At 59.3% G+C, this 56,402-nt stretch carries 53 protein-coding genes, 5 tRNA genes and 3 pseudogenes (1 of these 61 cut by a window edge); 33 read left to right on the top strand and 28 right to left on the bottom strand.

What is annotated here, in order from left to right:
• Positions 1–821: 821 nt before the first annotated feature.
• From AC0J41_RS16515 to AC0J41_RS16470, 10 genes are all read right to left on the bottom strand, one after another.
• On the bottom strand, positions 822–1,178 hold the full coding sequence (locus AC0J41_RS16515; protein WP_473013053.1) for a DUF6572 domain-containing protein: 357 nt from the start codon (positions 1,176–1,178) through the stop codon (positions 822–824).
• Between the two features lie 10 nt (positions 1,179–1,188).
• Positions 1,189–2,385 (bottom strand): S-type pyocin domain-containing protein, encoded by a 1,197-nt coding sequence (locus tag AC0J41_RS16510; RefSeq protein ID WP_473013052.1) that lies wholly within the window; start codon positions 2,383–2,385, stop codon positions 1,189–1,191.
• 778 nt (positions 2,386–3,163) lie between these two features.
• Positions 3,164–3,355: a DUF1508 domain-containing protein gene (locus AC0J41_RS16505; protein WP_122612662.1), complete on the bottom strand. Its 192-nt coding sequence runs from the start codon at positions 3,353–3,355 to the stop codon at positions 3,164–3,166.
• A 172-nt stretch (positions 3,356–3,527) separates the two neighbouring features.
• A complete protein-coding gene (locus AC0J41_RS16500) occupies positions 3,528–3,776 on the bottom strand; it encodes a hypothetical protein (RefSeq protein WP_473013051.1) in 249 nt (82 codons plus the stop codon).
• On the bottom strand, positions 3,773–4,012 hold the full coding sequence (locus AC0J41_RS16495; RefSeq protein ID WP_473013050.1) for a hypothetical protein: 240 nt from the start codon (positions 4,010–4,012) through the stop codon (positions 3,773–3,775). Before AC0J41_RS16495 ends, AC0J41_RS16500 begins: the two co-directional genes overlap by 4 nt.
• 2 nt (positions 4,013–4,014) lie before the next feature.
• Complete coding sequence (locus AC0J41_RS16490; protein ID WP_473013049.1) at positions 4,015–4,341, bottom strand: hypothetical protein; 327 nt, start codon at positions 4,339–4,341, stop codon at positions 4,015–4,017.
• Between the two features lie 236 nt (positions 4,342–4,577).
• On the bottom strand, positions 4,578–5,216 hold the full coding sequence (locus AC0J41_RS16485) for a hypothetical protein (RefSeq protein WP_473013048.1): 639 nt from the start codon (positions 5,214–5,216) through the stop codon (positions 4,578–4,580).
• Positions 5,217–5,295: 79 nt separating this feature from the next.
• Positions 5,296–5,514 carry a hypothetical protein gene (locus AC0J41_RS16480; RefSeq protein ID WP_473016013.1) on the bottom strand — a complete coding sequence of 73 codons (219 nt, stop codon included), beginning with the start codon at positions 5,512–5,514 and terminating at the stop codon, positions 5,296–5,298.
• Positions 5,515–6,297: 783 nt separating this feature from the next.
• Entirely contained in the window at positions 6,298–6,648 is a 351-nt protein-coding gene (locus AC0J41_RS16475; RefSeq protein WP_473013047.1) for a DUF7079 family protein, read from the bottom strand.
• 90 nt (positions 6,649–6,738) lie between these two features.
• Positions 6,739–6,969 (bottom strand): hypothetical protein, encoded by a 231-nt coding sequence (locus AC0J41_RS16470; protein WP_473013046.1) that lies wholly within the window; start codon positions 6,967–6,969, stop codon positions 6,739–6,741.
• Positions 6,970–7,842: 873 nt separating this feature from the next.
• On the opposite strand from AC0J41_RS16470, the gene AC0J41_RS16465 reads away from it, so the two are divergent.
• The 5 genes and pseudogenes from AC0J41_RS16465 (at position 7,843) to AC0J41_RS16445 (ending at position 11,832) form a co-directional block, all read left to right on the top strand.
• Positions 7,843–8,205: a DUF6124 family protein gene (locus tag AC0J41_RS16465; RefSeq protein ID WP_473013045.1), complete on the top strand. Its 363-nt coding sequence runs from the start codon at positions 7,843–7,845 to the stop codon at positions 8,203–8,205.
• A gap of 448 nt (positions 8,206–8,653) precedes the next feature.
• Positions 8,654–9,730 (top strand): annotated as a pseudogene (locus tag AC0J41_RS16460) (methyl-accepting chemotaxis protein); the annotation flags it as partial.
• Positions 9,716–10,588 carry a methyl-accepting chemotaxis protein gene (locus AC0J41_RS16455; protein WP_473016012.1) on the top strand — a complete coding sequence of 291 codons (873 nt, stop codon included), beginning with the start codon at positions 9,716–9,718 and terminating at the stop codon, positions 10,586–10,588. The pseudogene AC0J41_RS16460 and the gene AC0J41_RS16455, both read left to right, overlap by 15 nt.
• A gap of 134 nt (positions 10,589–10,722) precedes the next feature.
• Entirely contained in the window at positions 10,723–11,502 is a 780-nt protein-coding gene (gene rimA / locus AC0J41_RS16450; protein WP_025111148.1) for a S6 modification regulatory phosphodiesterase RimA, read from the top strand.
• Between the two features lie 114 nt (positions 11,503–11,616).
• Positions 11,617–11,832 carry a hypothetical protein gene (locus tag AC0J41_RS16445; protein WP_081794889.1) on the top strand — a complete coding sequence of 72 codons (216 nt, stop codon included), beginning with the start codon at positions 11,617–11,619 and terminating at the stop codon, positions 11,830–11,832.
• 324 nt (positions 11,833–12,156) lie between these two features.
• Here the strand turns inward: AC0J41_RS16445 and AC0J41_RS16440 are convergent, their stop codons facing one another.
• From AC0J41_RS16440 to AC0J41_RS16410, 7 genes are all read right to left on the bottom strand, one after another.
• Complete coding sequence (locus AC0J41_RS16440) at positions 12,157–12,942, bottom strand: transporter substrate-binding domain-containing protein (RefSeq protein ID WP_473013044.1); 786 nt, start codon at positions 12,940–12,942, stop codon at positions 12,157–12,159.
• Between the two features lie 58 nt (positions 12,943–13,000).
• Complete coding sequence (copD, locus tag AC0J41_RS16435; protein WP_473013043.1) at positions 13,001–13,870, bottom strand: copper homeostasis membrane protein CopD; 870 nt, start codon at positions 13,868–13,870, stop codon at positions 13,001–13,003.
• A 3-nt stretch (positions 13,871–13,873) separates the two neighbouring features.
• Positions 13,874–14,248 (bottom strand): copper homeostasis periplasmic binding protein CopC, encoded by a 375-nt coding sequence (gene copC, locus AC0J41_RS16430; RefSeq protein ID WP_473013042.1) that lies wholly within the window; start codon positions 14,246–14,248, stop codon positions 13,874–13,876.
• Between the two features lie 31 nt (positions 14,249–14,279).
• Positions 14,280–15,146 (bottom strand): copper resistance protein B, encoded by an 867-nt coding sequence (locus tag AC0J41_RS16425; protein ID WP_473013041.1) that lies wholly within the window; start codon positions 15,144–15,146, stop codon positions 14,280–14,282.
• An 11-nt stretch (positions 15,147–15,157) separates the two neighbouring features.
• On the bottom strand, positions 15,158–16,864 hold the full coding sequence (locus tag AC0J41_RS16420; protein WP_473013040.1) for a copper resistance system multicopper oxidase: 1,707 nt from the start codon (positions 16,862–16,864) through the stop codon (positions 15,158–15,160).
• 53 nt (positions 16,865–16,917) lie between these two features.
• Positions 16,918–18,189 (bottom strand): hypothetical protein, encoded by a 1,272-nt coding sequence (locus tag AC0J41_RS16415; protein WP_473013039.1) that lies wholly within the window; start codon positions 18,187–18,189, stop codon positions 16,918–16,920.
• Positions 18,190–18,314: 125 nt separating this feature from the next.
• Positions 18,315–18,785, bottom strand: coding sequence for a hypothetical protein (locus AC0J41_RS16410; protein WP_025111155.1), 471 nt, complete (start codon positions 18,783–18,785; stop codon positions 18,315–18,317).
• 165 nt (positions 18,786–18,950) lie between these two features.
• Between AC0J41_RS16410 and AC0J41_RS16405 the strand changes: the two genes are divergently transcribed.
• From AC0J41_RS16405 to AC0J41_RS16390, 4 genes and pseudogenes are all read left to right on the top strand, one after another.
• Positions 18,951–19,616 (top strand): ribonuclease T2, encoded by a 666-nt coding sequence (locus tag AC0J41_RS16405; RefSeq protein WP_025111158.1) that lies wholly within the window; start codon positions 18,951–18,953, stop codon positions 19,614–19,616.
• Positions 19,617–19,757: 141 nt separating this feature from the next.
• Positions 19,758–19,958, top strand: a pseudogene (locus AC0J41_RS16400) (PAAR domain-containing protein); the annotation flags it as partial.
• A gap of 265 nt (positions 19,959–20,223) precedes the next feature.
• On the top strand, positions 20,224–20,712 hold the full coding sequence (locus tag AC0J41_RS16395) for a hypothetical protein (RefSeq protein WP_473013038.1): 489 nt from the start codon (positions 20,224–20,226) through the stop codon (positions 20,710–20,712).
• A 275-nt stretch (positions 20,713–20,987) separates the two neighbouring features.
• Positions 20,988–22,556: a sensor domain-containing diguanylate cyclase gene (locus AC0J41_RS16390; protein ID WP_473013037.1), complete on the top strand. Its 1,569-nt coding sequence runs from the start codon at positions 20,988–20,990 to the stop codon at positions 22,554–22,556.
• Positions 22,557–22,639: 83 nt separating this feature from the next.
• Here the strand turns inward: AC0J41_RS16390 and AC0J41_RS16385 are convergent, their stop codons facing one another.
• Both AC0J41_RS16385 and AC0J41_RS16380 read right to left on the bottom strand, forming a co-directional pair.
• Complete coding sequence (locus tag AC0J41_RS16385; RefSeq protein WP_025111161.1) at positions 22,640–22,945, bottom strand: hypothetical protein; 306 nt, start codon at positions 22,943–22,945, stop codon at positions 22,640–22,642.
• 89 nt (positions 22,946–23,034) lie between these two features.
• Complete coding sequence (locus AC0J41_RS16380; RefSeq protein WP_473013036.1) at positions 23,035–23,619, bottom strand: GNAT family N-acetyltransferase; 585 nt, start codon at positions 23,617–23,619, stop codon at positions 23,035–23,037.
• A 127-nt stretch (positions 23,620–23,746) separates the two neighbouring features.
• Here AC0J41_RS16380 and AC0J41_RS16375 point away from each other — a divergent pair, with 127 nt between their 5' ends.
• Positions 23,747–24,541 carry an exodeoxyribonuclease III gene (locus AC0J41_RS16375; protein WP_473013035.1) on the top strand — a complete coding sequence of 265 codons (795 nt, stop codon included), beginning with the start codon at positions 23,747–23,749 and terminating at the stop codon, positions 24,539–24,541.
• A 100-nt stretch (positions 24,542–24,641) separates the two neighbouring features.
• Positions 24,642–25,469 (top strand): arylamine N-acetyltransferase family protein, encoded by an 828-nt coding sequence (locus tag AC0J41_RS16370; protein ID WP_473013034.1) that lies wholly within the window; start codon positions 24,642–24,644, stop codon positions 25,467–25,469.
• Between the two features lie 2 nt (positions 25,470–25,471).
• Here AC0J41_RS16370 and AC0J41_RS16365 read toward each other — a convergent pair whose 3' ends face one another.
• Both AC0J41_RS16365 and AC0J41_RS16360 read right to left on the bottom strand, forming a co-directional pair.
• On the bottom strand, positions 25,472–25,804 hold the full coding sequence (locus AC0J41_RS16365) for a BrnA antitoxin family protein (RefSeq protein WP_473013033.1): 333 nt from the start codon (positions 25,802–25,804) through the stop codon (positions 25,472–25,474).
• Positions 25,805–25,807: 3 nt separating this feature from the next.
• Positions 25,808–26,092, bottom strand: coding sequence for a BrnT family toxin (locus AC0J41_RS16360; protein WP_473013032.1), 285 nt, complete (start codon positions 26,090–26,092; stop codon positions 25,808–25,810).
• A gap of 254 nt (positions 26,093–26,346) precedes the next feature.
• Here AC0J41_RS16360 and AC0J41_RS16355 point away from each other — a divergent pair, with 254 nt between their 5' ends.
• Positions 26,347–27,873, top strand: a complete 1,527-nt coding sequence (locus AC0J41_RS16355; protein ID WP_473013031.1) for a nucleobase:cation symporter-2 family protein — start codon at positions 26,347–26,349, stop codon at positions 27,871–27,873.
• A 119-nt stretch (positions 27,874–27,992) separates the two neighbouring features.
• Here AC0J41_RS16355 and AC0J41_RS16350 read toward each other — a convergent pair.
• Positions 27,993–28,068 (bottom strand) — tRNA-Asn (locus tag AC0J41_RS16350).
• A gap of 228 nt (positions 28,069–28,296) precedes the next feature.
• On the opposite strand from AC0J41_RS16350, the gene AC0J41_RS16345 reads away from it, so the two are divergent.
• Positions 28,297–28,527 carry a hypothetical protein gene (locus AC0J41_RS16345; protein ID WP_025111168.1) on the top strand — a complete coding sequence of 77 codons (231 nt, stop codon included), beginning with the start codon at positions 28,297–28,299 and terminating at the stop codon, positions 28,525–28,527.
• On the opposite strand, the gene AC0J41_RS16340 is transcribed toward AC0J41_RS16345, so the two are convergent.
• Positions 28,524–28,724, bottom strand: coding sequence for a hypothetical protein (locus AC0J41_RS16340; RefSeq protein WP_025111169.1), 201 nt, complete (start codon positions 28,722–28,724; stop codon positions 28,524–28,526). The two genes, AC0J41_RS16345 and AC0J41_RS16340, sit on opposite strands and share 4 nt — an antisense overlap.
• 222 nt (positions 28,725–28,946) lie before the next feature.
• Positions 28,947–30,143: an amino acid aminotransferase gene (locus tag AC0J41_RS16335; protein WP_025111170.1), complete on the bottom strand. Its 1,197-nt coding sequence runs from the start codon at positions 30,141–30,143 to the stop codon at positions 28,947–28,949.
• Between the two features lie 337 nt (positions 30,144–30,480).
• Here AC0J41_RS16335 and uvrB point away from each other — a divergent pair, with 337 nt between their 5' ends.
• Positions 30,481–32,496 carry an excinuclease ABC subunit UvrB gene (gene uvrB / locus AC0J41_RS16330; protein WP_025111171.1) on the top strand — a complete coding sequence of 672 codons (2,016 nt, stop codon included), beginning with the start codon at positions 30,481–30,483 and terminating at the stop codon, positions 32,494–32,496.
• A gap of 79 nt (positions 32,497–32,575) precedes the next feature.
• Positions 32,576–32,671: pseudogene (locus AC0J41_RS16325) on the top strand (UvrB/UvrC motif-containing protein); the annotation flags it as partial.
• A 113-nt stretch (positions 32,672–32,784) separates the two neighbouring features.
• On the opposite strand, the gene AC0J41_RS16320 reads toward AC0J41_RS16325, so the two are convergent.
• Positions 32,785–34,335, bottom strand: a complete 1,551-nt coding sequence (locus AC0J41_RS16320; protein ID WP_025111172.1) for an MDR family MFS transporter — start codon at positions 34,333–34,335, stop codon at positions 32,785–32,787.
• Positions 34,325–35,374: an HlyD family secretion protein gene (locus AC0J41_RS16315; RefSeq protein WP_473013030.1), complete on the bottom strand. Its 1,050-nt coding sequence runs from the start codon at positions 35,372–35,374 to the stop codon at positions 34,325–34,327. The genes AC0J41_RS16320 and AC0J41_RS16315 overlap by 11 nt, the downstream gene beginning before the upstream one ends.
• A gap of 228 nt (positions 35,375–35,602) precedes the next feature.
• Between AC0J41_RS16315 and gltX the strand changes: the two genes are divergently transcribed.
• The 10 genes from gltX (at position 35,603) to AC0J41_RS16265 (ending at position 41,564) form a co-directional block, all read left to right on the top strand.
• The gene (gltX, locus tag AC0J41_RS16310; protein ID WP_473013029.1) at positions 35,603–37,084 is read left to right on the top strand and encodes a glutamate--tRNA ligase; all 1,482 of its coding nucleotides are present in this window, start codon (positions 35,603–35,605) and stop codon (positions 37,082–37,084) included.
• 203 nt (positions 37,085–37,287) lie between these two features.
• Positions 37,288–37,363, top strand: a tRNA-Ala gene (locus AC0J41_RS16305).
• Positions 37,364–37,442: 79 nt separating this feature from the next.
• Positions 37,443–37,518, top strand: a tRNA-Glu gene (locus AC0J41_RS16300).
• 53 nt (positions 37,519–37,571) lie between these two features.
• Positions 37,572–37,647 (top strand) — tRNA-Ala (locus AC0J41_RS16295).
• A gap of 78 nt (positions 37,648–37,725) precedes the next feature.
• A tRNA-Glu gene (locus tag AC0J41_RS16290) sits at positions 37,726–37,801 on the top strand.
• Positions 37,802–37,982: 181 nt separating this feature from the next.
• The gene (locus AC0J41_RS16285) at positions 37,983–38,522 is read left to right on the top strand and encodes a TetR/AcrR family transcriptional regulator (protein ID WP_025111175.1); all 540 of its coding nucleotides are present in this window, start codon (positions 37,983–37,985) and stop codon (positions 38,520–38,522) included.
• Between the two features lie 29 nt (positions 38,523–38,551).
• A complete protein-coding gene (locus tag AC0J41_RS16280) occupies positions 38,552–39,385 on the top strand; it encodes an alpha/beta fold hydrolase (RefSeq protein ID WP_025111176.1) in 834 nt (277 codons plus the stop codon).
• A gap of 47 nt (positions 39,386–39,432) precedes the next feature.
• Positions 39,433–39,882 (top strand): acyl-CoA thioesterase, encoded by a 450-nt coding sequence (locus AC0J41_RS16275; protein WP_025111177.1) that lies wholly within the window; start codon positions 39,433–39,435, stop codon positions 39,880–39,882.
• 158 nt (positions 39,883–40,040) lie between these two features.
• Positions 40,041–41,000 (top strand): tRNA dihydrouridine synthase, encoded by a 960-nt coding sequence (locus AC0J41_RS16270; RefSeq protein WP_473013028.1) that lies wholly within the window; start codon positions 40,041–40,043, stop codon positions 40,998–41,000.
• A gap of 120 nt (positions 41,001–41,120) precedes the next feature.
• Positions 41,121–41,564, top strand: a complete 444-nt coding sequence (locus tag AC0J41_RS16265; protein WP_025111179.1) for an Hsp20 family protein — start codon at positions 41,121–41,123, stop codon at positions 41,562–41,564.
• A gap of 46 nt (positions 41,565–41,610) precedes the next feature.
• On the opposite strand, the gene AC0J41_RS16260 is transcribed toward AC0J41_RS16265, so the two are convergent.
• Both AC0J41_RS16260 and AC0J41_RS16255 read right to left on the bottom strand, forming a co-directional pair.
• Positions 41,611–44,889: a sensor domain-containing protein gene (locus AC0J41_RS16260; RefSeq protein WP_473013027.1), complete on the bottom strand. Its 3,279-nt coding sequence runs from the start codon at positions 44,887–44,889 to the stop codon at positions 41,611–41,613.
• 68 nt (positions 44,890–44,957) lie between these two features.
• Positions 44,958–45,848, bottom strand: coding sequence for a LysR family transcriptional regulator (locus tag AC0J41_RS16255; RefSeq protein ID WP_007969232.1), 891 nt, complete (start codon positions 45,846–45,848; stop codon positions 44,958–44,960).
• Positions 45,849–45,989: 141 nt separating this feature from the next.
• On the opposite strand from AC0J41_RS16255, the gene leuC reads away from it, so the two are divergent.
• The 8 genes from leuC to truA form a co-directional block, all read left to right on the top strand.
• The gene (gene leuC / locus AC0J41_RS16250; protein ID WP_025111181.1) at positions 45,990–47,408 is read left to right on the top strand and encodes a 3-isopropylmalate dehydratase large subunit; all 1,419 of its coding nucleotides are present in this window, start codon (positions 45,990–45,992) and stop codon (positions 47,406–47,408) included.
• A gap of 11 nt (positions 47,409–47,419) precedes the next feature.
• Positions 47,420–48,064 (top strand): 3-isopropylmalate dehydratase small subunit, encoded by a 645-nt coding sequence (gene leuD / locus AC0J41_RS16245; RefSeq protein ID WP_038363635.1) that lies wholly within the window; start codon positions 47,420–47,422, stop codon positions 48,062–48,064.
• Between the two features lie 139 nt (positions 48,065–48,203).
• Entirely contained in the window at positions 48,204–48,971 is a 768-nt protein-coding gene (locus AC0J41_RS16240; RefSeq protein WP_473013026.1) for a class I SAM-dependent methyltransferase, read from the top strand.
• A 68-nt stretch (positions 48,972–49,039) separates the two neighbouring features.
• Entirely contained in the window at positions 49,040–50,122 is a 1,083-nt protein-coding gene (gene leuB / locus AC0J41_RS16235; RefSeq protein WP_473013025.1) for a 3-isopropylmalate dehydrogenase, read from the top strand.
• A 66-nt stretch (positions 50,123–50,188) separates the two neighbouring features.
• A complete protein-coding gene (gene asd, locus AC0J41_RS16230) occupies positions 50,189–51,301 on the top strand; it encodes an aspartate-semialdehyde dehydrogenase (protein ID WP_007956451.1) in 1,113 nt (370 codons plus the stop codon).
• A gap of 248 nt (positions 51,302–51,549) precedes the next feature.
• Entirely contained in the window at positions 51,550–52,560 is a 1,011-nt protein-coding gene (locus AC0J41_RS16225; protein ID WP_473013024.1) for an aspartate-semialdehyde dehydrogenase, read from the top strand.
• A 209-nt stretch (positions 52,561–52,769) separates the two neighbouring features.
• Positions 52,770–55,427: a motility hub landmark protein FimV gene (locus AC0J41_RS16220; RefSeq protein WP_473013023.1), complete on the top strand. Its 2,658-nt coding sequence runs from the start codon at positions 52,770–52,772 to the stop codon at positions 55,425–55,427.
• A gap of 269 nt (positions 55,428–55,696) precedes the next feature.
• Positions 55,697–56,402, top strand: the 5' portion of a protein-coding gene (gene truA, locus AC0J41_RS16215; protein ID WP_025111188.1) for a tRNA pseudouridine(38-40) synthase TruA. It continues 149 nt past the right edge of the window; only the first 706 of its 855 coding nucleotides appear in the window; its start codon is at positions 55,697–55,699; its stop codon lies off the right edge, out of view.

Raw genomic sequence — 56,402 nt, 5'->3', positions numbered from 1 at the left:
CTGGATGATGCAAAGCCTCTTGGTGCTTAGATATCGAGGCATAACTCGATACCCTGGCGAGAGTATGCGTCAAGGCTTGGATACTGAACGGGCGCCAGACATCTCCCAAAAATCGCGCTGTAGAAGCAGCCACCGACTGCTTCTACAGACATCGACCGGTTAGGCGACTTCGATGTGATCCCGCGCCTGATTCACCGCTAGCTCGGCAATCATCACCACTTGAAATCAAAAATGGGACGACCAAAAAATGGGACAGATATATTTTCCAGAAAAAATCTGTCCCATCTCTCGTTCAGTCATCAACGCATTCCTGCATCGCTCTCTATGACTTCAACGAGAGGGGTAACTGTCCGGGTTGCGGTGACAAGTATCCCAACAAATGAAAGTATGATGCTGCCCCCCGTGACAACTATTGCCAAGTGATTTTTGCTTAATAGAAAAACAAACGGCAATGCTATAGCAATGCCGCAGACCCCGAGCCGGAAGATCATCCCGCCAACCCGAAGTCTGCGATGAAGAGCCACATGCCATCGCAAAGGTGCCCCGCAAGAAACACACGGGACTGCGGGAAACTGCCCAAAAAAAGGAGTCATGCGCCGTTGCGCTGTTCGACTCAATTTTGAGGAGCAGGAGGGACACGCCAATAAAGACGAGCTTTGCATGGAAAGAATGTCTCCTGGGTAGTTGTCCGCATTAGTTTAGTGGATGATTTAATGCCTGACCTACGCGATGGTTAACCATTGGCAATGACTGCTTTTGGCCGGAGGCAGTAGTTCCCGGATGTCCGCTTCTGGCCGAAAGCAGACCTGGTGGGTTGCTTGTCACATGTTGCGAATGGCTTCGTCCGCTTTGAGTACGAACTCAAATCCTATTCCCACCTTCTTCAGTGTCTCCGCAACGCGGTCAACGAAAAACTCGGCTTGCTCTGGTAGTTCGTACAGTCCGTTGATGCGGATGATCGGTAGCTTACCTTTAGATGGCGGGTAGCTTTCCAAGATTTCGCCGCTTTCGATAAAGGCGATGTAGGTATTGATTTTCTCTTGAAGCAACAGCAGGTGTTCGCCTTGTTCGGCTTTGTCGCCCCATTTGAGATGATCCGTAATAACCAGAATTACGTTATTCGGCTCCCACTCTGGTACCGCAATAATATCAACGACTTTCGTTTCTACGATGGACATGTCTGCTCCCTCAGAGGGGTGGGTCAGGCCGAAGGATTTCGACTCTGGTGGGGGGAATCCGGCTGCCGCCGGGGAATCCCGGTTTGCCTTTCCCTACAATGGTTGCACCACTCTTCTCTATTTCTGGGAAGGCTGCTTTCTGATTTTTGGTCAGTGGTGCGGTATCAGATGATTTGCACTCAACACATGAGATTTCGCCGTCAGTGTCGCGACCCATCATATCAATGCGAGTCTTAACTCCGCTGTCGGTTTTAACCGTTACCTCACGGGCGGCTTCCGGCTTGGTTTTGCTGTACTCGCCATAAGATTTTTCTTCAAAAGCCTTGCCCTGCTTCCTGTTGTTGTCCAGCTGAACGCTGAGCACAATGTAGATTGGCTCGATCCCAGAGTCAGGGAACCAGATGATTGCATCCTGGAACTCGGGAGGATGAGCAGGATTCGCCAGGACCGTGACAGATTGTGCAGTCGGCGGATATACCCAGACGGGTGGCAACTGTGGTGCGCCTTCCAGTGCAGGAATACCCAGTACACCGTCACCACTTGCCGCTGGCGTCCAAGTGAGCCCAATCCCGTTGCCGATGTCAGCAACATATGTCTCACCGACTTTATCGCCCTTGATGACCGGGACGGCTTCCCAATCCGGCTTACCGCCCGTGTAGAAGCCATAAGCGTTAACGGAGCCATCCGGTAGCGTCTTCACGTTGACACGCACACGGGTGCGGCCAGTTTCAAGCGTTGCGTATTGATCGTTTTTGTAGAAGGCGCTGTCTGGGGAAAGACTGGTGTTCGGTATCAGCATCCCTACGAAGCCCGTTACGAGGCCAGCACCAATGACGCTTGATCCCTTCAGCAGACCCAGTGATAGCGATCCTCCAAGACGTTGAGCAATTGCACTGCCAGTAGTAGAACTGCCCACCAGTTGCAGTGGGGTGCCTTGGGTGGAAATTGCTGCCCCAGTACCTAGCACAGCCCACAGCCCGTAGTCTGCCAGTTTCTCTACAGGCACAAACCCGGACTGGTTCTTGTGATCGATTACACCGTCTGGGAGGTTGCAGCTCTTGGCGAATACACAGCCCATGGTGTCGGGCTTGGCTTCTGGTTCCAGCGCCAGATTTTTGTATTCGGCCCACCGCTGGGCGTGGATATCGACTGGCTCGCCGCCGCTATAGCGAAAGCCTTTCGGCGGGTTGGGAACATAACCGCTCATGCAGCATCCTTGTTCGTCCTTGGAGGTCCCCGGCCTGAGACTGGGGTGGAATAACGTTAACGGGAAGCACTAGCGCAGGCTGTAGGACAATTCCTATGAGCTGTGCTGTTTTTCCTGTTCCATGCCATTGCAGGGGGCGGATGGTAACCGCACTAGCATCAGGGTTTGAATGCTGGCCTTTTGCTTGCTCGCTACCATCGTTACGAAAGTTGGCTTCTCGCTGATTGCAATCATCGTTGCGAGTCGGGCACAGGTGATTGGTCAAATGGAGATCAAGGCCTGCGAGCTCTCGACTTTGAGAAGACTATTCTGATGTGGCTAGCCGATGTGCAGGTTTGTTGCGGAGAGGGGGGGGTCGAGACGCTGGTGTCTGTATCTGTTCGTTCGGTGTCTTAGAAAAACAGAAACAGACACCTTAACAGACACCAAGTTGAAGCGGGGAAGGCTGGAGGCCTTGAAAATAGTGGAGCGGGTGAAGGGAATCGAACCCTCGTTATCAGCTTGGGAAGCTGTTCATTTGGACAGCCTCAAGCGTTAGCGATGCAAAGCTAAATTTAGGGCAAATTTAGGGCATAACGAAGACCGCCATAGGCCGTTTCAGGCCTCACAGTCGATCTTAAACACCTGATAAATCGGGCCTATAGCGGACTACGGTGTCCGCAGGTCGGGTTCGAATCCCTATGCTGCATCAATGCTAAACAGCCCTGAAATCCACTAAATTGCAGGGCTGTTTAGCTAGGCTTTGACGCGCTTTTAGCCTCGAATATCGCCGGTTTATTTATTCTGTGTAGAAGATCTTTGACGTTGTTGAATTCTGCATCAGGTTGATTGAGTGAGTGCAGTCTGAGCGATTCACATAACTCTCGCTGCTTCGAGCGATTTCTTCGCCATTCTTGGCGTAATAGATCCAATACCACTGTCTAGAATTGTCTTTTTTCTGCCAGTAGCATGGATATGTAACCTCGCCCATTTCCTACTCCTTCTATTCGAGCGGACCCTATGTCCAATGGCAAGCATAGGTGAGTGCTGACATTGGACAAGTATGGTTGCTTGTTGAGAGCTTCTTGCAGATTCGGGCTGGATGAATGAAGACGGACCCGACGTGGTGGGGATGTTGCAAATGGCCTTGAAGCTATCACCGGTTACAGCTCTACATTGAATCCGCGTAACCCCACGCTTTCAGCAAAGCGTCCCACGGCGGTCAAGCTGGCCCAGGTGCGCAGCGACTCACGCCGCGAGCGCACCGGCACCCAGCGTGCGCCGCTGCCGCCGAGGCGTATCGACAGGCCCCAGTCGGGGCCACCGTCGATCCTGGCCACCAGGCATTCGCGCACGGCGTGTTGTTCGACCAGGGCGCGCAACACGTCCTCGTGAATGCCCTCGCCGATCACTGTTCGTGCTCCTGACGCCGCGCCGTGGCGGCCGCCTCGAAGGTCTTGTACAAGCCTTCGATACTGGCCGCATTCAGTACCTTGACCGTCTCCAGGCCCAGCACGAACCCTTCGGCGCGATCACTGGCGCGAAACAGATCGTCCGCCGTGTGCGCCAACTCGATTTGGTGCAGCAGTTTCAGGGTTTGCACCTCCACCGCGTTTGGCAGGTTCAGTGCCGCCAATGCGTCCGCCATACTCACTCCCACTTCCAGCCGTTGAGGTTCGCCGGTTGCTCGAGCGCGAGTTCGTACTGCTCGGCCTCGATCAGCAGCCAGCCACCCAGCGGCTCGTTACGACCGTCAACAATCGGGCCTTGCAACAGCAAGCCACCCGGCAGGATCACCCGCAGCGCATTGGCTTCCTTGGGACCGTGCAGATAACGGTCAAACTCAACCCGAAAGCGCCCAGGGCCGGCGTTACGCACACCCACATTCAATTCCAGCGTGGTGAGCTCTCGCGGCGGTTGGCCCAAGTACAAGGACAGCACGGCGACGGTCGCCAAGCCCTCATAAGCGTATGACATGAACCGGGTTCCTTAGTCAGTGGGGCGGTCGGCACGTTGAGCCAGACCGTCAGGGAATGGTAGACCAGACGCGGGGGACTGGTTTCCACGGCGCGAAAAAAAGGCCGCCACACCGGGGCCAGGTGTGGGGGCCGATTGAACATAGGCTGGAATTCAATGCATTGGTGAGGACCACAATCAGTAGAAGACGACGCTCGGGAGTGTTCCTTCTCGACCTCTGTTCGGCGTTTTGTTGACTAAAGTTTCGTAGTAATCCCGATCAATTGCCCCATGTCACGCTCGAATTTGCCGTAATCATAAGTCCATCCAAGAGTGTCTAGAACATCCTTAGCCAGCGACCTATACGGAGGCGCCATTTTAAAACGATCAGGGTTCTGTTCGTTAAGCTTTTGAAATGTCTCCACCCAACTGCTGCAACCAGAATTCCCCTTACCATTACCGTTTTGTACCGGTACTAAGCGCGTTTCTTCATAGTGCATCGACTGATTGCGACCATGCCAAATCAGATCCCTAACGCAAGTAGAGGAAATACTCGCTCCTGTAGGGGCGTTTTCTCTTTTCCCATGAGCGATAGAGATAGCTTGTTTGGAGATTTGCAGTAATGCGCCTGCCGCAATGTCGATCAAAACTCCATAGGTTTCGATCGCACGGACATTTGCTTGCAACTTCAGTTTGACCCTGTCCAATCCCGCACTGCATGCGTCCTGCAATCCGTCACGTTGTTGAACTCCGTCGAACAACTGCACCGTTTCTTGATTACCTTGCCGCGCGTCTTCCATGGATTGCGTGGCCATCAAATGGCGGAGTATGGAACCATGCAGATCGAGTAACATCATCTGCGCTTGCTTGAAGTAAGTAATTGCTTGTTCGCTCATATGCTTTTCCTATCCGTTTGCCTACCTCGTCGGGTCCGACGGGCAGCTACTGCCCGAATGCAGCCGCCGTAACGAATTCTTAGGATTCCCTGATTCGCATAATTACATCTGAAATCGCTTTTGCATTCGTATCTAGGGTTTCCATGGCCAAGGTTGCGTTTTCCGCGACGGCCTCTACACCATTCTCTGAAAGCCATTTCGTGACCTCTTCTATGGCCGCCGCCAGAGCATGCTGGTTGTGCAGTAGCAAGGTCAGTGCATCTGCAGTGGCAATGTTGGAGTCGGGGTTATGAGGCATGGAATCGTCCTTGAAGTTGGATTCGCCAAAGCCTAGTTCATTACGTCGCTGGCGAAGGTCTTTCACCCATTCAAAGGCGTGCATTTTTGCGCACCAAAATAGCGCTCCAGTCCCATCTCAGTCCCATATGGCCTTTTTTCAGACGCCAAAAACCACAAACCCCCGACTTTCTCTAGGAAAATCAGGGGTTTGCGTTTACTGAATGTGGCGGTGAAGGAGAGATTCGAACTCAAAATTAATATGGGGCTATTGCAAGCTGAACCGAGCGACACGAAAAGCGCGGCCATCATGCCTGCCTCAAACCCGTCTTATTGACAGTGTCAGCAGTGTCCAGATTGGAGCCGAAAACGCTTGCTTAAAAATTGCTTAAGAGAAGGGAAGAAAAAACGGGATGGTCGATTGAATAAATTTTGCTGGTACGTAACTGGTACGGGCGCATTTAAGGTGTTGATTTGGCCTTTATTTACGGGGGCGGGCTGATCAATGCGTCCGATCCATCATCGGGGCGACGGAGAAGCGGCGGGAGAGTGGGGCGGGTGTGGCGGAGATAGGGGACATTGGCGGTTCTGGATTGGGTGGGGCTGGGAGGTGGGGGAGTTTATCAGGAATGGGGGCGGACGGGTTTGGAGGCTGGTGGGGGGCTGTCTTCTTTGCTCAGTAATAGTGGATACTTTGTAGTAAATAAATTTGCTCTACGCAGTTGTCTGTAATGTGGACCATTTCTTAGTCCTTTAACTCGTTGCAGGGAAATAGGTGTACTGGCTATATTTTTTGTGTGCGGATTTATTTTTGATAGTGTTTTTGGATTTCCTTCCAGATGTAGCCATATCTGAATTCAAGCCAGCGTATTAGTAGCTTGTCCCGCTGTCGGCGAAAGTTGCTTTTTTCTCTTGCTTTCAGCATTTCCTCTATGTCAGCTTTCAAGTTTTCTAAATTGAATGCTGACCATATCATTGGAATCACCGTCTCAAGGTTCGTATGACAGACCGGCGCTACCTCATGATAAAGAATTCGCCTGATCTCCTCAGGGTCATATTTCTCTGTTTGACGCGCGATAGCTTCGTAATCGACTTCTGTGTCCACAAAAGCGTCAGATAGCGTCCAATAAACGTCAGCGAGTTCCTCATCCATCATTGAACGTTCCGTGCCAAGAGAAACATCGGGTAAAAAGTTGGCGAGTTTATTTAGATAAAACCGCCAATTTTTTAGAGGCACAGCTCAGCACTACTTTGCCTGCTTCTCTTTCATTTTCTCGATGGCATTAGGTAGATTCTGAATAAATTTAACACCTAGATAAAAGGACCCTTTGCCGACCAGCTTTGCCGCCGAAGCAGCACGGTCCATACCCGTACCATGGGAAAAATCATCCTTAACTTCGCTCCACGCTTCGCCCATCATTTTATCCAGCGACTCGTTGAAAGAAGGTCCGTTTTTTTCCTGAATCTCGTCGTCCATGCTTTTTCCTCAGGTAAGCAAGCTCACAGCGATAATATGAGCTTGCTATGCAGGTAATCTTTTGGTTTTAGGTTTCTACTGCAGAAATGATTTTTGCCTGACCGCGCTCTCGTTCCTTGATTTTTTCCTTTGCCTGACTCGCACTGCTCGCTCGTACACTGGTAGTGATTACCGAAGAGTTCGTACCGCGAGTAAACGTTATGCGGAAGTTCTTGTCGCTCATCCTTGCTTCTCCCTATGATATCAATATGCCTTGCAGGCAAATATTTATCAGTTGGGCTTTAAAAACACAACCCTGTACGACAGATTGATCTGTCCGACGCCACTTGGCGTAAGACAGGACTACATCCACTCATGCGGTAGCGGCTACCCGGTTTAACTGGCCTTCTGAGCAAGCAGCCTTAGCAACATATGCTTGAAACGCTTTCATTCCCCAGGCTGAATTAGTCTGATGATCGCTGCAGCCAGTTTGCCGCTGTGATTTATGCAGTACTCCTCAAACTCCTTCCAAACGATTACTTCCACATTTGTTTAAATGAGGCCCGCTGTCGCAGTCCCGCTCCTACACCACCTTGCACCATCCCCTACACCTAAGACAGAATCCGCCGGCTTGTGCGTCTAGCTCGCGGGTTCTATCGTCCCTAGGTCACTGAAAACAGTGATCGGGTTTGCTAGCCCGCCTCCCGTCAGAAGCACAAGACGACTGTCTTGCGAGGGCGTTTCTCGTCTTCGTTTTATGGTGGTCATGCGCGGGGCGTCTTCGGATGCGCCGGGGTTCCTGACGACCGGTCTACCAACCTGCGTATGGCCTCCACCCTTCGTTTGGTAGCGAGAGTGATGGCTCCTTTTCGTTTATCCGTCAGGAGTTACACCATGTTCAAACCAACACCGAATCCCTCAGAAACCGACCCCGCATCCCCCTACGAATCCCTCGATTCCCGCAAGCTCCACGAAGCCGCCGAGCGCGCCCTCGATCATTACCTCACCCCGGCCAGCCAGATCATGGCCAGCGGTGATCAATCCAAACCGATGTTCCTCGCCAACCCGTCCTACGACACCGAATCCCTGCTCGCCAACGCCTGCGAGTCCCTGGGTCCCGCCACCACCATGCTCAACGATTTCGCCGCGTTGCTGGATGTCTCGCACCGCAAGACGCTGCTGGGCATTGCGCAGGTGGTGATGTTGGGGGAGTTGGCGGTGAATCAGGCGTTGGATAACGTCGAGCTCAAGGCGTAGCTCGTTGCCCTCCGTGGCGAGCGGCGAGGTCGTGGTTGCGGAGGGCGCTGTGTCGATTCTCGAAACAACCGCTCAAGACGGCGTTTTTTCAAGGCATTCGTCGCCAGTAGCGATGTGCCACAAAAAATGATGGCAATGCGTCATCATTCGCGCGAAAAAGTTCATCGCTTGTACAAAAATATAAAGTTGTACAACTTTTCCCAAAATTTATAGCATCTGTTCCAACACCTTTGCTGAAACGATAAATCCAGCGTGAAATCTGGATTTGGCCGCTGATGCCTGCGCCGTCGTTGCGGCTTTTCGCATCAGCCTGTTGCAGCCGGGACAGTTGGAGCTGTCCGCCACTTGCTCAGGATGACGCCCCCCCGAATATGCGCGGCAACCTCGGTTGCCTGAGATGAATTTTTTTGCCTGGCGTTGAACGGCGTCAGGGCGTTAGAGGCTGAACATGGCAGAAGCATCGAGTTTCCTGGGCAACATCAAGGTGTCCCGAAAGTTGGGGGCCGGTTTTGGCGTTCTGATTGTGGCGATGGTGGCGGTGGCCTTCATTGGCTATAGCAGCAGCAATGTGCTGGTGGATCGTCTGGATACCACGCGTTTGATCGGCACGCTCAACGACGCGTCGCAGGACATGCGGCTGTCGGAGAAGCAGTACGAAGCGGCGGCGGATGCGGCGTTTGCCGAGTCTTATCAGTCGCAGCTGACGGTGTTGCAGGGGCTGATCGCCAAGGCGTTGCAGACCCTGACTCGGGCGGAAAATCAACAGGCTTTGAAGCGCTTGCAGGACACTACGGTGGCCTACGATCAGCAGGTCAAGCGTTTGGTCGAGGCTGACAAGGCGACCACCGATGCGCTGAAACCGTTGGGGGCGATGTCGGACAAGTACGCCGAAACGTTCACCCGGATGTTCGAGAGCACCACGGCCAGTGCGCTCGTGTCGGCCGATGTCGCGCGCGTGGCGGACTTGCGCACGGTGGCAGATTTGCGCAACGGCATGACGATGTTTCGTTTGATGTTGCGTCGTTACATCGCGGTGCCAAACGAGGCGAACAAAAAGGTGCTGTTGGACACCACCGATGCGTTTCTCAGTGACATGAGCAAGGCGCAACGCAGTTTGCCGGCAGGCCTGTCGAGTCAGCTGGAGGAGGCGCAGGCCGGTATCCGTCGTTATCGCGACGTGCTGGTGCAGGTAGCCGCGCTGTTCGAGCAGAAGCACAGCCTGCGTCAGCAAGTGGATCAGCAAAGCCAGGCGATGGACAGCATCATGACCGGCCTGATGGACACTCAGCAGCGTCTGGCGCGGGATGATCAACATCGGGCGTTTATTCAGATTGCGGTGTTGACGGTGTTGGCACTGGTAGTGGGTTTGGTGGCGTCGGTGTTGATCTCGCGGCAGATCACCGGGCCGCTGGCGCTGACGGTGGAACTGGCGCGACGGATTGCCAAGGGCGATCTGACGGTGCAAGCCAAATCCAGCCGCAAGGATGAGTTGGGCGATCTGCAGAATGCGATGCAGGACATGGCGCAAAGCCTGAATACGCTGGTGCAGGGGATCGGTAACGGCGTGACGCATATTTCGACGTCGGCCGAGAAGCTCTCGGCGATGAGCGAGCAGACCAGCGCCGGTGTGCGCCAGCAGAAAGTCGAGGTGGATCAGGTCGCCACGGCGATGCACGAAATGGCCTCGACGGTGCAGGAGGTGGCGCGCAACACCACCGACGCATCCGCCGCCGCAACACTGGCCGATCAGCAAGCACGTCACGGCAGTGCGGTGGTCAAACAGGCGACCGTGCAGATCAGCGAACTGTCGGTGGCGATCGAGGATTTGGGCGCGGCGATGAACGTGCTGTCCCAAGACAGTGAGCAGATCGGCAAGGTTATCGACGTGATCAAGGCTGTCGCCGAGCAGACCAATTTGCTGGCGCTGAACGCGGCGATCGAAGCGGCGCGGGCAGGTGAGCAGGGCCGTGGTTTCGCGGTGGTTGCCGATGAAGTGCGCTCGCTGGCGCAGCGCACACAGGATTCGACCAAGGAGATCGAAGCGCTGATCGTCACCTTGCAACAGGGCACGCACGCGGCTTCGGCGCTGATGACCTCCAGCCGCGAACGCACGTTGGACACCGTGGTGCTGGCGCAGAAGGCCGAACAGGCGATCACCGAGATCAACCATTCGATCGGCACGATCCAGCAGATGAGCCTGCAGATTTCCGCCGCCGCCGAGCAGCAAAGTGCGGTGGCCGATGAGATCAATCGCAGCATCGTCAGTGTGCGCGATGTGGCGGATCAGACGGCCGTCGCCAGCGAAGAAAGCGCCGCCGCGACCATTGAGCTGGCGTCGCTGGGACAGGACCTGCAACGCATGACGGCGCATTTCCGTACCTGATGGCACTTCGCAATGAACTTGGCCGCAATTGTCCGGTCAGCCTGTATAAGCGGGGCCGCCAAGCGGCGCCACCCGGTCCGTGCAGTCATTTTTTCTGGGCCATGGATGGTTGCAACCCGCTCTCAGGGGGCGTCATGACCAATACACCGATTTTCCCCCAGCCCAGCGGGGGGTGCCAAGGATGCCGGCAAAAAGGCGAGGCCGATATGGCGTTCTCCTTTGCTTTCCAGCCGATTGTCGATGTGCGTGATCAATCGACCTTCGCCCACGAGGCGCTGGTCAGGGGCGTGCAGGGCGAAGGTGCGCTGTCGGTTTTGCAGCAGGTCGATGACCAGAACCGCTATCGCTTCGATCAACTGTGCCGCGTGCGGGCGATCTCCACGGCAGCGCAGTTGGGGCTCACCGGGTTTCTTTCGATCAACTTCCTGCCGAACGCCGTTTATCGTCCGGACATGTGTATTCGCAGCACGCTGGAGGCGGCGCGCGCGCACGCGTTCCCGCTCGATCGGCTGATCTTCGAGGCGGTCGAGGGTGAGCACGTCGAAAGCAACAAGCACCTGATGAACATCCTGCGCGAGTACCGTGAGTTTGGCTTCAAGACCGCCATCGATGATTTTGGCGCCGGCTACTCCGGGCTGAACCTGTTGGCGGACTTTCAGCCGGACCTGATCAAGCTGGACATGGCGCTGATTCGCGATATCCACCGTGATCGCGTGCGTCAGGCGATTGTGCGGGGCGTGGTGGGTATGTGTGCCGAGTTAGGCGTCGAGGTGATTGCCGAGGGCATCGAGCACCCGGAGGAGCGGGACTTTCTCGCCGATTGCGGGATTTATCTGATGCAGGGTTTCTGGTTCGCCCAACCGGCGTTTGAGGCGATGGCGCAGATTCCTGCGCAGGCGTGGCAGCCGATTTGACGGGGGCGGGTCGTCGAACCTGAACCCGTGCTGTCGAACGTCAAAGTTTCATCTTGCCGCGCGCGGCGAAGGCCTACGATGCTTGCACAAGATCATCCCAAGGGGAGCCGTACCATGCGCACCAATGTCGTCAAAGTGCTGTTGATCGCTGCAGCTGTCTCGGTATTGAGTGCCTGTTCGGGCTCCGGTGGGTTGACCACCACCAGTTGTTTTTCCTCGGATTGCCAATCGCCGGAGGGGCGCACTAATGCAACGACCCTCAAGTTTGGTGGCAACAGTATTGGTAGCAGCTTGAACCAATACAGCTCCGGGATGTTGCATGACGACTGAATGCCGATCAGTCAAGCGAACTCAATGCTCAAGCAACGAAGATCAATGGTGGGAGCGGGCTTGCTCGCGAAGACGTCGGCCCCGCAAACATTGATCTTGACTGCCACATCGCTTTCGCGAGCAAGCCCGCTCCCACAGGGGATCTGCGCTTAACTGATCGGCGTTAGCCCATCTCGGACGCCTTTTTTGTGCCTGCCGCGTTACTGGTAGTGCTTGAAGAGCCCCATCATTTTCTTTCTGAAGTAACGGGTGTCGGCTTCAGAACTGGCGCTATCGTCCGGACCGCCGCGCCGGACAGCCAAGCCAGTGCAGCGCTGAAAACGCTTACTGCGGCACAGCCAACCACTCGCCAATGACCTTCTGATAAGCGCCGGTGACTTTGCTCAGGTGCAGCCACTGATCGACATACAGTTTCCAACTGATGTCATCGCGCGGCAGCAGGTAAGCCTTCTCGCCGTACTGCATGTACTGGTGCGGATTCACCGCGCACAAACCGGGTTTGAGTTTCTGCTGGTACAGCGCTTCGGAGGCGTCGGTAATCATCACGTCAGCCTTGTTGTCGAGCAGTTGCTGGAAGATCGTCACGTTGTCGTGCAGCGCCAGTTGTGCCTTGGGCAGAAAGGCGTGGACGAAGGCTTCGTTGGTGCCGCCGGCTGGTTCAACGAGGCGCACGTTGGGCTGGTTGATCTGCTCAATGGTCTGGTATTTGGCCTGATCGGCGCAGCGCACCAAAGGGATCTTGCCGTCGCTGTCGAGGGTGTTGCTGAAGTAGGCTTTTTTCTGCCGCTCCAGCGTGACCGAGATGCCGCCCATGCCGATGTCGCACTTGCCGGCCTGCATGTCCGGCATCAGGGTTTTCCAGGTGGTCTGCACCCATTCGACTTTGACCCCGAGGCTGTCGGCCAGCGAGCGCGCCATGGCGATGTCGATGCCTTCGAAGTCGCCGTCGGTGCGCTTGAAGGTGTAGGGCTTGTAGTCGCCGGTGGTGCAGACGCGCAGTTGGCCTTGTTGCTGGATGCTGTCGAGGTGCGAAGGCGTTTCCTCGGCCTGAACGCCCGCGGCCAAGCTCAGCGCAGCGCAAAGGATCAGGGTGCTTTTTAGAGTTGTCATCGAAATCGGGCTTCTGCAGAGGACGGTGAGCCAGTGTAGTGAAAGGCCTTCCCGGGTGTCATCCCGCGTCCGGACTCAACGTGCCGAGCCACGCCACCAGGGCGACGATCAGCAGGGCCATGCCCAGCTCCAGCAGCACGCTGCGTCTGAGCGCATTCGCCGCGACGAGGTGCTGCCCATCGCGTACTGACCGCTCCAGCGCAGGCCCTAGATGAAAGCGGTTCAGCGCGGCCAGCACCAGCATCCCGGCAAACAGCAGAACCTTGATCGCCAGCAATATTCCGTAGGTGCCGGGCAGCACGTCATTCAGCCTGGGGCCGACGATGAACAGGTAATTCACCACGCCGGTTATCGAGAGCGTCAGCACTATCGCCGCGCCGACCCATTCGAAGCGTTTCACGGCATCAATCAGCACGCGAATACGTATTTCGTCCACGCGCCCGTGCGCCAGCAACACCAGCGCCAACATGCCCCCCAACCATGCACCCGCCGCCAGCAAATGGAAGATGTCGCTGAGGAAATGCCAGGCCCGCAGCAGCCCCTCATCCATCGCCCCGTGTCCGCTCCACGCGAGGGAGGCGAGGGCGATCGCTCCGGCAATAGACGTGATCCAGAAAACCGGCCGGATCAGCACCACGATCAGCGCCACCAGGCGCACCACCCACGCCGCCCCGACATCCGTTTCCAGCAGCATCATCTGCAGGTGCGGCCACAGCGCGGCGAGTTCGATTTCGCCGCTCATGGCGCTAGTCATCAGCAGCAATCCGCCCACTGACAGCAGCCCCCCGAGCAACGCCAGCCCACGCAACATCCGGCCAAACCGCAGGACGGCATTACTGCTGTACAGCGCAAACGAAGCGACTCCGAACAACAGCAGCAAATCCACATACAACGCCAGACGCAGGATGATGTTGCTCAGCTCGATCATCGCTCACTGCACTTTGAACGTGACGTTGCCGGTGATCGGGTGTGTGTCAGACGACACCGCGCGCCACTCGACTTTGTAGGTGCCGGCAGGCAGCGGGTCGAGCGGGGTGACGAGCATGGTTTTCGGGTCGCTGCCGGCGCTGACCCTGGCCTTCATCGGCATCGGCGAATGGGCCATGCCGGGCATCTCGGTCATCACCAGTTTGGCGCCGGAAAACCGGGCCAGCAGGTTCTCGGAAAAGTGCAGTTCGATTTTGCCGGGTGCTGCGCCGTCGGCGCCTTCGGCCGGGGTCGACGACAGCAGTTTCGGGTGGGCCTGGGCGAGGGTGCTCAAGAGCAATCCGCTGGCGAGTACAAGGGTGATAGTCAACGTGCGCATGCAAGACCTCTGGGTTATTGGCTAATGGAATTCAGAACCACATCCGCACACCGAGCACGAGGCGCGCTTCGCTGCGATCCTCGCCTTCTTCGCGGGCGTAATCGGCGGTGTTGCCGTAGGTGCGGTTCCACGTCACGCCGATGTACGGCGCAAATTCGCGGCGGATTTCATAACGCAGGCGCAGGCCGGCTTCGGTGTTCGACAGACCGGAGCCGAGACCCCTTTGCGGGTCGTTTTTGCCGTAGACGTTGAGTTCGGCGGTGGGCTGCAGGATCAAACGGTTGGTCAACAGAATGTCGTAGTCGCCCTCCAGCCGCAGCGCGCTTTGCCCGCCCTCGCCGATAAACGCGGTGGCCTCGGCCTCGAAGTTGTACAGCGCCATGCCCTGCAAACCGAACGCGGCCCAGGTTTGCGGCGCGCCGGGTTTGAAGTCCTGGCGCACGCCGCTGACCACGTCCCACCACGGCGAAATGGCGTGGCCCCACAAGGCCTGGAACTCGGCGTCTTCAATCTTGCCCTTGCTGCGTTCGCCTTCGGAGCGCAGCCACAGGCGATCGATGTCGCCGCCAATCCAGCCGGACAGATCCCAAGCGAGCGCGCTGCCGTCAGCGGCGTCCTGCCATTCGAGTTTGTCGGCGAGGAAGTAGCCGTTGATTGCGCTGTCGTGTACCTGATGGCCGCCGGGGCTTGTGAACACCGCGGCGCGGTCGGCGTCGGTCAGCACCGGGATCGGTGTGCGGCTTTCGGTGGGCGCGGCGGGCTGCATCATGCCGTCGTCCATGCTTTGCATCGAGTGATCCATGCCGGACATCTGGCTGTGATCCATGCCCGGCATGTCGTTGGCCGCCATGGCGCCAGTGCCGATGAGCAACACGCAGAGCGCTGCGATTGGAGTCATGATCGGCCCCTTCATTCTTCCACCCGCACTTCGCGGAACATGCCCATTTCCATGTGATAGAGCAGATGGCAGTGATAGGCCCAGCGGCCCAATGCATCGGCCGTCATCCGGTAACTGCGGCGGGTGCCGGGCGGCATGTCGATGGTGTGTTTGCGCACCTGGAAGTCGCCGTTTTGGTCTTCCAGATCGCTCCACATGCCGTGCAGGTGGATGGGGTGAGTCATCATCGTGTCGTTGACCAGCACCAGGCGAATGCGCTCGCCGTACGTGAGGCGCAGCGGCTCGGCGTCGGAGAACTTGATGCCGTTGAACGACCAGGCGAACTTCTCCATGTGCCCGGTCAGGTGCAGCTCGACCGTGCGGCCGGGGTCGCGGCCATCCGGGTCTTCGAAGGTGCTGCGCAGGTCGGCGTAGGTCAGCACGCGGCGACCGTTGTTGCGCAGCCCCAGGCCTGGGTCATCGAGTTTGGGCGCGGTGCTCATGGCTTGCATGTCCACCAGCGGATTGTCTTTCTCGCTGGCGGGGTGCGATTGCATCGGGCCCATCGCCGAGTGATCCATGCCCGCCATGTCGCGCATGTCCATCGAGCCGTGATCCATACCGCCCATGCCCATGTCGTCCATGGTCACCAACGGACGTGGGTCCAGCGCAGGCACCGGGGCTGACATACCGGCGCGCGTGGCCAGGGTGGCGCGGGCGTAACCCGTGCGGTCCATGGCCTGGGCGAACAGGGTGTGGGCCTCGGCGGCGGGTTCGACGATCACGTCGTAGGTTTCCGCCACCGCGATGCGCAGCTCATCGACGCTGACCGGTTTGACGTGCAGACCATCGGCGGCGACCACGGTCATTTTCAGTCCGGGAATGCGCACGTCGAAGTAGGTCATGGCCGAGCCATTGATCAGGCGCAGGCGCAGTTTTTCGCCGGGGCGAAACAGTCCGGTCCAGTTGGCGTCGGGAGCGTGGCCGTTGATCAGGAAGGTGTAGGTGGCGCCACTGACGTCAGCGATGTCAGTGGGGTTCATCTTCATTTCGGCCCACATGGTGCGGTCGGCGACGGTGGCGCCCCAGCCTTTTTCGCTGACGTCGTCGATGAAATCGCCGACGGTGCGCTTGTGGTAGTTGTAGTAGTCGGACTGCTTTTTCAGCGTCTTCATCAGGCTGACCGGGTCTTCGTCGGTCCAGTCGCTGAGCATCACCACGTAGTCGCGGTCGTACTGGAACGGCTCCGGCTCCTTGGCGTCGATCACCAGCGGCCCGTAGACCCCGGCCTGTTCCTGCAACCCGGAATGGCTGTGATACCAGTAGGTGCCGTGCTGCCGCACCTTGAATTGGTAGACGTACACGCCGCCCGGTTCGATGCCATGGAAACTCAGCCCCGGCACGCCGTCCATGTTGGCCGGCAGCAGGATGCCGTGCCAGTGAATCGAGGTGCTGTCCTTGAGCCGGTTGCGCACCCGCAGCGTCACCGTGTCGCCCTCGCGCCAGCGCAGCAGCGGTCCGGGCAGGCTGCCATTGATGGTCAGCGCGGTGCGTGGGCTGCCGGTGAAGTTGACCGGGGTTTCGCCGATGAACAGCTCGAACTCACTGCCGCTCAGTTCAGTGATCGGCCCCGGCCCGCTCAGCGCCCAGACCGGCGCGCGCCACAGGCCGAGGCCGCCGAGCAGGCCGCTGGCGGCAAGACCTTTGACGAAGGTGCGTCTTGAAGTGTTGGAAGGCATGCGCTGGAAGTCCCCGTTTGACACATGACGGGGAGGCTAACCAGCGCTGGCTTTCAGTTGGCTGAGAGGGGGATTACAGTTTTGACAGGTTCAGCCGTCTGCTCACTCAAGCGTTTGAACTCCAGCGCTCGTGGTGATGCGTGAATGGGTTTTAAAACAGCTGAGCGCAAATGCTCCCAGCCCAGAACGTGCTCTGCGTGCTGTTGCCAGGTGAGCGCACGTGCAAGCCCGGGGCGCCATGGTTTTTGGGTCACTTTGCTGCTGCGTGTGGCGATGCAGAAACCTGTGTAGCGAGGCAGGTCGTACAGGTTCAAGCGCAACAAATCTCTGCTGCACAACAGCAAAATGTCGCCGAAGGCGAACAACGGAAATGCCGTGACTTCGATCTTTTTCTTGTCAATGAGTGTGGTGCGCCACTGTCTGTTATCCACATCGCTCAGGCTGATGTTTTCATCCAGAATGAAACGCGCCGGCATTTGACGGATAGCCAGATTTCCGGCGGCTGCGTAGGTGATGCTCGGCATTGCCCCGGGCCATGCCGCAAGATACATGCTGAACAACGCCAGAGCTGCCGTGATTCCATAAGCAATACGCGCGAAGACATGGCCTTTACTGATGTAAAAGATGAAAACAGGGAAGAGACTGAAAGTAAGCGTGCCAAGGGAAAACAGCCCAACAGCTGATACAGCTTCAGTCGTATCTTCGCCGACGTAAGTGGTGATGATCAGCAAGGTGGGAAGTGAGGCGCATAGAACGGTAAAGCCGACGATACCACCGACAATGGCTCGAAAGACTTCTTTCTTCCAGTTCACCCATCCTTCGGTATTTTCGTTGAAAATCTCACGAAAGGGCTTGATCAGGAAAAGCGCGAAGTAGACGAGCAGGGTTACCCCAAAAACAATCAGCATCGAATATCCGGCACTGAGTTTGTTTGAGAACCTGAACAGCAGAATGGTGAAAGTGCAGAAACCAAAAAACAGCGGAAGCACCAACCAGCTTGCGATCCGACTGTGTCTGTCGGGGATCTTATCGAACATCGAGACGGTGATGCCGTAGAGCAGGGCGCTGGAAGATAGGACGATCAGGTAACTCACCATAATCAGCACGATCAGTAGAAGCCAGATGGCAAGCGCTGACTTGGCATCGCTACCGGCCAGAAAAAGGTCTGTACGGCCAATCGCACGCGTGTAGGCGTACAACCCAAGGATCGCCAGCCCTGCACCGAGAAAGCCCAGTGTGACGGTGATCTGGCTCCAGTAATCAAGAACCCGTTTGAAATTGCGTTTAAAGAACTGCGTAAGCGTCGTTACTGTCAAGGCATCCATGCGGTCAGATTTTCCATCGGGTTCGGTTAGTGGTCCTGTAACGACAAACGGCCAGAATTCTTTAGGAAATCTGGCCGTTGAGTGTGGCGGATCGAGCACTCAATCTTGATGGTGACAGGGAATACCTAAAGCCCCAGACCTTCCTGCACCACCTGCAACAGGTTGTTCTCGGTCAGCGCAATCGCATCCAGCTCCTGACCGGTTTCAACCGTCTGCAACCACCAATGACTTTCGTGGTGTTCATCGACGGTGCGCAGCAGATAGGTGTTGCGCTCGGGCAGGGTGATCTGCACGCGCCCGGCGCCGTCCTCGGTAAAACGCGCGATGGGATCAAATGTCAGGGTTTGATCGTTGGCTTCTATCACCAGTTGGTCGATCGCGTAATCGTGGCTTTCGCCATCGGGCGAGCTTTCGCAAACGTGGGTCGGATTGCGGCGGATTTTCAGGCCGACTTCGGTGACTGGCTGCAGCCAGGCCTCGATGCGGTGGTACAGGTCATAGACCTGCGCCGGCCAGCAATCGATCTCCAGCGCGGCATCCGCATGGGCGTGCCGGGTTTGCTTGAGTTTGGCGGCCAGTTCGTCTGCTTTACTCATTTCGGATCCCTTGGTTTGATGTCTGCCTGTTAATCGTAGACCTTTCAACGGCGTACGGCGTTGTCTTGCGTCATGCGCTTGCAACACAAGCATGTCGAAATCAGCGCTGGCCAAATCTGGCCAGGATCGAAAACCACGGACGCAGGCGTCCCAAGGAGCGGGTACATGAAAAAACTGTTTACAATTCTGGCGCTGATCGCGCTGACGGCCGGTAGCATCGGCTTGAGTTCGGCGCGTCAGTCGCACGCCAGCAAAGTGCAAACGGAAGCGGTAGCGGGGCAGTTCGATTACTACCTGCTGACGTTGTCCTGGTCACCGACGTTCTGCCTGACCCATAAAGATGACGTGCAATGTTCCGGCAAGGGCTACGGCTTCGTGCTGCACGGTTTGTGGCCGCAATACGCCAACGGCGGCTGGCCGGAATCCTGCCCGCCGCTGACCACGCTGTCGGCGGCGGAAACGACCAAAGGCCTGACGTTGTTCCCGACCAAGAAACTGCTCGACCACGAATGGTCCAAGCACGGCACCTGCAGCGGTCTGGGCGCGATGGGGTATCTGGACGAAGCGGACAAAGCCGTCGGCGCGGTGAAAATCCCCCAAGAGCTGCAACCGTTCAGCAATTCCTACTACTTTGAAGCCCAGGAAATCGCCGACCTGTTCCGCAAGGCCAACCCGGGGATTCCAGCGGATGGTATCGCGGTAGTCTGCAGCGGTCCGGAACTGTCGGAAGTGCGGGTGTGCATGGGCAAGGATCTGCAGTTCGGCGCGTGCGGCAAGGGCGTGAAAACGCAGTGCCGGGCGGGGGATATCCGGGTGCCGCCGTCGCGTTGATGTCGTCAGCGGTTTCCACGAATAGAAAAAAAGGCGCCCGATCGGGCGCCTTTTTTTGTGAAGGTTTGAAGCTCCTGAAAAATTCACGCATGCTTGCGCCCCATCAAAAGGATGACCCCGCAACACTGCAAGGAGCTGTTCATGAGCGGAAAACCCGCCGCCCGCGTCACTGATCCAACCGCCTGCCCACTCCCGGTACACGGCACCAATCCGATTGCCAATGGCTCCCCGAATGTAAATTTTGATGGTCTGGCGGCTGCGCGGATGACTGATAAATCAGCGTGCGGTAGCCCCATTACTGGCGGCGTTTCCTCGACGGTGTTGATCAATGGCTTGAACGCCCCGATCCGATTGCTGCCGACTGGATCAATGTCAAAGCGATGCCAACTAAAAGAGATTCGTCAGATGGGGTCGCTGATTTTGGTGAAAAGTGGCTTATCTCCTGCGGCCCTTCATTGAACGTCAATGTAGACACAAATCATGCAAATGCATTGGGGTTGTTTACTGCCCGTATTGCCGGGAGCAAGTCGGCAGGCGATATGCTTTTTGATTCAATCATGAAGGAGTTTCCATGATGTAAAGGCTACTCCTTTGCGGTTTACTCGCTATGTGCTCTGGTTGTGCGAAGGACCACGTAAAGCCTCCCGCAAACCTGAGCTTCGAGTCTGTGGAAAGAGAAAAGTCGCTGCTCTACCTCATCCGTTATCAGTCAGACGTTGATGTGTTGGATCTTTTTGGTCGCGGAGAGCGAGTCGGGATGATTTCGGGCATGCTTCATTGCGCCTTGGCGGATGATCATGATTTCTCAGTAGGCAAAGCCATACAGTTTTCCGCATCCGGTTTGATACGGTCGGATAAAAATGAAGACAGGAAGGCAAAGTTTTCCTGCTTCACCCGCGCATTCCTGAGTGAAACCTCCAGCAACCGAAGTTCTGAAAGAAATCTGTCAGCAACAGAACTGAACCAGCTTCTCGCCAACAAACAACAAATTCCCTGCAAAGTCGTCGTCACCGCCTACGGCTACAAACCCTACTACTCAAACTCCATGAACATCCCGGTCGCAGACCTGCTGCGGGAAATCAACAAACCCCTTTAGCTGTAACGGGTGCCCCGCGCGATTGCCCTGCGCAGGTACGCGAGGGCGATCCGCAAAGCGCGATCCGTGGCTTGAGCAATCGCCGCTGATCACGCGCAAAACGGCAACTGAAAATAAATCGCCGCGCAGCGTTCATCCAAATCCCTCACGCGCCGATACAACTGGGCAGGAATGTGTTGGCGCTGCGGTTTGCCGTGCGCATTCCGGTGGGCTACGCTCACGAAAAGTAAGGGTTTCGGGCTGCCGCCCCTGTCGTACCTGCCCAGGACACGTTTTTGCCAATCCCCATTCACGACCCGCATCAGACTCCCGGCACGCTTAAACGCCTGCCGCTGCGCAAGGCGGCAGCGCTGTTCATCGTTGCGGTGTGCCTGTGCCTGTCCGGCTTGCTTTATTTGCAGCTGGAACAGACGCGGCGCCAGGATCTGGCGAACGCGCAGATCGCCTCCACCAACCTGACCCGGGCCATGGCGCAGCAGGCCGAAGACACGTTTCTGGCCGCCGACCTGGTGCTTACCAGTCTGGCCGACTGGGTCGAGGATGATGGTTACGGTGCCGCGCAACGACCGCGCCTGCAAAAGACCTTCGCCCGTCGGGTGCAGCAACTGGAACAACTGCACGGCATGTTCCTGTTCGACCGCGAGGGCCAGTGGGTGATTACCTCGTTTCCCGACTTGCCCCGTGGCGACGGCGTGGCCGACCGCGAATACTTCAAGTTTCACCAGCAGAACGTCTCCACCGTGGCGCACATCGGCCCGGCGATTCGCAGCCGCAAGAATGGCGAGTGGATTATCCCTATCTCGAAACGCATCAATGACCGTGCCGGCAATTTTCAGGGTGTGCTGATGGCCGGGATCAAGATGGCGTACTTCGACCGGTTCTTCAAAAGCTTCAGCCTCGATGACAACGGCATCATGTTTCTCGGTCTCAAGGACGGCACCCTGCTGGCGCGGCGGCCGTTTGACGAAAGCCTGATCGGTTCATCGCTGGCGCGAGGCAGGATTTATCAGAAACTGCTGCCTGAAGCCCCGGCCGGCACCGCGATGATCCGGTCGGTGGTTGATGGCGTGGTGCGTTTGTACGGCTACCGGCAGTTGGCGTCGTACCCGCTGGTGGTCGCGGCGGCGTCATCGCGCGACACGATACTCAAGGGTTGGTATGAGCGGGCCTTTCAGTCCAGCGTGATCGTTGCGCTGGTGATCCTTGGCGTCGGATTGTTTGGCTGGGTGTTCATTCATCAGGTGCGCGACGGCGAGCGCATCGAGAGAAATCTGCGCAAGGCGCAACGGGCGCTGGAGCAGATCGCTACCCACGACAGCCTGACGGGGCTCGCCAATCGGAGATTGTTCGAGCGTTCGCTGGAGATCGAGTTTGCCCGCGGTGCACGGCAGTCGAGCCCGGTCGGCCTGATCATGCTCGATATCGATTTCTTCAAGCGCTACAACGATGCCTACGGGCATGTGGCGGGCGACCATTGCCTGACTCAGGTGGCCCAGGTGTTGAAAAATTGCTGCCAGCGCAAGGCCGACCTCGCGGTGCGTTACGGAGGCGAGGAGTTCGCGGTGCTGCTGCCGGACACTGACATCAACGGCGCGCTGGCGATTGCCGGGCAGATTCGTCGCAGCGTGATGGACAAGCGCATCACCCACAGCGGTTCGCCGACCGGGTATCTGACGGTGAGCCTGGGCTGTTACTCGTTCATTCCCAGCGGCAATGACAGCCTGGAAGTATTTATCCAGCGCGCCGACGCGGCGTTGTACCAGGCGAAAAATGCCGGGCGCAATCGCGCGGCGGTGTTGTCGCTGGACGCAGGCTTCGCCGAGCTGATTCGTTCGGATCGCTGAAGCATCCAGGCTTTAACTGTGCGAGGTGAGTGCGCTCCCTCGCACAGGATGTGTTCTCATCACCAACCGTCACGCCGGTTCATTCAGCTGCCCGAGCCACCGCCCGCGCCGCCAGTCCCCCCGCCCGCCGCACCGGTGCCGCCGCCAGCTCCCGAGCCCGAACCCATGGCGCCGCCGTTGGTGCCAGTGCCATTGCCCGAACCGGGGCTGCCAGCGCTGTTACTGCCGGCCGGCGCGCCCGGGGTATTGTCCGGTGGCTTGGGCGTGCTTTTGTTGACATCGGGGTTGGTGCCGGAGGTGGCGGAACTGTCGTTGGCCGCGAAGCTGGCAGCCGAGGCGCTGGCGAGCAGGCCGGCGAGCAACAAAGAGGTGAGTGTGCGCATTGTCATGTTACGTCTCCAGAAAGGGTCGGTTACCTGACTTTGGTCTGACAGCGCTCGCCGTTGGTGCCGATTGGCTGACGAGCGGTTACCGAAATTCAGCGTCGCTCGTCAGCCAGTTTCTGCTCCAGCGCCAGTCGTACCTGCGGCCACTCGTCATCGATGATGCTGAAGCGCACCGAGTTGCGCTTGCGCCCGTCCGGCATGATCCGCTCGTGGCGCACGATGCCTTCCTGCTGCGCACCGAGGCGTAAAATCGCATTGCGTGACTTCTGGTTGTTCTCGTCGGTGGTGAACTGCACCCGCACGCAGTCGAGCACTTCGAAGGCATGGCGCAGCATCAGATACTTGGCTTCGGTGTTGACGAAGGATTTCTGCCAGCGCGCCGAGATCCAGCTGCTGCCGATTTCCAGTTTGCGATTGAGCGGATCGATCTTCCAGAAACGCGTCGAGCCGATCACTTCGCCGCTATCCTTCAACACAATCACAAACGGCATGACAGTGCCTGCGTCGCGGCCGTCGAGGGCTTTTTTCAGGTAGCTGTCGACGGTGCTCGCCGACGGCACCACGGTGACGGTGAGGTTCCACAGCTCGCCGTCGGCGGCAGCGTGGAGCAGGGCGTCGGCGTCGCTGTACTGAAGCGGGCGCAGAAGGATGCGCGGGCCTTGCAGCGTGATGGGCATGGGGTCGGGTCTCGGCAGGTCAGGCGGATGGCGAGTGCCTATTACGCCGCAGCCAGCCGATCCGATGCAACCACCGTCGCCAGCCCAAGGTCACAATTTTCACACCTTGTTCGCCGGAGCCTGGCCGATGAAAAACCTGCGGATTGCCACCTTCAACGTCAACGGCCTGCGCGCACGATTGCCGAACCTGCTGGCGTGGCTTAAGCGCGAGCAACCGGACATCGCGTGTCTGCAGGAACTCAAGTCGGTGGACAGCGCATTCCCCGCCGCCGAGCTGGAGGCGGCCGGTTACGGCGCGATCTGGCACGGTCAGGCGTCATGGAACGGGGTGGCGATCCTCGCCCGCGATGCGCAACCGCTGGAGAGTCGTCGTGGCCTGCCGGGCGATCCCGAGGACAAGCACAGCCGTTATCTGGAGGCGGCGGTGCACGGTGTGCTGGTCGGGTGCCTGTACCTGCCCAACGGCAACCCGCAACCGGGGCCGAAGTTCGACTACAAACTGGCCTGGTTCGAACGCCTGATCCGCTACGCGAAAGACCTGCAAAGCAGCGATCATCCGGTGGTGCTGGCCGGTGATTACAACGTGGTGCCTACCGACATGGACATCTACAACACCCGCTCCTGGCTCAAGGATGCGTTGCTGCAACCCGAGAGCCGTGAGTGTTATCAGCGGTTGCTGGCGCAGGGTTGGACCGATTCGTTGCGCCACCTGTATCCGGAGGATCGTCTCTACACGTTTTGGGATTACTTCCGCCAGCATTGGCAAACCAACTCCGGCCTGCGCATCGATCATCTGCTGCTTAACCCTGCACTCAGTCCGTATCTGCACGAGGCCGGGGTTGACGCGTGGGTGCGTAACGAGCCGCACGCCAGCGACCATGCCCCGACCTGGATTCGCATCGGTTCACGCAAGCGGCGATAGTCTTGATTGGCGAAATCAATTGTCGGAGTCCGGGGGCGATCCCGTATACATGTCGGCCATCGGCGCAGCGATCCGCGGCCACATGCAAAAGGACTGAGCAATGAGCGAGTCACGTCTGGCGAATCCGGCGTTGTACCTGCAACGCCTGGGGTTCGACGCTCCACCGGCACCGACCCTTGAAACCTTGCGGCAATTACAGTTGCGCCATACCGGGGTCTTTTCCTTCGAGAATCTGTCGACGATCACGGGTGCACCGGTGTTGATCGATCTGCCATCCGTCGAGCAGAAAGTTCTACACCATGGCCGGGGCGGCTACTGCTATGAACTGAACAACCTGTTTCTGGCGCTATTGCTGGAATTGGGTTTCGACGCCCGTGGCATCTCGGGGCGGGTGGTCTTGGCGCAACCCGAAGGCACGTGGACGGCGCGTACTCATCGCTTGAGTCTGGTGATTATCGACGGCGAGCGCTATATCACCGATGTCGGCTTCGGCGGCATGGTGCCAACCGCGCCGCTGCGTCTTGATACCGAAGCTGAACAGCCGACACCGCACGAGTCTTACCGTATCGAGAAACAGGCCGACGGTTACATGCTGCGTGCCAATGTCGCGGGCGAGTGGCGTTCGATGTACCTGTTCGACCTGCAACGCCAGGAGGACATCGATTACACCCTCGGCAACTGGTACGTCTCGACCCATCCCGAGTCACCGTTTGCCAAGCGCCTGATGATCGCGCGTACTGGTGATGGCTGGCGCCGGACACTGAACAACGGCAGCTTCGCGATTCATCGCATGGGCGCCGAGAGTGAGCGGCGCGAGGTGGCAGATGTCGATGAACTGATTGCAGTGCTGGAGCAGGAGTTTGATCTGCGTGTGCCAGACCAGCCGCACGTGCGCCAGTCGCTGGCGCGGATGCTCGTGCCTGGCTGATTTCAGGGTTTGGCTTCCGGCTCCAGTACCCGGCGGATTTCCCCGACCGCCGCCGACAGCTTTTTTTCCAGACTCTTGAGGTCGGCGGCGGTAATCCCCTGCTTGAATTGCCCGACGTGGGGCAAGGCGTCCTGCTGCGGGTTGCTTTCAGCCTCCAGCAGGGCATGGCGCAGGGTGTTGTTGATCACCGTCTGATAACCGAACCCTTCGTTTTCCGCCACGCTGCGGGCCGCTTCGATGACGGTGTCGTCGAGCATGATGGTGATGCGGGTCTTGCCCTTGTTGGGCGCCAGGGCACCGCGTTTGCCCTGCGAGAAATCGTATTCGTCTTTCATCAGTCAAGCCTCCAGAAGGTAAGCGCAACGTTCGCTCGGTGTGGCGACACGTGCAGAAATGATTCGAACGACATTGGCTTCGCGATAGCTGTACGCAACCACCAGCAAACGCCCTTTGCCGTCGAGACCGAGGGTGATCCAGCGCTGTTCGTCATGGTCGTTGTCCTCGATCGTCAGAGCGCGTTCGTCGTGAAAGACCGGCTCGGTCTCGGCAAGGCTGACGCCCCTGTGCTTGAGTTTGTTGGCTGCGTTCTTGCTTTTGTCGAACTGAATCTGGAATGACTTCATTATGCATACTTTATATGTATAAAAAAGAGCGACGGTGCACCGCTGGTCGCCATGAACACTTCAGCCTGGTGCGATAGAAACCGGGGGCAGGAGGGGATGTGTTGCCGGATCTGTGGGCGATGGAGAAGGCGAGATAGAAGGTTGGGTGGCTACCTATCCATTATGTGACTGATAAGTTGTATACAACTCTATGGACATTTGTCACGAGTATTGAATACAGTGTGCGCATAACAAAAACCAGGGAACCCCCCACCATGAAAACGCCCCATGTTTCACACCAACGGCCCGAGGACGAAAATCTCGGGGTCGGCGCGAATATGGCTTACGGCCTGCAACATGTTTTGACCATGTATGGCGGTATCGTCGCGGTGCCACTGATCATCGGTCAGGCAGCCGGGCTGTCGCCGGCGGACATTGGTCTGTTGATTGCTGCTTCATTGTTTGCGGGGGGGCTGGCGACACTGCTGCAAACCCTGGGTCTACCGTTTTTTGGCTGTCAGTTGCCGCTGGTACAGGGTGTGTCGTTCTCGGGTGTGGCGACCATGGTCGCGATCGTCAGCAGTGGCGGGGAGGGCGGCTTCCAGTCGGTGCTGGGCGCGGTGATTGCCGCCTCCCTGATCGGCTTGCTGATCACGCCGGTGTTCTCGCGAATCACCAAGTTCTTCCCGCCGTTGGTGACCGGCATCGTGATCACCACCATCGGCCTGACGCTGATGCCGGTGGCCGCACGCTGGGCCATGGGTGGCAACAGCCACGCGCCGGATTTCGGCAGCATGCAGAACATCGGTCTGGCGGCCGTCACGCTGGTGCTGGTGTTGCTGTTGAGCAAGGTCGGCAGCTCGACCATCTCCCGTCTGTCGATCCTGTTGGCCATGGTGATCGGCACGATTCTGGCGGTGTTCCTTGGCATGGCGGACTTCTCCGGTGTCACGCAAGGGCCGATGTTCGGCTTCCCCACACCGTTCCACTTCGGCATGCCGACCTTTCACTTCGCTGCCATCCTGTCGATGTGCATTGTGGTCATGGTGACCCTGGTGGAAACCTCGGCGGATATTCTCGCAGTCGGTGAAATCATCGGCACCAAGGTCGACTCCAAGCGCCTGGGCAATGGTCTGCGCGCAGACATGCTGTCGAGCATGTTTGCACCGATCTTCGGTTCGTTCACTCAGAGCGCGTTCGCCCAGAACGTCGGGCTGGTGGCGGTGACCGGGATCAAGAGCCGTTATGTGGTGGCCACCGGCGGTATCTTCCTGGTGATTCTCGGCCTGCTGCCGTTCATGGGCCGGGTGATTGCGGCGGTGCCGACTTCGGTGCTGGGCGGCGCCGGTGTCGTGCTGTTCGGCACCGTGGCGGCGAGCGGGATTCGCACGCTGTCGAAGGTGGATTACCGCAACAACGTCAACCTGATCATCGTCGCGACTTCGATCGGCTTCGGCATGATCCCGATTGCCGCGCCGAACTTCTACGATCATTTCCCAAGCTGGTTCGCGACCATTTTCCATTCGGGCATCAGTTCGTCGGCGATCATGGCGATCGTGCTGAACCTGACCTTCAACCACTTCACTGCCGGCAACTCGGATCAGCAATCGGTGTTTGCTGCGGCGGAAGAGCGGACCTTGCGTTATCGCGATCTGGCGGCGCTGCGTGAAGGTGATTACTTCAGCGATGGCAAGCTGCACGATTGCGATGGCAATGAAGTGCCGGTGATCGAGGTCGATTCGGATCATGATCATGGTCACGGTGCGCCGAAGCCCCACGTGAAGAGCAGCGAACACGTCTGATTGCTGAGGGTATGAAAAAGGCCGATCTGGGGACCGATCGGCCTTTTACGTTTTGCCGCGGGATTTTCCAGCGCCCACAAAAAAGCCCCTGAATCTTTCGATTCAGGGGCTTTGCTATTTGGCTCCACAACCTGGACTCGAACCAGGGACCCAATGATTAACAGTCATTTGCTCTACCAACTGAGCTATTGCGGAATTGGTGCGTATGTTACTGATTCAAAAAGAGAAGTCAAGCGTCGGGTATGAACTTTTTCGATTTGTCAGGACGGACGGTGATTTGTCAGTGATTAGCGATGACCGGAACCGCCTCACAGGTCTACCATGGTCGCCCGGAAGTGGTCACACGCGCTGCCGGCCATTCGCCGAAAAGGTACGCGCCATGAATCAATCCGTTCTCAATTCCCGCCCAAGCGAGGTGCTCGCATGAGCGTTGCACAGATCAGTCTGCCCAAAGGGGTGGGACCGCACGCCGAGAAACTCTTCGACGCGATCACTCAGGCCAGTACTGCTGAAGAATTGAACCGCGCTGGCGGCAAGGCTGAAGGGTTTGTTCTCGGTCTTGAAAGCACCAAGGCGATCAAGAGTCAGATCGCCGAATCGCTCTACGTCGCCTATGACGATGCCGCCAGTCAGCGCGCGAGCGAACTGGCTTAACTGCCGAAGGTGATGGTGCCCAGCATCAGTTTGGCGTAGGCCGCGGTCGCCGCCAGTTGCACCAGCCACAGGACCAGTCCCCCCAGGAAGACGCCAGCGGCAATTTGCAGCACCAGGCTTTTTTCACGTTTGGCCGAGGCGCGGGGGATGAAATCATCCAGATCGTCACGGTCGGCGCGCAGGTTGTCGTTTTTCATTTGGCTTCTCACAAAATTCTTGGATGTATACGAAACCTGTGGGAGCGAGCCTGCTCGCGAATGCTGTCAGCCACCCTCAATGGCGACTGACCCACCGCATTCGCGAGCAGGCTCGCTCCCACAATTCAGATTTGTGTGCAGTTTAGAGGGAATGTTGCATTTCCTCGGACAAATAAAAAACGGGAAGCCATCAGGCTTCCCGTTTTTCATCACGCAGCGAAATCAGATGACCTGAACGATCGCGTCTGTCACAGCCTTGATGTTGCTCTGGTTCAGTGCGGCCACGCAGATACGGCCGGTATCCAGCGCGTAGATGCCGAACTCGTTACGCAGGCGATGCACTTGTTCAGTGGTCAGGCCGGAGTAGGAGAACATGCCGCGCTGACGGCCAACGAAGCTGAAGTCACGTTGCGGGGCTTTTTCGGCCAGCAGGGCAACCATCTGCTCGCGCATGCCGCGAATGCGCAGACGCATTTCAGCCAGTTCGGCTTCCCACTGGGCGCGCAGTTCCGGGCTGTTGAGCACGGCGGCGACGACGCTGGCGCCATGGGTCGGCGGGTTGGAGTAGTTGGTGCGGATCACGCGTTTGACTTGCGACAGCACGCGCGCGCTTTCTTCTTTCGATTCGCTGACGATCGACAGGGCGCCAACGCGCTCGCCGTACAGCGAGAACGACTTGGAGAACGAGCTCGATACGAAGAAGGTCAGGCCCGATTCAGCGAACAGACGCACAGCCGCCGCGTCTTCGTCGATGCCGTCGCCGAAACCCTGGTAAGCCATGTCGAGGAACGGCACGTGACCTTTGGCCTTGACCACGTCCAGCACGTTTTTCCAGTCGGCCGGGGTCAGGTCAACGCCGGTCGGGTTGTGGCAGCAGGCGTGCAGCACAACGATCGAGCCGTTCGGCAGGGCGTTGAGGTCGTCGAGCATGCCGGCACGGTTCACGTCGTGGGTGGCTGCGTCGTAGTAACGGTAGTTCTGCACCGGGAAACCGGCGGTTTCGAACAGCGCGCGGTGGTTTTCCCAGCTCGGGTCGCTGATCGCCACGACGGCGTTCGGCAGCAATTGCTTGAGGAAGTCGGCACCGATTTTCAGTGCGCCGGTCCCGCCGACGGCCTGGGTGGTGACGATGCGACCGGCAGCGATCAGCGGCGAGTCGTTACCGAACAGCAGCTTTTGCACCGCCTGGTCGTAGGCCGCGATGCCGTCGATCGGCAAGTAGCCACGGGAGGCGTGCTGAGCAGCGCGAATGGTTTCGGCTTCGATCACGGCGCGCAGCAGGGGAATTCGCCCCTCTTCGTTGCAGTACACACCGACGCCCAGGTTGACCTTGGTGGTCCGGGTATCGGCGTTGAATGCTTCGTTGAGGCCCAGGATTGGATCGCGGGGTGCCATTTCGACAGCGGAGAACAGGCTCATTATTACGGCGGCTCTGAATGGATAATGGAGGGACGTGTGGCGCTCCAGCCGAATGCACTAGAGCGGTGCACAAACGGGGAGCTAGTATAGAGGCCATCAGCGAGCAATGGCGACAGGCGATTCAGCTTTTCAGGCAAGTTTCTCCGATTATTTCTTGACCGTTAGTCGATTGGTCTTGTCGGAGACTTTACCGGATGTAGGACGTTTGCCTTGAAAGGCGAGGCAATCGACTCCACATTGAGCACAATCTTCGTTTTTCCTTGGGCGACAACGGTCGTTTGCGGTCATCCCCGTGGCTCGGCTGTTTTCTGCGCGAGCCGCGATCCCAGAGGTGTGTATGTCCGAATTCCAGCTAGTCACCCGCTTTGAGCCCGCCGGCGATCAGCCGGAAGCCATCCGCCAACTGGTCGAGGGCATCGAAGCCGGGCTGGCCCACCAGACGCTGCTCGGTGTGACCGGCTCGGGCAAGACCTTCAGCATTGCCAACGTCATCTCGCAGATACAGCGTCCAACTCTGGTGCTGGCGCCGAACAAGACCCTGGCCGCGCAGCTGTACGGTGAGTTCAAGGCGTTCTTCCCGAACAACGCCGTTGAATATTTCGTTTCCTACTACGACTACTACCAGCCAGAAGCCTATGTGCCGTCGTCCGACACCTTCATCGAGAAGGACGCGTCGATCAACGACCACATCGAGCAGATGCGCCTGTCCGCGACCAAGGCGCTGCTTGAGCGCAAGGACGCAATCATCGTCACTACGGTGTCGTGCATCTACGGTCTGGGCAGTCCGGAAACTTATTTGAAGATGGTGTTGCACGTCGATCGTGGCGACAAACTCGATCAGCGTGCGCTGCTGCGACGCCTGGCCGACCTGCAATACACCCGCAACGACATGGACTTTGCCCGCGCGACCTTTCGTGTGCGCGGCGATGTGATCGACATCTATCCGGCGGAATCGGACCTTGAAGCGATCCGCATCGAGCTGTTCGACGATGAGGTGGAGAGCATTTCCGCGTTCGATCCGCTGACCGGCGAAGTCATCCGCAAGATGCCGCGCTTCACCTTCTATCCGAAGAGCCACTACGTGACGCCGCGTGAGACCCTGCTCGACGCGATCGAGCACATCAAGGTCGAATTGCAGGAACGCCTGGAATACCTGCGCAGCAACAACAAACTGGTGGAGGCTCAGCGCCTCGAGCAACGCACGCGTTTCGACCTGGAGATGATTCTCGAGCTGGGCTACTGCAACGGCATCGAAAACTACTCGCGCTACCTGTCCGGACGCCCGGCCGGTGCCGCGCCACCCACGCTCTACGATTACCTGCCGGCCGACGCCTTGCTGGTGATCGACGAATCCCACGTCAGCGTGCCGCAAGTGGGCGCGATGTATAAGGGCGACCGTTCGCGTAAAGAGACGCTGGTGGAATACGGTTTCCGTCTGCCCTCGGCACTGGACAACCGCCCAATGCGTTTTGACGAATGGGAAGGGGTGAGCCCGCAGACCATTTTCGTCTCGGCCACCCCGGGTAACTACGAAGCCGAGCATGCCGGGCGCGTGGTCGAGCAAGTGGTGCGTCCGACCGGTCTGGTCGACCCGCAAGTTGAAGTGCGCCCGGCGCTGACGCAGGTCGATGACCTGCTCTCGGAAATCACCAAGCGCGTGGCGGTCGAAGAGCGGGTGCTGGTCACCACGTTGACCAAGCGCATGGCCGAAGACCTCACCGATTACCTCGCTGACCACGGCGTGCGCGTGCGTTATCTGCACTCGGACATCGACACCGTCGAGCGGGTCGAAATCATCCGCGACTTGCGCCTGGGTACCTTCGATGTGCTGGTGGGGATCAACCTGCTGCGCGAAGGTCTGGACATGCCTGAGGTGTCGCTGGTGGCGATCCTCGATGCCGACAAGGAAGGTTTCCTGCGCTCCGAGCGCTCGCTGATCCAGACCATTGGCCGGGCTGCACGGAACCTCAACGGGCGAGCGATTCTCTACGCCGACCGCATTACGGGCTCCATGGAGCGGGCGATTGGCGAGACCGAGCGCCGTCGCGACAAACAGATCGCCTTCAACCTGGAAAACGGCATCACCCCCAAAGGTGTGTTCAAGGACGTCGCCGACATCATGGAAGGCGCCACCGTGCCCGGCTCGCGCAGCAAGAAGCGCAAGGGCATGGCCAAGGCCGCCGAAGAAAACGCCAAATACGAAGCCGAACTGCGCTCGCCGAGCGAAATCACCAAGCGCATTCGGGCGCTGGAAGAGAAGATGTATCAGCTGGCGCGGGATCTGGAGTTTGAGGCGGCGGCGCAGATGCGCGACGAGATTGCCAAGCTGCGTGAGCGGCTTTTGGCGGTTTGATCTTCATCGTCTGATCGGGCCTCTTCGCGAGCAAGCCCGCTCCCACATTGGATCTGTGTCGTTCACAAATCCCCTGTGGGAGATGTATCAACTGGCGTGGGATCTGGAGTTTGAGGCAGCGGCGCAGATGCGCGACGAGATTGCCAAGCTGCGTGAGCGGCTTTTGGCGGTTTGATCTTCATCGTCTGATCGGGCCTCTTCGCGAGCAAGCCCGCTCCCACAGGGGATTTGTGAATGCCACAGATCCAATGTGGGAGCGGGCTTGCTCGCGAATGGGGCAACGCGGTCTCAATGAGATTCCCCAGCCTTGAGTCCCTGTGGCAGTTTCTTGGTCAACAGAATCGCCAACATGCTGATCCCCAGCGCAATGCCGACAAAGTGAAACGCATCGTTGTAGGCCATGATCAGTGCCTGCTGATGCACGATTTCACTCAACTTGCCCAGCGCCGCCGTATCGCTGCCAAACCGGTCGGTCATCGACGCCAGGCGCTCGGCCACCTGCGGATTGGTCGGCACCACCGCCTCACGCAGGTAATCGAAATAGGTCTTGGTGCGGGCATCCAGCAGCGTGGCGAGCAGGGCGATGCCGATCGCACCGCCGAGGTTGCGCAGGATGTTGAACAGGCTCGACGCCGAGCCGGCGTCCTGCGGCAGGATGTAGGCCGTGGCGATCAGTGAAATGGTCACCATGATCAACGGTTGACCGAGGGCGCGGATGATCTGGATCTGGTTGAACTGCGGCCCGGCGAAATCCGGGTTGAGCACCCCTGACGAAAAACTCGCCAGCCCGAACAAGCCGAAGCCCAGCGTGCACAGCCACTTTGGCGAAACGAATTTCATCAACTTCGGTACCAGCGGAATCAGGAACAGTTGCGGCACGCCCATCCACATGATCACTTCGCCGATCTGCAGGGCGTTGTAGTTCTGGATCTGCGCCAGATACAGCGGCAACAGGTAAATCGAACCGTACAACCCGACGCCCATGCCCAGGCTGGAAATGCTCGACAGGCCGAAATTGCGATTGCGCAGGATGCCGAGGTTGATCAGCGGATTGGGTTTGGAGATCTGCACGATCACAAAGGTGATCAGGCTGATGAGGGCAATGCTGCCCAGGGTCACGATCAGATTCGATTCGAGCCAGTCCTTGCGGTGGCCTTCCTCGAGAAACACTTGCAGGCAACCGAGGCCGACACCGAGGGTGAGGATGCCGGTGTAGTCGGTGCTTTTCAGCAGTTCCCAGTGCGCCTCTTTCTTTTCCAGGCCATACATCAGCCCGGCGATCATGATCAGCCCTGGCGGGATGTTGATGTAGAAGATGTATTCCCAGCCCCAGTTTTCCGTGAGCCAGCCGCCGAGGGTGGGGCCGATGGAAGGGGCGAAGGTGGCGGTCATGGCGAACATCGCCATGCCTTTGGCGCGGTGGTGTTCGGGGAGTTTGATCAGGGTCAGGGTGAACGCCAGCGGGATCAGCGCACCGCCGGTGAAGCCCTGCATGGCGCGAAATACGATCATGCTTTCGAGGCTCCAGGCCATCGAGCACAGCAAGGACGAAACCAGAAACCCCAGTGACACCCACACCGCCAGCCGCCGTGCCGAGAGCAGCTGCACCAGCCACGCGGTCAGCGGAATCATGATGATTTCCGCGACCAGGTACGAGGTGGAAATCCACGAGCCTTCTTCCAGCGTCGCCGACAGCGCGCCCTGAATGTCTTTCAGGGAGGAGTTGGTGATCTGGATGTCGAGCACTGCCATGAACGCGCCGAGCATCACGCTCATCACCGCAATCCAATCGCGCCGGGTCGGTTCGCCAACCGGGCGGATCAGCGAATCACCGGCCATTGTCTGGGGCGTCTTTGATGTTCACGGTGGCGGTGACCGACATGCCCGGGCGGATTTTGCCGTGCAGCGGATTGTCGGCCTTGAACGTCAGTTTCACCGGAATCCGTTGCACGACTTTGGTGAAGTTGCCGGTGGCGTTGTCCGGCGGCAACAGGCTGAACTGCGCACCCGAGGCGGCGAACAGACTGTTGACCCGCGCTTCGATCGGCGTGTCACTGTAGGCGTCGAAGGTCAGCTCGGCTTTTTGTCCGGGAACCATGTGGCCGATCTGGGTTTCCTTGAAGTTGGCCTGGACCCAGATGTCTTCGTCCGGGACGATCGACAGCAGATAGGCGCCGGCCTGCACCACCTGACCATTGCGCGCGGCGCGCTGGCCGACCAGGCCGCTGATCGGTGCGTGGATTTCACTGCGGGTCAGGTTGAGTTCGGCTTGCGCCTGGTCGGCGCGGGCGTTGGCGATCTGCGCGTCGAGGCGTTTGATCTCGGCGGCGAGGGCATTGACCTGTTGGCGTTGGCTCTGGGCGTCGGCCTGGGCCTTGGCCACTTGTGAGCGAGCGATATGGGTGTCGGCGGAGAGGGTGGTGACCCGCTCTTCAGAGACATAGCCGGGTTTGCGCAGGGTCTCTGCCCGCGACAAGTCGATCTGCGAACGGCCGAGGGTGGCCTGGGTGGTTGCCACTTGTGCATCGCTGGCGGCGATCAGGCTTGATTGCTGGGTCAGCTTGCTTTGGGCTTGCAGGCGCTCGGCCTCGCGGGTGGCAAGCGCGGCGTTGGCGCGATCCACTGCCAGGCGGAAATCGTTGGGTTCAAGGCGTACCAGCAACTGGCCTTTTTCCACGTGCTGATTGTCCTGTACCAGCACTTCGTCGATGCGCGCGCTCAGCTGGCTCGATACACGAGTGATCTCGCCCTGGACATAGGCGTTGTCGGTGCTTTCATAAAAGCGTCCCTTGAAAAACCAATGGGCGAAGAAGCCCCCGGCAATCAACAGAACCAGCAGCAGGAAAATAAACAGGCGACGCTTGAGTTGGGCAGGCATGGGCAAACTGTAGTCGAGGAATTGTAAGGAAAGTTATCAGGAGGCGAATCTGGCACGAAGCCGATAAACGGTAAATGCCGTCGGCCGATATTCCGCCATTCACCGCACTCTATGGGCGTTCCAGCCGCAAACTTGGCTTATATGCCCTGCCCGCTGGAGCGGGGCGGGTGTCGCCTGTTACCATTCGCCGCTTGATTGTTCTGCTTTTCATTCTTTTCGAGACATGCCATGACCACCGTCCGTACTCGCATCGCGCCATCGCCTACCGGGGACCCCCACGTAGGTACCGCTTACATCGCATTGTTCAACTACTGCTTTGCCAAGCAGCATGGCGGTGAGTTCATCCTGCGCATCGAAGACACCGATCAGTTGCGTTCGACCCGCGAGTCCGAACAGCAGATCTTCGACGCCTTGCGCTGGTTGGGTATCGACTGGAGCGAAGGCCCGGACGTCGGCGGCCCGCACGGTCCGTACCGGCAGAGTGAGCGTGGCGATATCTATCAGAAGTATTGCCAGCAACTGGTCGACATGGGCCACGCGTTCCCGTGCTTCTGCACCGCTGAAGAGCTGGACCAGATGCGCGCCGAGCAAATGGCGCGTGGCGAAACCCCGCGTTACGACGGCCGCGCGCTGCTGCTGTCCAAGGAAGAAGTCGCCGCGCGTCTGGCGGCCGGCGAACCGCACGTAATCCGCATGAAGGTGCCGACCGAAGGCGTCTGCGTGGTGCCGGATATGTTGCGTGGCGATGTCGAGATCCCGTGGGATCGCATGGACATGCAAGTGCTGATGAAGACCGACGGCCTGCCGACTTATTTCCTCGCCAACGTGGTCGACGACCATCTGATGGGCATCACCCACGTGCTGCGCGGCGAAGAGTGGCTGCCGTCGGCACCGAAACTGATTCTGCTGTACGAATACTTCGGTTGGGAACAGCCTGAGCTGTGCTACATGCCGCTGCTGCGTAATCCGGACAAGAGCAAGCTGTCCAAGCGCAAGAACCCGACCTCGGTGACTTTCTACGAGCGCATGGGCTTCATGCCGGAAGCGATGCTCAACTACCTGGGCCGCATGGGCTGGTCGATGCCGGACGAGCGCGAAAAGTTCTCGCTGCAGGAAATGGTCGACAACTTCGATCTCAAGCGCGTATCGCTCGGCGGGCCGATCTTCGACATCGAAAAACTGTCGTGGCTCAACGGCCAGTGGCTGCGTGATCTGCCGGTGGAAGAATTTGCCGCGCGTGTGCAGAAGTGGGCGTTCAACTCCGATTACATGATGAAGATCGCGCCGCTGGTTCAGGGCCGCGTGGAAACCTTCAGCCAGGTTGCACCGCTGGGAGGCTTCTTCTTTGCTGGTGGCGTCAATCCGGATGCCAAGCTGTTCGAATCGAAGAAGCTTTCGGGCGATCAGGTACGCCAGTTGATGCAGCTGATTCTGTGGAAGCTCGAAAGCCTGCGTCAGTGGGAGAAGGACAGCATCACCGCAACGATTCAGGCGGTGGTCGAATCCCTCGAGCTGAAACTGCGTGATGCGATGCCGCTGATGTTTGCCGCAATCACTGGGCAGGCGAGTTCGGTGTCGGTGCTCGATGCGATGGAAATCCTCGGTCCCGACCTGACCCGTTTCCGTCTGCGCCAGGCGATTGATCTGCTGGGCGGCGTGTCGAAGAAAGAAAACAAAGAGTGGGAAAAGCTGCTGGGCGCGATTGCCTAAGCACACTTGACTCTGCAGGAACCGCCGAAGGCCGGGATCGTTTGATTCCGGCCTTCGGCGTTTTTCCCCCGGATTTTCGGGGGGAGGGCGGTAAGTGATTGTTATGCCGACAAAAAACTTTGAAATTTTTCAAAAATAAGTTTGACAGGCTTTCGATACGCCCTTAAGATTCGCCCCGTCCTCAGCGATGACATCAACGATGAGGGGCTATAGCTCAGCTGGGAGAGCGCTTGCATGGCATGCAAGAGGTCGACGGTTCGATCCCGTCTAGCTCCACCAATTTACACTTCGAAGCCTGGCCACACCGGCTTCGAAGCGATCAACACTCAGCGTTGATCAGTTGTATAGAAGGGTTTGCGTCCCCTTCGTCTAGTGGCCTAGGACACCGCCCTTTCACGGCGGTAACAGGGGTTCGAGTCCCCTAGGGGACGCCAGTTTTACAGAAGTGATGTTGCAAGATGTCACTCCGCCGCGAGGCGAAAAATCCGGGGCTATAGCTCAGCTGGGAGAGCGCCTGCATGGCATGCAGGAGGTCAGCGGTTCGATCCCGCTTAGCTCCACCAATTTACACTTCAAGGTCTGGCCACACCGGCCTTGAAGCGATCAGCACTCAGCACTGATCAGTTGTAGAAGGGTTTTGCGTCCCCTTCGTCTAGTGGCCTAGGACACCGCCCTTTCACGGCGGTAACAGGGGTTCGAGTCCCCTAGGGGACGCCACGATTACCCGCTCTGCGGGATTTATAAGGGTCATTCAATTATTGAATGGCCCTTTTGTTTGTCTGGCGTTTGGCCAACTCTCCTTTTTCCTTACACTGTGCTTCAGACCAGCGGTCATATCCTCGACTTGCAGAATATTATTATGCGAATAATATTCTAGTCGTAATATTCGGAGGCAACGATGAACGATAAAAAAGCTCAAACCCGCGAACGCATCCTCAAGGCTGCCAGTGCCGCACTGATCCAGCGTGGCCCGGCAGACCCCAGCGTGGGCGAAGTGATGGGCGCCGCCGGCCTGACCGTCGGTGGTTTCTATGCGCACTTCGAAAGCAAGGACGCGATGATGCTTGAGGCGTTCAAGCAATTGCTTGGCCGCCGACGCGACCTGATTGCCGACATGGACTCCGAGCTGACCGGTGAAGAGCGTCGTGCGCTGGTGGCTGCGTTTTATCTGTCGCGCAAACACCGTGATTCCAGTGAGTCGGCGTGTCCGATCCCGGCGTCGATCGGCGAACTGGGTCGTTTGCCGGAGTCATTCCGGATCGCGCTGAACGAGCACCTGGAACTGATGATTGCGCAGTTGGCGTCCAGCCCCGAGGACACCGACAAAGCGTTGGCCGATGTGGCTTTGATGGTAGGTGGTCTGGCGCTGGCTAGGGCGCTGGGCCCGGGGGATTTATCCGATCGATTGCTGCGCGCGGCCAAGTCGGCGGTGCGTTGACCTGAAGGCCACAGCCTGAGGAGAGAGCGATGAGCACGTTGAAGTGGGTTCGTGGCGTTAATGGCACCTTGGGCTGGTTTGCACCGAAATTGGTGGCGAGCAAAATGCGTCTGGCATTCATGACGCCGCGCGCACTGCCACTGCGTGATTGGGAGTTGCCGCTGCTGGCGAGTTCCGAGCGGATCACCTTGCGCTTTGGTCTGTCAGCCCTGCGCTGGGGTCAAGGCCCGACCGTATTGCTGATGCACGGTTGGGAAGGCCGGCCAACCCAGTTTGCGGCTCTGATCACCGCGCTGGTCGAGGCTGGCTACACTGTCGTTGCGCTGGATGGTCCGGCCCACGGTCGCTCCCCGGGGCGTGAAGCCAATGTCGTGCTGTTTGCTCGGGCGATGCTTGAAGCCGCTGCCGAGTTGCCACCGCTGCAAGCGGTCATCGGCCACTCCATGGGCGGCGCCAGCGCCATGCTCGCCGTGCAATTGGGATTGCGCACCGAAACCCTCGTCAGTATCGCTGCGCCCGCAAGGATACTCGGCGTGCTGCGTGGTTTCGCCCGGTATGTCGGCATGCCGCCGAGGGCGCGTTCCGCGTTCATCCGGCAGGTCGAGCGGGATGTCGGCATGCGCGCAGCCACGCTGGATGTCGCGCACTATCAACTGGATATGCCCGGGCTGATCGTGCATGCCGAGGACGACAGCTTCGTCTCGGTCAAGGAATCGCAACTGATCCACGAATCCTGGTTCGACAGCCGTTTGCTGCGCCTGGAAAGCGGCGGTCACCAGCGCGTGCTGGCCGACCCCCGGGTGGTTGATGGCGTGTTATCACTGTTGGCGGGGCGCAGTCTTCAAGCGCGGCAATCGGCCTGAGCATCCGTTACACTGCCCCGGTTGAATAATCTGACCGGGAGTGGGGCATGGGCTGGGATCGGGCAACGCCGTTCACCATTGATCTGCAAGTAGGCGCCGAGGATATCGACGGGCTGGGCCACGCGAACAACGCGGTGTACGTGACCTGGCTTGAACGCTGCGCCTGGCGCCACTCGCAGCGTCTTGGGCTGGATCTGGTCGAGTACCGGCGCCTGGATCGGGCGATGGCGGTGGTGCGTCACGAAATCGATTATCTGGCGGCCGCCTACGAAGGCGATGAGCTGCAATTGGCGACCTGGATCGTCGATTGGGACCAGCGCCTGAAAATGACCCGGCATTTCCAACTGATTCGCCCCAGCGACAACACCACCCTGTTGCGCGCCCAGACCACCTTCGTCTGCATCGAACTGTCCACCGGCAAGCCCAAGCGCATGCCGGCGGAGTTTATCGAAGGTTACGGCCCGGCGATCCAGTCTCTCGAGTCAGCGAATATCTGAATGTGGGAGCGGGCTTGCTCGCGAAAGCGGTGGATCAGCTAAATGAATGCTGACTGACACGACGCCTTCGCGAGCAAGCCCGCTCCCACAGGGATCTGCGATTTCTTGCGATATCCAGTAAACTGCCGCACGTTTTTTCCTTGAGTAGTGTTTTCCCCATGCAAATTGCTCTGGCGCCCATGGAGGGGTTGGTCGACGATATCCTGCGCGACGTGCTGACCCGCGTTGGCGGCATCGACTGGTGCGTGACCGAATTCATTCGGATCAACGATCAGTTGCTCACCCCGGCCTACTTTCACAAGTTCGGCCCGGAGCTGCTCAACGGCGCCCGCACCCGGTCCGGCGTACCGTTGCGCGTGCAGTTGTTGGGTTCCGATCCGGTGTGCCTGGCGGAAAATGCTGCGCTGGCCTGCGAACTCGGCTCCGAAGTGATCGACCTGAACTTCGGCTGCCCGGCCAAGACCGTCAACAAATCCCGGGGCGGGGCGGTGCTGCTCAAGGAGCCGGAGCTGCTCAACAGCATCGTCGAGCACGTGCGTCGTGCCGTGCCGGCGCACATCCCGGTGACTGCGAAGATGCGCCTGGGCTTCGACAGTCCGGACGGCTCGCTGGTCTGCGCGACTGCGCTGGCCGAGGGTGGCGCCGAACACATCGTGGTTCACGCCCGGACCAAGGTCGATGGCTACAAGCCGCCGGCGCACTGGGAGTGGATCCCGCGGGTGCAGGAGGTGGTCAAGGTGCCGGTGTTCGCCAATGGTGACATCTGGAGCGTCGAAGACTGGCGGCGTTGCCGCGAGATCAGCGGCGTGGAAGACATCATGCTCGGGCGCGGCCTGGTGTCGCGCCCCGACCTGGCCAAACAGATCGCTGCCGCCCGCGCCGGCGAGGAAGTGGTCGAGATGACCTGGGCCGAACTGTTGCCGCTGATCCAGGACTTCTGGCTGCAGGCCAAGGCGCAGATGACTGCGCGGCAATCGCCGGGTCGGTTGAAGCAATGGCTGGCGATGCTGACGCGCAATTATCCCGAGGCTACCGAGCTGTTTACCGTGCTGCGTCGCGAGACAGAACCGGATCAGGTCTCGCGTTTGCTGGGGTTGCCGGTTGCCGAAGCGGCCTGAAAAAAACTGCAAATAATCTCTTGAAATCATTTCAGCGGTCCCTATCTAAGGGGTACGCGATGCCGAATTCGGGTCGCGGAGACACAAAAACTTGCTGATTGTTTTCAGGAGATTTGAACCATGAGTACTGCATTTTCCCTCGCTCCACTGTTCCGTTCCTCGGTAGGTTTCGACCGCTTCAACGATCTGTTCGAAACCGCCCTGCGCAACGAGCCAGGCAGCACCTATCCACCGTACAACGTGGAAAAACACGGTGACGATCAATACCGCATCGTCGTAGCGGCAGCCGGTTTCCAGGAAGAAGACCTGGAGCTGCAAGTCGAGAAGGGTGTGCTGACCATCAGTGGCGGCAAGCGTGATGCCAACGAAGGCGTGACCTTCTTGCATCAGGGCATTGCCCAGCGTGCTTTCAAGCTGTCCTTCCGCCTGGCCGATCACATCGAGATCAAGGCCGCCGATCTGAGCAACGGTCTGCTGAGCATCGACCTGTTGCGGGTGATCCCGGAAGAAGCGAAAGCCAAGCGCATCCCGATCAACGGGGTGCAGAAGCCGGCTCTGCAATAAGGCCGAGCAAGAAAAAGGGCGCCAATGGCGCCCTTTTTTGTGCCCGTCATTCGAGCATCGTTTTCAACGCCTCCAGCGCCACCGGGCGACTGTGCAGATAGCCCTGATACAAATGGCAGCCCAGTCCCTGCAAAAACGCCAGTTGTTCCGGTGTTTCCACGCCCTCGGCAATCACCTCCAGTTCCAGGCTGCGGGCCATGGCGACGATGGCGCGGATGATCTCGGCGTCGTTGGGGTCGGTGGTCGCGTCGCGGATGAACGACTGGTCGATTTTCAGGGTGTCCACCGGCAGGCGCTTGAGGTAGGTCAGTGACGAGTAGCCGGTGCCGAAGTCGTCCATGGCGAAGCTCACGCCGAGCTTTTTCAGGCGGCGCATCTTGCTGATGGTGTCTTCCAGGTTCTGGATGACGATGCCCTCGGTAATCTCCAGTTTCAGCAGCGAGCAGGGCAGGCCGTGGCTGGTCATGCTGTGTTCGATACGTTCGACGAAGTCGTTCTGGCGGAACTGCCGTGGGCTGATGTTCACACAGAGGCTGAAATTGAGAGGGTCGATCAGCTTCAAGGCGATCAGTTGCTTGAACGCTTCGCAAGCCTCGTCGAGGATCCAGGTGCCGACTTCCAGAATCAGCCCGCTTTCCTCCAGCACCTTGATGAACTCGGTGGGCGATTGCGCGCCGAGTTCCGGGTGATTCCAGCGCACCAGTGCCTCGGCGCCGATGATGCGGTTGTCCCGTGCGTTGACCTGCGGCTGGAAGTGCACGTTGAATTCGCCGCGAGACAGCGCCAGGCGCAAGTCGGTCTCCATGCGCAGCCGTTCGCTGGCGGCTTTCTGCATGGTGTTGTGGTACATCTGCGTGGTGTTGCGCCCGGAATCCTTGGCCCGGTACAGCGCGATGTCGGCGCGCTTGAGCAGGTCGGTCGGGGTCGAGCCGTGATCGGGAATCAGCGCCACGCCGATGCTCGGCGTCACTTGCAGGCGCTGGCCGTCGAGGAACATCGGTTCCGACAGCAGTTCGCGAATGGTGTCGGCCAACTCGCGCACTTGCACACTGACCTCGTTGCGCGTGCCCTCCAGGCCACTGAGCAACACTACGAATTCATCGCCGCCCAGGCGTGCGACGGTGTCTTCCATGCGTACGCTGGCTTCGAGCCGTGCGGTGATGATTTTCAGCACGGTGTCGCCGACCGGGTGACCCAGCGAGTCGTTGATGTGCTTGAAGTGGTCAAGGTCGAGGAACAGCAGTGCGCCGCGCAGATTGTGTCGTTTGAGCAGGGCGATCTGCTGGCTCAGGCGATCCATCAGTAAGGCGCGGTTGGGCAGGTTGGTCAGCGGGTCGTGATAGGCCAGGTGACGGATCTGCGCTTCAGCGTTCTTCAGCAGACTGACGTCCCGCGCTGTCAGCAGCAGGCATGCGGTTTCGTTGAGGGTGATCGGTTCGATCGACACTTCGACCGTCAGCAGTTCGCCACGCTTGTTGCGCCCGAGCATTTCCTGATGATGCACGCGGCCCTTGATCTGCAGTTCGGCGAGCAGCGCCGAGCGTTGTTTTTCCTCGGCCCAGATGCCGATCTGGTAGACGGTTTTACCCACCACTTCTTCGGCGCGATAGCCGGTGAGGCGGCAGAAGCCGTCGTTGACCTCCAGATAGCGCCCGGTGTCGCGCTCGGTGATGGTGATGGCATCGGGACTGGAGTGGAACGCTTTGGCGAATTTCTCTTCGCTGGCCTTGAGTGCGGCCTCGGAGCGCTGCTGTTGGGTGATGTCGCGCAGGGTGGTGACGATACACGGCTGATTGCCGACGCTGATCTGCCGGCTGGAAATCACGCAAGTCAGCGACTGCCCGTCCTTGTGCTGGACGATGATCGCGACATTGCTCAGGCCCTGTTCGCGGATCACCCGTTCGATGCGTTGCAGGCTCTTCGCCGAGGCGTCCCACAGACCGATGTCTTCGGCGGTGCGGCCGATCACATCGGCGGCGCTCCAGCCGAAGGTCTGGGTGAAGCTGTTGTTGATTTCGATGAATTCGCCGCTGTCCTGACGGGTCACGCAGATCGGGTCGGGGCTGACCTGGAACAGCGTGGCGAACTTCTCTTCCGAGGCGACCAGGCGCTGCTCGCGCTCGACCTGATCGGTGATGTCCAGCAAGGTCCCGGCCATGCGCAGCGGGGCGCCGTTTTCGTCGCGGTAGAGGCGGGCGCGACTTTCCAGATAGCGCGAGCTGCCATCCGGCAGTTGCACGCGATAGGTCAGTTGATAGTTGCCGGCCGGGCCTTCACGCAGGCTGCGATAGGCATCGCGCATGCTGTCACGTTCCTCGCCGGGCACGCCTTCGAAAAACTCCTCGAACGACTCGTGAAACGGTATCGGCTCCAGCCCGTGCAGTTGCGCCGCTCGCGCCGAGCCGTAAAGCATGCCGCTGGGGATGTGCCAGTCCCAGGTGCCGAGCTGTGCCGAGTCCAGCGCCAGGTCAAGGCGTTCCTGACTGTCTTTCAAGGCGTGTTCGGCGGCTTTGCGTTCGGTGGTGTCGAGGAAGGTGCTCAGCAGGTAGGGCTGGCCCTCGAGTTCGACCTTCTGCGCGCTGAGGATGCCGTCATGAATCTGCCCGTTGCTGGCGCGAAACTGCACTTCCATGCTTATCAGTTCGCCTTTGGCCTTGGTCTTTTTCACCAGTTCGGCGCGTTGTTCCGGGTGTACCCACAAACCCAGCTCCAGCGTGGTGCGGCCAATGGCGCTCTGCACCGGCCAGCCGAACAGGCTTTCGAAATACTGATTGGCCTCGCTGATCAGGCCGTCCTCCTGGCGCGTCAGCAGCACCATGTTCGGGCACAGATGGAAGAGGGTGGCGAAACGTTTCTCGGAACTGCTGAGGGCCTGTTCGCGCTGGCGCTGGTGGGTGATTTCGCGAATCACCCCGATCATTCGGGGGCGGCCGTGTTTGTCCGGCAGCAGGCTGCCGCTGATCTCCAGCCAGTGCAGGCTGCCGTCGGGCCAGCGGATACGGTGGTGCATCGCCTGTTCCAGTGGCGCGCCGGCAATCACCGCGTGGAAGGCGCGAACGGTTTTCGCCCGGTCTTCGGGCGGCAACAGGTCGAGGTATTCCAGATCTTCGGGCAGCGGTTGCCGTGGATCGAAGCCGAACAGCGCCTGGGTGCCCCGTGACCAACTGATCTGCCCGCGCTCGATGTCCCAGTACCAAGCGCCGAGTCGGGCGCCGTTGAGCGCGGCCAGCAATTGCGGCGCACTCTCCCAGCTCTGCTCGGAACGTCGCGGATCAATGGCCTGAATACGCGGCATCGGCGGAATTCGGTCAACAGATTTCGGCATTGTTAACGGGCCTTGAGCTGATGGTGGCGTTAGGCACAGGGACAGCGGCTCTATAGGAGTAGCACAAGTTAGCCTGGAGTCCCTGGCAGATCGATTTGCGCATCCAGCAAGGCCATGAAAGCCCTTGCCGCATTCGACAGCGTCCGTTCGGTGTGCACGATATAGCCTAGCTGGCGACTGAGCTGTATGCCCGGCAAAGGTATGCGCGCCACCTGTTCATCGAGCATGGTGCGGGGCAGAACACTCCAGGCCAGACCGATGGAGACCATCATTTTGATGGTTTCCAGATAGTTGGTGCTCATGGCGATGTTCGGCGTCAGCCCTTGGGCCTCGAATAAGCGTTGGACAATATGGTGAGTAAAGGTGTTGCCCCCGGGGAAAACTGCCGGATGACCGGCAATGTCCGCCAGACTCACCGCGCCGTTGCTGATCAATGAATGCTCCGGCGCCACCACGAAATCCAGCGGGTCGTCCCACACTGGCGTGGCTTTGACCAGTGTGTGCGGCTCCGGGGCCAGGGTGATTACCGCGAGTTCGGCGCGGCCGTGGAGGATCTCCTCGTAAGCCACTTCCGAATCCAGAAACTGAATATCCAGCGCCACCTGCGGGTAGCGGCGGGTGAACTCCCTCAATAGCGGCGGCAAGCGGTGCAGGCCGATGTGGTGACTGGTGGCCAGCGTCAGGCGGCCGCTGACTTCGCCGGTCAGGTTGGTCAGGGCGCGGCGAGTGTCGTCCAGCACGTTGAGAATCTGATAAGCCCGGGGCAGCAAGGCGCGGCCAGCCTCGGTCAGACCGACTTCGCGGCCCAGCCGATCAAACAGGCGCACCTTCAACTGTTGCTCCAGTCCGGCGATGCGTTTGCTGATCGCTGGCTGCGTCAGGTGCAGTCGCTCGCCGGCGCCGGAGAAGCTGCCGGTCTCGGCGATAGCGATAAAGGCATTGAGGTTGGCCAGGTCCATGGGTCGTATTCCAGTTGGTTATCCAAAGCATAAAAAATATGAATTTGAGTTATTTAATCTAACCCCATAGGATCGGCCTCACAAGCCAAAGGGTTATTGATAAGCCCAGGGCATAGAAACAAGCTGATGAGGAACCGTCTGATGGCCGGCAAAACGCTCTACGACAAGCTCTGGGATTCGCATTTGGTCAAGCAGCGCGACGATGGCTCTGCGTTGATCTACATCGATCGTCACATCATTCACGAAGTGACCTCGCCGCAAGCCTTCGAAGGCCTGCGTCTGGCCGGGCGCAAGCCTTGGCGCATCGATGCCAACATCGCGACCCCGGACCACAACGTACCGACGACCCCGGAGCGCAAGGGCGGTATCGCTGCCATTGCCGATCAGGTCTCGCGTTTGCAGGTTCAGACCCTCGATGACAACTGTGATGAGTACGGCATCGTCGAGTTCAAGATGAACGACATCCGTCAGGGCATCGTTCACGTGATCAGCCCGGAGCAGGGCGCGACCTTGCCGGGCATGACCGTGGTCTGCGGCGACTCGCACACCTCGACCCACGGCGCGTTCGGTGCGCTGGCGCATGGTATCGGCACCTCCGAGGTCGAGCATGTGCTTGCCACCCAGTGCCTCGTCGCCAAGAAAATGAAGAACATGCTGGTGCGCGTCGAAGGCCAGTTGCCGTTCGGCGTGACCGCCAAGGACATCGTCCTCGCGGTGATCGGCAAGATCGGCACTGCCGGCGGTAATGGCCATGCCATCGAGTTCGCTGGCAGCGCGATCCGCGACTTGTCCGTCGAAGGCCGCATGACCATCTGCAACATGTCCATCGAAGCCGGCGCCCGTGTGGGCCTGGTGGCTGCCGACGAAAAGACCGTCGAGTACGTCAAGGGGCGTCCGTTCGCACCGAAAGGCGCGCAGTGGGATCAGGCTGTCGAGGCCTGGAAAGACCTGGTATCCGACGCTGATGCCCAGTTCGATACGGTGGTCGAACTGGACGCTGCGCAGATCAAGCCGCAAGTCAGCTGGGGCACTTCCCCGGAAATGGTGCTGGCCGTTGATCAGAACGTGCCGGACCCGGCCAAAGAGATGGACCTGGTCAAGCGCGACTCGATCGTCCGCGCCTTGAAATACATGGGTTTGAGCGCCAATCAGGCGATCACCGACATTCAACTGGATCGCGTGTTCATCGGCTCCTGCACCAACTCGCGCATCGAAGACTTGCGCGCCGCCGCCGTGATCGCCAAGGGCCGCAAAGTCGCCTCGACCATCAAGCAGGCCATCGTGGTGCCGGGCTCGGGTCTGGTGAAGGCGCAGGCGGAAGCCGAAGGTCTGGACAAGATTTTCCTCGAAGCCGGTTTCGAGTGGCGTGAACCGGGTTGCTCGATGTGCCTGGCGATGAACCCGGACCGTTTGGAGTCCGGCGAGCATTGCGCCTCGACCTCCAACCGCAACTTCGAAGGCCGTCAGGGCGCCGGTGGCCGCACCCACCTCGTCAGTCCGGCCATGGCCGCTGCGGCGGCGGTGAACGGTCGTTTCATCGACGTTCGTGAATTGATCTAAAGGAGCGCAGCATGAAAGCTTTTACCCAGCACACTGGTCTTGTCGCGCCTCTGGATCGAGCCAACGTCGACACCGACCAGATCATTCCGAAGCAGTTCTTGAAATCGATCAAGCGCACCGGTTTCGGCCCGAACCTGTTCGACGAGTGGCGTTATCTCGATGTGGGTCAGCCGTACCAGGACAACTCCAAGCGCCCGCTGAACAAGGATTTCGTCCTCAACGCCGAGCGCTATCAAGGCGCCAGTGTGTTGCTGGCCCGCGAGAACTTCGGTTGCGGCTCCAGCCGTGAGCACGCGCCATGGGCGCTGGAAGAATACGGTTTTCGCAGCATCATCGCGCCGAGCTACGCCGACATCTTCTTCAACAACAGCTTCAAGAACGGCTTGCTGCCGATCATCCTGAGCGACGCTGAAGTCGACGAGTTGTTCAAGCAGGTCGAGGCCGAGCCGGGCTATCAATTGCAGGTTGATCTGCAAGCGCAGACCGTGACCCGCCCGGATGGCAAGGTTTACAACTTCGAGATCGACGCGTTCCGCAAGCATTGCCTGTTGAACGGTCTGGACGATATCGGCCTGACCTTGCAGGACGGTGATGCGATTGCCACGTTCGAAGCCAAGCACCGCGTGAGCCAGCCGTGGTTGTTCCGCGACGCATGAGCAAGATTTGAGATTGATGCAGTCAGGGCTGACCTCTTCGCGAGCAAGCCCGCTCCCACAGGGGAATGCATTTCAAAGGTGGGAGCGGGCTTGCTCGCGAAGGCGGTAGCTCAAACAACACAAATGCCAGGAAATGACTATGACCAGCACCGCCCAGCACACCCAGGTTGTCCAGAAGCAATTCGGTGAACAGGCCGCTGCCTACCTGAGCAGCGCCGTTCACGCTCAAGGCACCGAATTTGCGCTGCTACAGGCTGAACTGGCCGGGCAGGGCGAGGCTCGGGTGCTGGATCTGGGTTGTGGCGCCGGTCACGTGAGTTTTAATGTCGCGCCGCTGGTCAAGGAAGTGGTGGCCTACGACCTGTCGCAGCAGATGCTCGATGTGGTCGCCGCCGCCGCCGTTGATCGCGGCATCAGCAACATTGCCACGGTCAACGGTGCTGCGGAGCGCTTGCCGTTTGCCGATGGTGAGTTCGACTTCGTGTTCAGCCGTTATTCGGCGCACCATTGGAGCGATCTGGGCGTGGCCCTGCGCGAAGTGCGCCGGGTGCTGAAACCGGGCGGCGTGGCGGCGTTCATCGACGTGTTGTCACCGGGCAGTCCGTTGTTCGACACTTACCTGCAAAGCGTTGAAGTGCTGCGCGACACCAGTCATGTGCGCGATTATTCCGCCGGCGAGTGGTTGCGCCAGATCAGCGAGGCCGGGCTGCATACCCGCAGCACCACCCGTCAGCGCCTGCGTCTGGAGTACAGCAGTTGGGTCGAGCGCATGCGCACGCCTGAGGTGATGCGCGCGGCGATCCGCCAGTTGCAGCAGTCGATGGGCAACGAAGTGCGCGAATATTTTGAGATTGATGCCGACGGTTCGTTCAGTACAGATGTGATTGTGCTCTGGGCTGAAAAATAGTTTTCGAACACCAAGAATTTTTCCGGGCGTGCCACCCGTGGCGCACCGACTGAAGACACGAGGAAAGCATGAGCAAGCAGATTCTGATTCTCCCAGGTGATGGTATTGGTCCGGAAATCATGGCCGAAGCGGTCAAGGTGCTGGAACTGGCCAACGACAAGTACAGCCTGGGCTTCGAGCTGAGCCATGACGTGATCGGTGGCGCGGCCATCGACAAGCACGGTGTGCCGCTGGCCGACGAAACCCTCGACCGTGCCCGTGCTGCCGACGCCGTACTGCTGGGGGCAGTGGGCGGCCCGAAATGGGACACCATCGAGCGTGACATCCGTCCTGAGCGCGGTCTGCTGAAAATCCGTGCGCAACTGGGCCTGTTCGGTAACCTGCGTCCGGCAATCCTCTACCCGCAACTGGCCGACGCTTCGAGCCTGAAACCGGAAATCGTTGCCGGTCTGGACATCCTGATCGTCCGTGAGCTGACCGGTGGCATCTACTTCGGCGCGCCGCGCGGCACTCGTACCCTGGAAAACGGCGAGCGTCAGTCCTACGACACCCTGCCGTACAGCGAGAGCGAAATCCGTCGCATCGCCCGTGTCGGTTTCGACATGGCCATGGTTCGCGGCAAGAAGCTGTGTTCGGTGGACAAGGCCAACGTGCTGGCGTCCAGCCAATTGTGGCGTGAAGTGGTCGAGCAAGTCGCCAAGGATTACCCTGAAGTCGAACTGAGCCACATGTACGTCGACAACGCCGCCATGCAACTGGTGCGCGCGCCGAAGCAGTTCGACGTGATCGTCACCGACAACCTGTTCGGCGACATCCTCTCCGATGAGGCGTCGATGCTCACCGGCTCCATCGGCATGCTGCCGTCGGCCTCGCTGGATTCGAACAACAAGGGCATGTACGAGCCTTGCCATGGTTCGGCCCCGGACATTGCGGGCAAAGGCATTGCCAATCCGTTGGCGACCATTCTGTCGGTGTCGATGATGCTGCGTTACAGCTTCAATCTGCACGATGCGGCCGATGCCATCGAGAAAGCTGTCAGCGTGGTGCTGGATCAAGGCCTGCGCACCGGTGACATCTATTCGGCCGGTTGCACTAAAGTCGGTACGCAGGAAATGGGCGACGCAGTAGTCGCCGCGCTGCGGAATCTGTAATCTCTCGGGCCCGCTGCGAAATTCAATACAAAGCAGCGGCCCACTTTTCAAGAAGGTGTAGTTGCGATGAAACGTGTAGGTCTGATCGGTTGGCGCGGCATGGTCGGTTCCGTGCTCATGCAGCGGATGCTGGAAGAGCAGGATTTCGATCTTATCGAGCCGGTGTTTTTCACCACTTCCAATGTCGGTGGCCAAGGCCCGTCCGTGGGCAAGGACATTGCTCCGCTCAAAGACGCGTACAGCATTGAAGAGCTGAAAACCCTCGACGTGATTCTGACCTGCCAGGGCGGCGACTACACCAGCGAAGTGTTCCCGAAGCTGCGCGAAGCCGGCTGGCAGGGTTACTGGATCGACGCGGCCTCGAGCCTGCGCATGAACGATGACGCGGTCATCATTCTCGACCCGGTCAACCGCAAGGTCATCGACCAGCAACTGGACGCGGGCACCAAGAACTACATCGGCGGCAACTGCACCGTCAGCCTGATGCTGATGGGCCTGGGTGGTCTGTTCGAAGCCGGTCTGGTGGAGTGGATGAGCGCCATGACCTATCAGGCGGCCTCCGGTGCCGGCGCGCAGAACATGCGCGAACTGATCAAGCAGATGGGCGCGACCCACGCCGCGGTCGCCGATCAACTGGCCGATCCTGCCAGTGCGATCCTCGACATCGATCGTCGTGTCGCCGAAGCCATGCGCAGCGACGCGTACCCGACCGAGAATTTCGGTGTGCCGCTGGCCGGTAGCCTGATCCCGTGGATCGACAAGGAACTGCCGAACGGCCAGAGCCGCGAAGAGTGGAAGGCCCAGGCCGAAACCAACAAGATCCTCGGCCGCTTCAAGAGCCCGATCCCGGTCGACGGCATCTGCGTGCGCATCGGCGCCATGCGTTGCCACAGCCAGGCGTTGACCATCAAGCTGAACAAAGACGTGCCGATCGCCGATATCGAAGGGTTGATCAGCCAGCACAACCCTTGGGTCAAACTGGTACCGAACCAGCGCGAGATCAGCATGCAGGAGCTGAGCCCGACCAAGGTCACCGGTACCTTGAATGTGCCGGTGGGGCGTCTGCGCAAGCTGAACATGGGTTCGCAATTTGTCGGTGCCTTCACCGTCGGCGACCAGCTGCTGTGGGGCGCGGCCGAACCGCTGCGTCGCATGCTGCGGATCCTGCTGGAGCGTTGATCGCTTGAAGCTGTGAAAAACCCGCGCCTTGTGAGAGGTGCGGGTTTTTTTATGCCTGAGGTTTCACGGTGTCTGGTCTGGCGCCTTCGCGAGCAAGCCCGCTCCCACCCTTCAAATGCATTCCCCCTGTGGGAGCGGGCTTGCTCGCGAAGAGGCCAGAACAGACCCTGCAAATCCCGGCAGAAATTGCCTGCATCTCACTCACCCGGTAAAGTGCCGCTCCCCCCGTTTCGCCAGAGGCTCGCACCATGACCCAGACCCTAGATATTGCCGTGATCGGCGCCACCGGTACTGTCGGCGAAACCCTCGTACAGATTCTCGAAGAGCGCGACTTCCCGGTCGGCAACCTGCACCTGCTGGCCAGCAGCGAATCCGCCGGCAGCTCGGTGCTGTTTCGCAACAAGAACGTGCGCGTACGTGAAGTCGACGAGTTCGATTTCAGCAAGGTCAAACTGGTGTTCTTCGCCGCCGGCCCGGCCATCACCCTGAGCTATGCGGCGCGGGCCCATGCGGCCGGTTGCTCGCTGATCGACCTGTCCGGCGCGCTGCCGGCCGAGCAGGCGCCGCAAGTGGTGCCGGAAGCCAATGCTGAGGTCGTCGCCGGTTTGACCGCGCCGTTCCAGGTCAGCAGCCCAAGCCCGTCGGCCACCGCGCTGGCTGTGGTGCTGGCGCCACTGCTCGACGTGATCGACCTGCAATACGTCAACGTCACCGCCAATCTGGCGGTTTCCGCACAAGGTCGCGAGGCCGTGACCGAGCTGGCGCGGCAGACCGCCGAGCTATTGAACATGCGCCCGCTGGAGCCGACTTTCTTTGATCGGCAAATGGCCTTCAACCTGCTGGCCCAGGTCGGCACGCCGGACGCCCACGGTCACACGCTGCTGGAAAAACGTCTGGTGCGCGAGCTGCGCCAGGTATTGGTTCAGCCTTTATTAAAGATTTCCGCAACTTGCGTTCAAGCCCCGGTGTTTTTTGGCGATAGCTATAGCGTGACCTTGCAGTCAGCGAGCGCGGTCGACCTGGAAAAGGTCAACGCTGCGCTTGAAGATGCGCCGGGCATCGAGCTGGTCGAAGCCGGCGATTATCCGACTGCGGTGGGTGACGCGGTGGGGCAGGACGTTGTCTATGTCGGTCGAGTGCGCAGCGGCGTCGATGACCCGGCGGAACTTAATCTGTGGCTGACGTCAGATAACGTACGCAAAGGCGCAGCCCTCAATGCTGTGCAGGTCGCTGAATTGTTGATAAAAGACCTGCTGTAAAAGATACTTGGCAACAATTTGTCGACTGATTCTAGGTGAGCGCTATGCTTGCCCGGAGCACTTGATAACGTGTCACCCTCCGGGACTTTCCGGGGCATCAAAGAAATGATCGCGCGCGGCATTGTGTCGTCGTCGCGCGCAATGCCTTACGGCAGCGGCAATCAACATCTTCTCGCTGGCCGAGGAACGTTCAAACAAAGGATGAGGCTATGGTTCAAGTTCGCAAACTGGTGTTAGCAATAGCGGCCGCCTCGGCGCTGTCCTCCGGTATGGCGCATGCCCTCGGGCTCGGGGAGCTGACCCTGAAGTCGACCCTGAACCAGCCGCTGGTGGCCGAAATCGAGCTGCTCGACGTCAAGGATCTCACCGCTGCCGAAGTGGTGCCGAGCCTGGCCTCGCCGGAAGATTTCGCCAAGGCTGGCGTCGATCGCCAGGCCTTCCTCAACGACCTGACTTTCACCCCGGTGCTCAACGCCAGCGGCAAAAGCGTGCTGCGCGTGACCTCAAGCAAACCACTGTCGGAACCGATGGTGAAATTCCTTGTGCAGGTGATGTGGCCCAACGGCCGCCTGCTGCGCGACTACAGCGTGCTGCTGGATCCGTCGAAATTCTCGCCGCAGACCGCTGACGCCGCCGCGCAACCGGCGCCGTCGCAGACCATCACCGCGCCGACCACCGGTGCCACGCACCCGAATCAATACACCACCACGCCGCGCGATACCCTGTGGGAAATCGCTGCGAAGGCGCGCACGGGCGGCTCCGTGCAGCAAACCATGCTGGCGATTCAGGCGCTGAACCCGGACGCCTTCATTGACGGCAACATCAACCGGCTGAAGACCGGCCAGGTGCTGCGTCTGCCGGACGCGGTGGAAAGTGCCGCGCTGCCGCAGTCGAAAGCGATTGCCGAAGTTGCCGCGCAGAACGAAGCCTGGCGTCAGGGTCGTCGTTATGTCGCCAAGCCGGGCACCGGTCAGCAGCAGCTCGATGCGACCAAGCGTGGTCGCAGCAACGCCGGCAGCGGCCAGAATGCCAAAGACAACCTGAGCCTGGTCTCCGCTGAAAGCGCCAAGGCGCGGGGCAAAGGCCCGGCCGGCGATGCCAAGGCCTTGAGCAACAAGCTGGCGGTCACTCAGGAAAGCCTCGACACGACCCGTCGTGACAACGAGGAGCTGAAGAGCCGCATGGCCGATCTGCAAAGTCAGCTGGACAAGCTGCAACGCCTGATCGAGCTGAAAAACAATCAACTGGCGAAAATGCAGGCTGACGGTACGGGCGCCGCCCCGGCCGCCAATGCTGCCGTGCCGGCGATCACTGCCGAGCTGGCCGCCACACCGCCGGCGACTCCGGCAGAAGCGGCGCCAACGCCGGAATCGGCAATTGCGCCGCCGGTCGACACACCCGCCGAGACGCCAGTCGTTGCGCCAAAACCGGTTGTCGATGAAGACAAAACGTTCAACGAGCTGCTGACCAATCCGATCCTGTTGGGTCTGATCGGTGGCGGTGCGGTGGTCCTGCTGCTTCTGCTGTTGTTGCTGGCCCGTCGCCGCAAAGCCCAACAGGAAGCCGAGAAACACCTGCGCATGGCGCGGGCCCTGACTGAGGAACAAGAGTTCTCCGCCGAGCAGGACCTGCCGGAGAGCAGCTTCGAAGGTCTGGAAGTGCCGGCTGCCAGCGTCAAACTCAATACCCAGGCCTCGGCACCTGCTCCGGCCCCGGTCGTGACGCCGGTGGTGATGGCCGAGCCGATCGCGGCGCCATTGGTCGCACCGGCTGCCGAGCGTTCCGATGACGTGCTGGACAAGGCCCAGTCGCACATCAACGCCGGCCGCCTGAATCAGGCTGCCGCGCTGTTGGAAGAGGGTGTCAGCCTTGAGCCGCAACGCAGCGATCTGCGCCTCAAGCTGATGGAAGTCTACGGTCAGCAGGGTGATCGCGATGCGTTCGTCGGTCAGGAGCGTCAACTGGTGGCCAACGGCGATAACTTCGCCAAGGTCGAAGAGCTGAAGAAGCGCTTCCCGACCATGGCGGTAGTGGCTGCTGCGGGTCTGGCTGCAGCAGCAGTCGCTGCAGAGCTGGATGCGCAATATGTCAAAGACCTGCTGCTTGACGAGCCAGAAGCACCTGCACCTGCACCTGCACCTGAATCTGCACCTGAGCCTGAGCCGGTGGCAGATGACCTGGACAGCGCTTTCGACCTGAGCCTGGATGACCTCGACAACATTACCCCGGTTGAGCCTGCTCCTGTCGTTGAGCCTGAAGCACCGGTGCAGTTGGACGAATTCCCGGCAGACGACGACCTGAGCTTTGAGTCGGTGTTGCAACAGCAGACCGAGATCAAGGAAAACCTCGACGACCTGTCGGACTTCGACCTGGATCTGGACCTCGGTGCCGAGCCAGCGCCTGCAGTGGACCTGGCAGACGATGACTTCCTGCTGGACCTGGACGAGGGCGTGAAAGACCTGTCGCCGGTCGAGCCTGCCGTGGTGAACGAAGCGCCGCAGGACGACCTGGAGCTGCCGGCGGATTTCGATCTGTCGCTGGCTGACGAGATGGACAGCAACCCGGCAGAACCGGATGCCTTCGCCGCCGAGCTGGATGATGTCAACGCCGAGCTGGATCGCCTGTCGCAGAGTATTGCCGAGCCGACCTTCACCGAAGCCGATGCGGCCATCGGTGATGATCTGGGTGAAGACGATTTCGACTTCCTCGCCGGCACTGACGAAGCGGCGACCAAGCTCGACCTGGCTCAGGCCTACATCGACATGGGCGACAACGACGGCGCACGCGACATCCTCAACGAAGTGTTGACCGAGGGTGACGAGAAGCAGCGGGGCGAGGCCAAGGAAATGCTTTCGCACCTGGCTTGATTCGGCGTCAGCAGTAAACAGAACGGCAGCCCATTGAGGCTGCCGTTTTTGTTTGGGCTGGATTTTGCTGCGTCTGGAGCGGCGCTTTCGCGAGCAAGCTCGCTCCCACAATGGTCCTGCGGCAGCCACCCATCCCGATCCACCCCCCAATCCCCTGTAGGAGCGGGCTTGCTCGCGAAGAGGCCGGCTCGGTCAATACAGAACTGACTGGCATCCCCGACTCACAGCCTTATAATGCCCGCCTTTGCAGATCAGCAGGCTGTCCCACTTTGGCAAACATAGATAACCCGGCCGCCGAATTGGCACCCGACGGCTTTTACCGCGTGGCGCTGGGCGTCGAGTACAAAGGTTCGCGTTACAGCGGCTGGCAGCGTCAGTTGACGGGTGTCGCGACGGTGCAGGAAGAACTCGAAAAAGCCTTGTCGAAAGTCGCCAATTCACCGGTTTCGCTGCAGTGTGCCGGTCGCACCGATGCCGGGGTGCATGCATGCGGGCAAGTGGTGCACTTCGACACGCAGGTCGATCGCTCGCTGAAAGCCTGGGTGATGGGCGCCAACATCAATTTGCCTCACGACATCAGTGTCAGTTGGGCGCGGGTCATGCCGGCGCATTTTCATGCGCGTTTCAAGGCCATCGCCCGGCGTTATCGCTACGTGATCTACAACGATCAGATTCGTCCGGCCCATCTCAACGAAGAAATCACCTGGAACCATCGCCCGCTGGACGTCGAGCGCATGGCCGAAGCCGCGCAATACCTGATCGGCACCCACGATTTCAGTGCGTTCCGCGCCGGCCAGTGCCAGGCCAAGTCGCCGATCAAGAAGATGCATCATCTGCGCGTGACCCGTCACGGCAAGATGATTGTGCTCGATATCCGCGCCAATGCGTTCCTGCACCACATGGTGCGCAACATTGCCGGTGTTCTGATGACGATTGGCGCCGGCGAGCGTCCGGTGGAATGGATGAAGGAAGTGC

It is taken from the genome of Pseudomonas sp. Arb-4-2C (assembly GCF_055755015.1).
This window is presented reverse-complemented; position numbering and strand designations above follow the sequence as displayed.

Coding starts and splice junctions, on each gene's coding strand:
- AC0J41_RS16515 (WP_473013053.1), bottom strand. CDS start 1,178: ATGTCCATCGTAGAAACGAAAGTCGTTGATATTATTGCGGTACCAGAG.
- AC0J41_RS16510 (WP_473013052.1), bottom strand. CDS start 2,385: ATGAGCGGTTATGTTCCCAACCCGCCGAAAGGCTTTCGCTATAGCGGC.
- AC0J41_RS16505 (WP_122612662.1), bottom strand. CDS start 3,355: ATGGGCGAGGTTACATATCCATGCTACTGGCAGAAAAAAGACAATTCT.
- AC0J41_RS16495 (WP_473013050.1), bottom strand. CDS start 4,012: ATGGCGGACGCATTGGCGGCACTGAACCTGCCAAACGCGGTGGAGGTG.
- AC0J41_RS16490 (WP_473013049.1), bottom strand. CDS start 4,341: ATGTCATACGCTTATGAGGGCTTGGCGACCGTCGCCGTGCTGTCCTTG.
- AC0J41_RS16485 (WP_473013048.1), bottom strand. CDS start 5,216: ATGAGCGAACAAGCAATTACTTACTTCAAGCAAGCGCAGATGATGTTA.
- AC0J41_RS16480 (WP_473016013.1), bottom strand. CDS start 5,514: ATGCCTCATAACCCCGACTCCAACATTGCCACTGCAGATGCACTGACC.
- AC0J41_RS16475 (WP_473013047.1), bottom strand. CDS start 6,648: ATGATGGATGAGGAACTCGCTGACGTTTATTGGACGCTATCTGACGCT.
- AC0J41_RS16470 (WP_473013046.1), bottom strand. CDS start 6,969: ATGGACGACGAGATTCAGGAAAAAAACGGACCTTCTTTCAACGAGTCG.
- AC0J41_RS16465 (WP_473013045.1), top strand. CDS start 7,843: ATGTTCAAACCAACACCGAATCCCTCAGAAACCGACCCCGCATCCCCC.
- AC0J41_RS16455 (WP_473016012.1), top strand. CDS start 9,716: ATGCAGGACATGGCGCAAAGCCTGAATACGCTGGTGCAGGGGATCGGT.
- rimA (WP_025111148.1), top strand. CDS start 10,723: ATGACCAATACACCGATTTTCCCCCAGCCCAGCGGGGGGTGCCAAGGA.
- AC0J41_RS16445 (WP_081794889.1), top strand. CDS start 11,617: ATGCGCACCAATGTCGTCAAAGTGCTGTTGATCGCTGCAGCTGTCTCG.
- AC0J41_RS16440 (WP_473013044.1), bottom strand. CDS start 12,942: ATGACAACTCTAAAAAGCACCCTGATCCTTTGCGCTGCGCTGAGCTTG.
- copD (WP_473013043.1), bottom strand. CDS start 13,870: ATGATCGAGCTGAGCAACATCATCCTGCGTCTGGCGTTGTATGTGGAT.
- copC (WP_473013042.1), bottom strand. CDS start 14,248: ATGCGCACGTTGACTATCACCCTTGTACTCGCCAGCGGATTGCTCTTG.
- AC0J41_RS16425 (WP_473013041.1), bottom strand. CDS start 15,146: ATGACTCCAATCGCAGCGCTCTGCGTGTTGCTCATCGGCACTGGCGCC.
- AC0J41_RS16420 (WP_473013040.1), bottom strand. CDS start 16,864: ATGCCTTCCAACACTTCAAGACGCACCTTCGTCAAAGGTCTTGCCGCC.
- AC0J41_RS16415 (WP_473013039.1), bottom strand. CDS start 18,189: ATGGATGCCTTGACAGTAACGACGCTTACGCAGTTCTTTAAACGCAAT.
- AC0J41_RS16410 (WP_025111155.1), bottom strand. CDS start 18,785: ATGAGTAAAGCAGACGAACTGGCCGCCAAACTCAAGCAAACCCGGCAC.
- AC0J41_RS16405 (WP_025111158.1), top strand. CDS start 18,951: ATGAAAAAACTGTTTACAATTCTGGCGCTGATCGCGCTGACGGCCGGT.
- AC0J41_RS16395 (WP_473013038.1), top strand. CDS start 20,224: ATGTGCTCTGGTTGTGCGAAGGACCACGTAAAGCCTCCCGCAAACCTG.
- AC0J41_RS16385 (WP_025111161.1), bottom strand. CDS start 22,945: ATGACAATGCGCACACTCACCTCTTTGTTGCTCGCCGGCCTGCTCGCC.
- AC0J41_RS16380 (WP_473013036.1), bottom strand. CDS start 23,619: ATGCCCATCACGCTGCAAGGCCCGCGCATCCTTCTGCGCCCGCTTCAG.
- AC0J41_RS16375 (WP_473013035.1), top strand. CDS start 23,747: ATGAAAAACCTGCGGATTGCCACCTTCAACGTCAACGGCCTGCGCGCA.
- AC0J41_RS16370 (WP_473013034.1), top strand. CDS start 24,642: ATGAGCGAGTCACGTCTGGCGAATCCGGCGTTGTACCTGCAACGCCTG.
- AC0J41_RS16365 (WP_473013033.1), bottom strand. CDS start 25,804: ATGAAAGACGAATACGATTTCTCGCAGGGCAAACGCGGTGCCCTGGCG.
- AC0J41_RS16360 (WP_473013032.1), bottom strand. CDS start 26,092: ATGAAGTCATTCCAGATTCAGTTCGACAAAAGCAAGAACGCAGCCAAC.
- AC0J41_RS16355 (WP_473013031.1), top strand. CDS start 26,347: ATGAAAACGCCCCATGTTTCACACCAACGGCCCGAGGACGAAAATCTC.
- AC0J41_RS16345 (WP_025111168.1), top strand. CDS start 28,297: ATGAGCGTTGCACAGATCAGTCTGCCCAAAGGGGTGGGACCGCACGCC.
- AC0J41_RS16340 (WP_025111169.1), bottom strand. CDS start 28,724: ATGAAAAACGACAACCTGCGCGCCGACCGTGACGATCTGGATGATTTC.
- AC0J41_RS16335 (WP_025111170.1), bottom strand. CDS start 30,143: ATGAGCCTGTTCTCCGCTGTCGAAATGGCACCCCGCGATCCAATCCTG.
- uvrB (WP_025111171.1), top strand. CDS start 30,481: ATGTCCGAATTCCAGCTAGTCACCCGCTTTGAGCCCGCCGGCGATCAG.
- AC0J41_RS16320 (WP_025111172.1), bottom strand. CDS start 34,335: ATGGCCGGTGATTCGCTGATCCGCCCGGTTGGCGAACCGACCCGGCGC.
- AC0J41_RS16315 (WP_473013030.1), bottom strand. CDS start 35,374: ATGCCTGCCCAACTCAAGCGTCGCCTGTTTATTTTCCTGCTGCTGGTT.
- gltX (WP_473013029.1), top strand. CDS start 35,603: ATGACCACCGTCCGTACTCGCATCGCGCCATCGCCTACCGGGGACCCC.
- AC0J41_RS16285 (WP_025111175.1), top strand. CDS start 37,983: ATGAACGATAAAAAAGCTCAAACCCGCGAACGCATCCTCAAGGCTGCC.
- AC0J41_RS16280 (WP_025111176.1), top strand. CDS start 38,552: ATGAGCACGTTGAAGTGGGTTCGTGGCGTTAATGGCACCTTGGGCTGG.
- AC0J41_RS16275 (WP_025111177.1), top strand. CDS start 39,433: ATGGGCTGGGATCGGGCAACGCCGTTCACCATTGATCTGCAAGTAGGC.
- AC0J41_RS16270 (WP_473013028.1), top strand. CDS start 40,041: ATGCAAATTGCTCTGGCGCCCATGGAGGGGTTGGTCGACGATATCCTG.
- AC0J41_RS16265 (WP_025111179.1), top strand. CDS start 41,121: ATGAGTACTGCATTTTCCCTCGCTCCACTGTTCCGTTCCTCGGTAGGT.
- AC0J41_RS16260 (WP_473013027.1), bottom strand. CDS start 44,889: ATGCCGAAATCTGTTGACCGAATTCCGCCGATGCCGCGTATTCAGGCC.
- AC0J41_RS16255 (WP_007969232.1), bottom strand. CDS start 45,848: ATGGACCTGGCCAACCTCAATGCCTTTATCGCTATCGCCGAGACCGGC.
- leuC (WP_025111181.1), top strand. CDS start 45,990: ATGGCCGGCAAAACGCTCTACGACAAGCTCTGGGATTCGCATTTGGTC.
- leuD (WP_038363635.1), top strand. CDS start 47,420: ATGAAAGCTTTTACCCAGCACACTGGTCTTGTCGCGCCTCTGGATCGA.
- AC0J41_RS16240 (WP_473013026.1), top strand. CDS start 48,204: ATGACCAGCACCGCCCAGCACACCCAGGTTGTCCAGAAGCAATTCGGT.
- leuB (WP_473013025.1), top strand. CDS start 49,040: ATGAGCAAGCAGATTCTGATTCTCCCAGGTGATGGTATTGGTCCGGAA.
- asd (WP_007956451.1), top strand. CDS start 50,189: ATGAAACGTGTAGGTCTGATCGGTTGGCGCGGCATGGTCGGTTCCGTG.
- AC0J41_RS16225 (WP_473013024.1), top strand. CDS start 51,550: ATGACCCAGACCCTAGATATTGCCGTGATCGGCGCCACCGGTACTGTC.
- AC0J41_RS16220 (WP_473013023.1), top strand. CDS start 52,770: ATGGTTCAAGTTCGCAAACTGGTGTTAGCAATAGCGGCCGCCTCGGCG.